The organism is Streptomyces sp. NPDC001393 (assembly GCF_053597455.1).
The window spans coordinates 1-55,167 of the sequence record NZ_JBSFIH010000057.1 but is presented as its reverse complement, the minus strand read 5'-3'; the positions used below and the strand labels follow the sequence as shown (position 1 = coordinate 55,167).

At 71.6% G+C, this 55,167-nt stretch carries 45 protein-coding genes and 4 pseudogenes; 24 read left to right on the top strand and 25 right to left on the bottom strand.

Going from position 1 to position 55,167, the window contains the following annotated elements; genetic code table 11:
- Nucleotides 1–142: 142 nt before the first annotated feature.
- The gene (locus ACWC2T_RS37905) at nt 143–871 is read right to left on the bottom strand and encodes an ATP-binding protein (protein WP_450674877.1); all 729 of its coding nucleotides are present in this window, start codon (nt 869–871) and stop codon (nt 143–145) included.
- Between the two features lie 905 nt (nt 872–1,776).
- Here ACWC2T_RS37905 and ACWC2T_RS37900 point away from each other — a divergent pair.
- The 4 genes from ACWC2T_RS37900 to ACWC2T_RS37885 all read left to right on the top strand — a co-directional run bounded on the left by ACWC2T_RS37900 (nt 1,777) and on the right by ACWC2T_RS37885 (nt 4,530).
- A complete protein-coding gene (locus tag ACWC2T_RS37900; RefSeq protein WP_450674876.1) occupies nt 1,777–2,652 on the top strand; it encodes a helix-turn-helix domain-containing protein in 876 nt (291 codons plus the stop codon).
- 63 nt (nt 2,653–2,715) lie between these two features.
- Nucleotides 2,716–3,531: an SAM-dependent methyltransferase gene (locus tag ACWC2T_RS37895; RefSeq protein WP_450674875.1), complete on the top strand. Its 816-nt coding sequence runs from the start codon at nt 2,716–2,718 to the stop codon at nt 3,529–3,531.
- Between the two features lie 138 nt (nt 3,532–3,669).
- Nucleotides 3,670–3,852 (top strand): hypothetical protein, encoded by a 183-nt coding sequence (locus ACWC2T_RS37890; RefSeq protein ID WP_450674874.1) that lies wholly within the window; start codon nt 3,670–3,672, stop codon nt 3,850–3,852.
- Nucleotides 3,853–4,029: 177 nt separating this feature from the next.
- On the top strand, nt 4,030–4,530 hold the full coding sequence (locus tag ACWC2T_RS37885) for a hypothetical protein (RefSeq protein ID WP_450674873.1): 501 nt from the start codon (nt 4,030–4,032) through the stop codon (nt 4,528–4,530).
- Between the two features lie 153 nt (nt 4,531–4,683).
- Here the strand turns inward: ACWC2T_RS37885 and ACWC2T_RS37880 are convergent, their stop codons facing one another.
- Nucleotides 4,684–5,838 (bottom strand): PP2C family protein-serine/threonine phosphatase, encoded by a 1,155-nt coding sequence (locus tag ACWC2T_RS37880; RefSeq protein ID WP_450674872.1) that lies wholly within the window; start codon nt 5,836–5,838, stop codon nt 4,684–4,686.
- 241 nt (nt 5,839–6,079) lie between these two features.
- Between ACWC2T_RS37880 and ACWC2T_RS37875 the strand changes: the two genes are divergently transcribed.
- Genes ACWC2T_RS37875 through ACWC2T_RS37865 form a run of 3 tightly spaced genes read left to right on the top strand, consistent with a single transcriptional unit; the run spans nt 6,080 to nt 7,802 of the window.
- Nucleotides 6,080–6,787 (top strand): hypothetical protein, encoded by a 708-nt coding sequence (locus ACWC2T_RS37875; RefSeq protein ID WP_450674871.1) that lies wholly within the window; start codon nt 6,080–6,082, stop codon nt 6,785–6,787.
- On the top strand, nt 6,784–7,062 hold the full coding sequence (locus ACWC2T_RS37870) for a hypothetical protein (protein ID WP_450674870.1): 279 nt from the start codon (nt 6,784–6,786) through the stop codon (nt 7,060–7,062). The genes ACWC2T_RS37875 and ACWC2T_RS37870 overlap by 4 nt, the downstream gene beginning before the upstream one ends.
- On the top strand, nt 7,059–7,802 hold the full coding sequence (locus ACWC2T_RS37865; RefSeq protein ID WP_450674869.1) for a metallophosphoesterase family protein: 744 nt from the start codon (nt 7,059–7,061) through the stop codon (nt 7,800–7,802). The genes ACWC2T_RS37870 and ACWC2T_RS37865 overlap by 4 nt, the downstream gene beginning before the upstream one ends.
- A 264-nt stretch (nt 7,803–8,066) precedes the next feature.
- Here ACWC2T_RS37865 and ACWC2T_RS37860 read toward each other — a convergent pair whose 3' ends face one another.
- Nucleotides 8,067–9,056, bottom strand: a complete 990-nt coding sequence (locus tag ACWC2T_RS37860; RefSeq protein WP_450674868.1) for an aldo/keto reductase — start codon at nt 9,054–9,056, stop codon at nt 8,067–8,069.
- A 642-nt stretch (nt 9,057–9,698) separates the two neighbouring features.
- Between ACWC2T_RS37860 and ACWC2T_RS37855 the strand changes: the two genes are divergently transcribed.
- Nucleotides 9,699–10,556: a hypothetical protein gene (locus ACWC2T_RS37855; protein ID WP_450674867.1), complete on the top strand. Its 858-nt coding sequence runs from the start codon at nt 9,699–9,701 to the stop codon at nt 10,554–10,556.
- Between the two features lie 157 nt (nt 10,557–10,713).
- Entirely contained in the window at nt 10,714–14,088 is a 3,375-nt protein-coding gene (locus ACWC2T_RS37850; protein ID WP_450674866.1) for a pyruvate carboxylase, read from the top strand.
- A 33-nt stretch (nt 14,089–14,121) separates the two neighbouring features.
- Here ACWC2T_RS37850 and ACWC2T_RS37845 read toward each other — a convergent pair whose 3' ends face one another.
- From ACWC2T_RS37845 to ACWC2T_RS37825, 5 genes are all read right to left on the bottom strand, one after another.
- On the bottom strand, nt 14,122–14,583 hold the full coding sequence (locus ACWC2T_RS37845) for a hypothetical protein (RefSeq protein WP_450674865.1): 462 nt from the start codon (nt 14,581–14,583) through the stop codon (nt 14,122–14,124).
- Nucleotides 14,584–14,673: 90 nt separating this feature from the next.
- Nucleotides 14,674–15,450: a polysaccharide lyase family 7 protein gene (locus ACWC2T_RS37840; protein WP_450674864.1), complete on the bottom strand. Its 777-nt coding sequence runs from the start codon at nt 15,448–15,450 to the stop codon at nt 14,674–14,676.
- Nucleotides 15,451–15,577: 127 nt separating this feature from the next.
- The gene (locus tag ACWC2T_RS37835) at nt 15,578–16,786 is read right to left on the bottom strand and encodes a carbohydrate-binding protein (RefSeq protein WP_450674863.1); all 1,209 of its coding nucleotides are present in this window, start codon (nt 16,784–16,786) and stop codon (nt 15,578–15,580) included.
- A gap of 133 nt (nt 16,787–16,919) precedes the next feature.
- Entirely contained in the window at nt 16,920–19,091 is a 2,172-nt protein-coding gene (locus ACWC2T_RS37830) for a TIM-barrel domain-containing protein (RefSeq protein ID WP_450674878.1), read from the bottom strand.
- 768 nt (nt 19,092–19,859) lie between these two features.
- Nucleotides 19,860–20,291: a PaaI family thioesterase gene (locus tag ACWC2T_RS37825; protein WP_450674862.1), complete on the bottom strand. Its 432-nt coding sequence runs from the start codon at nt 20,289–20,291 to the stop codon at nt 19,860–19,862.
- Nucleotides 20,292–20,947: 656 nt separating this feature from the next.
- Here ACWC2T_RS37825 and ACWC2T_RS37820 point away from each other — a divergent pair.
- Nucleotides 20,948–22,072 (top strand): GNAT family N-acetyltransferase, encoded by a 1,125-nt coding sequence (locus tag ACWC2T_RS37820; RefSeq protein ID WP_450674861.1) that lies wholly within the window; start codon nt 20,948–20,950, stop codon nt 22,070–22,072.
- Between the two features lie 105 nt (nt 22,073–22,177).
- Nucleotides 22,178–24,820: a WD40/YVTN/BNR-like repeat-containing protein gene (locus ACWC2T_RS37815; protein WP_450674860.1), complete on the top strand. Its 2,643-nt coding sequence runs from the start codon at nt 22,178–22,180 to the stop codon at nt 24,818–24,820.
- Nucleotides 24,821–24,872: 52 nt separating this feature from the next.
- On the opposite strand, the gene ACWC2T_RS37810 is transcribed toward ACWC2T_RS37815, so the two are convergent.
- The 7 genes from ACWC2T_RS37810 to ACWC2T_RS37780 form a co-directional block, all read right to left on the bottom strand.
- The gene (locus ACWC2T_RS37810; RefSeq protein ID WP_450674859.1) at nt 24,873–25,181 is read right to left on the bottom strand and encodes an acetyl-CoA synthetase; all 309 of its coding nucleotides are present in this window, start codon (nt 25,179–25,181) and stop codon (nt 24,873–24,875) included.
- Nucleotides 25,182–25,497: 316 nt separating this feature from the next.
- Nucleotides 25,498–26,250, bottom strand: a complete 753-nt coding sequence (locus tag ACWC2T_RS37805; RefSeq protein WP_450674858.1) for an ABC transporter ATP-binding protein — start codon at nt 26,248–26,250, stop codon at nt 25,498–25,500.
- A 3-nt stretch (nt 26,251–26,253) separates the two neighbouring features.
- Complete coding sequence (mdlC, locus tag ACWC2T_RS37800) at nt 26,254–27,870, bottom strand: benzoylformate decarboxylase (protein ID WP_450674857.1); 1,617 nt, start codon at nt 27,868–27,870, stop codon at nt 26,254–26,256.
- On the bottom strand, nt 27,867–28,712 hold the full coding sequence (locus tag ACWC2T_RS37795) for an ABC transporter permease (RefSeq protein ID WP_450674856.1): 846 nt from the start codon (nt 28,710–28,712) through the stop codon (nt 27,867–27,869). Before ACWC2T_RS37795 ends, mdlC begins: the two co-directional genes overlap by 4 nt.
- Nucleotides 28,709–29,509: an ABC transporter permease gene (locus tag ACWC2T_RS37790; protein ID WP_450674855.1), complete on the bottom strand. Its 801-nt coding sequence runs from the start codon at nt 29,507–29,509 to the stop codon at nt 28,709–28,711. The genes ACWC2T_RS37795 and ACWC2T_RS37790 overlap by 4 nt, the downstream gene beginning before the upstream one ends.
- A gap of 10 nt (nt 29,510–29,519) precedes the next feature.
- A complete protein-coding gene (locus ACWC2T_RS37785) occupies nt 29,520–30,497 on the bottom strand; it encodes an ABC transporter substrate-binding protein (RefSeq protein WP_450674854.1) in 978 nt (325 codons plus the stop codon).
- 59 nt (nt 30,498–30,556) lie between these two features.
- Complete coding sequence (locus ACWC2T_RS37780; protein ID WP_450674853.1) at nt 30,557–31,564, bottom strand: Ppx/GppA phosphatase family protein; 1,008 nt, start codon at nt 31,562–31,564, stop codon at nt 30,557–30,559.
- A gap of 321 nt (nt 31,565–31,885) precedes the next feature.
- Between ACWC2T_RS37780 and ACWC2T_RS37775 the strand changes: the two genes are divergently transcribed.
- The 5 genes from ACWC2T_RS37775 (at nt 31,886) to ACWC2T_RS37755 (ending at nt 36,312) form a co-directional block, all read left to right on the top strand.
- A complete protein-coding gene (locus ACWC2T_RS37775; protein ID WP_450674852.1) occupies nt 31,886–33,067 on the top strand; it encodes an FAD-dependent oxidoreductase in 1,182 nt (393 codons plus the stop codon).
- Between the two features lie 26 nt (nt 33,068–33,093).
- Entirely contained in the window at nt 33,094–33,267 is a 174-nt protein-coding gene (locus ACWC2T_RS37770) for a hypothetical protein (RefSeq protein WP_450674851.1), read from the top strand.
- 26 nt (nt 33,268–33,293) lie between these two features.
- Entirely contained in the window at nt 33,294–33,467 is a 174-nt protein-coding gene (locus ACWC2T_RS37765) for a hypothetical protein (RefSeq protein ID WP_450674851.1), read from the top strand.
- Nucleotides 33,468–33,609: 142 nt separating this feature from the next.
- A complete protein-coding gene (locus ACWC2T_RS37760; RefSeq protein ID WP_450674850.1) occupies nt 33,610–35,403 on the top strand; it encodes an RICIN domain-containing protein in 1,794 nt (597 codons plus the stop codon).
- A gap of 93 nt (nt 35,404–35,496) precedes the next feature.
- Entirely contained in the window at nt 35,497–36,312 is an 816-nt protein-coding gene (locus ACWC2T_RS37755) for an inositol monophosphatase family protein (protein WP_450674849.1), read from the top strand.
- 161 nt (nt 36,313–36,473) lie between these two features.
- On the opposite strand, the gene ACWC2T_RS37750 is transcribed toward ACWC2T_RS37755, so the two are convergent.
- The 6 genes and pseudogenes from ACWC2T_RS37750 to tnpA form a co-directional block, all read right to left on the bottom strand.
- Nucleotides 36,474–37,226, bottom strand: a complete 753-nt coding sequence (locus tag ACWC2T_RS37750; RefSeq protein ID WP_450674848.1) for a class I SAM-dependent methyltransferase — start codon at nt 37,224–37,226, stop codon at nt 36,474–36,476.
- Nucleotides 37,227–37,476: 250 nt separating this feature from the next.
- Entirely contained in the window at nt 37,477–38,658 is a 1,182-nt protein-coding gene (locus tag ACWC2T_RS37745; protein WP_450674847.1) for an acyltransferase family protein, read from the bottom strand.
- Nucleotides 38,659–38,838: 180 nt separating this feature from the next.
- Nucleotides 38,839–39,708 carry a sugar phosphate isomerase/epimerase family protein gene (locus tag ACWC2T_RS37740; RefSeq protein ID WP_450674846.1) on the bottom strand — a complete coding sequence of 290 codons (870 nt, stop codon included), beginning with the start codon at nt 39,706–39,708 and terminating at the stop codon, nt 38,839–38,841.
- On the bottom strand, nt 39,705–40,721 hold the full coding sequence (locus ACWC2T_RS37735) for a Gfo/Idh/MocA family oxidoreductase (protein ID WP_450674845.1): 1,017 nt from the start codon (nt 40,719–40,721) through the stop codon (nt 39,705–39,707). Before ACWC2T_RS37735 ends, ACWC2T_RS37740 begins: the two co-directional genes overlap by 4 nt.
- A 20-nt stretch (nt 40,722–40,741) precedes the next feature.
- Nucleotides 40,742–41,488: pseudogene (locus ACWC2T_RS37730) on the bottom strand (MFS transporter); the annotation flags it as partial.
- Between the two features lie 114 nt (nt 41,489–41,602).
- Complete coding sequence (gene tnpA / locus ACWC2T_RS37725; RefSeq protein WP_450674844.1) at nt 41,603–42,001, bottom strand: IS200/IS605 family transposase; 399 nt, start codon at nt 41,999–42,001, stop codon at nt 41,603–41,605.
- 40 nt (nt 42,002–42,041) lie between these two features.
- Between tnpA and ACWC2T_RS37720 the strand changes: the two are divergent.
- The 7 genes and pseudogenes from ACWC2T_RS37720 to ACWC2T_RS37690 all read left to right on the top strand — a co-directional run.
- Nucleotides 42,042–43,203, top strand: a pseudogene (locus tag ACWC2T_RS37720) (RNA-guided endonuclease InsQ/TnpB family protein).
- 232 nt (nt 43,204–43,435) lie between these two features.
- Nucleotides 43,436–44,353, top strand: coding sequence for an NADP-dependent oxidoreductase (locus ACWC2T_RS37715; RefSeq protein ID WP_450674843.1), 918 nt, complete (start codon nt 43,436–43,438; stop codon nt 44,351–44,353).
- Nucleotides 44,354–45,380: 1,027 nt separating this feature from the next.
- Nucleotides 45,381–45,818, top strand: a complete 438-nt coding sequence (locus tag ACWC2T_RS37710) for a Fur family transcriptional regulator (protein ID WP_365328402.1) — start codon at nt 45,381–45,383, stop codon at nt 45,816–45,818.
- 33 nt (nt 45,819–45,851) lie between these two features.
- The gene (gene katG, locus ACWC2T_RS37705) at nt 45,852–48,077 is read left to right on the top strand and encodes a catalase/peroxidase HPI (protein ID WP_450674842.1); all 2,226 of its coding nucleotides are present in this window, start codon (nt 45,852–45,854) and stop codon (nt 48,075–48,077) included.
- A gap of 235 nt (nt 48,078–48,312) precedes the next feature.
- A complete protein-coding gene (locus tag ACWC2T_RS37700) occupies nt 48,313–49,020 on the top strand; it encodes a DUF4232 domain-containing protein (RefSeq protein WP_450674841.1) in 708 nt (235 codons plus the stop codon).
- Between the two features lie 652 nt (nt 49,021–49,672).
- Entirely contained in the window at nt 49,673–50,230 is a 558-nt protein-coding gene (locus tag ACWC2T_RS37695) for a DUF3291 domain-containing protein (protein WP_450674840.1), read from the top strand.
- A gap of 33 nt (nt 50,231–50,263) precedes the next feature.
- A pseudogene (locus ACWC2T_RS37690) lies at nt 50,264–50,557 on the top strand (right-handed parallel beta-helix repeat-containing protein); the annotation flags it as partial.
- Nucleotides 50,558–50,620: 63 nt separating this feature from the next.
- On the opposite strand, the gene sigJ reads toward ACWC2T_RS37690, so the two are convergent.
- A complete protein-coding gene (sigJ, locus tag ACWC2T_RS37685; RefSeq protein WP_450674839.1) occupies nt 50,621–51,580 on the bottom strand; it encodes an RNA polymerase sigma factor SigJ in 960 nt (319 codons plus the stop codon).
- 202 nt (nt 51,581–51,782) lie between these two features.
- Here sigJ and ACWC2T_RS37680 point away from each other — a divergent pair, with 202 nt between their 5' ends.
- Entirely contained in the window at nt 51,783–52,475 is a 693-nt protein-coding gene (locus ACWC2T_RS37680; protein WP_450674838.1) for an NAD(P)-dependent oxidoreductase, read from the top strand.
- A gap of 9 nt (nt 52,476–52,484) precedes the next feature.
- On the opposite strand, the gene ACWC2T_RS37675 is transcribed toward ACWC2T_RS37680, so the two are convergent.
- From ACWC2T_RS37675 to ACWC2T_RS37665, 3 genes and pseudogenes are all read right to left on the bottom strand, one after another.
- A complete protein-coding gene (locus ACWC2T_RS37675; protein ID WP_450674837.1) occupies nt 52,485–52,874 on the bottom strand; it encodes a VOC family protein in 390 nt (129 codons plus the stop codon).
- 75 nt (nt 52,875–52,949) lie between these two features.
- A pseudogene (locus ACWC2T_RS37670) lies at nt 52,950–53,425 on the bottom strand (amidohydrolase family protein); the annotation flags it as partial.
- Between the two features lie 35 nt (nt 53,426–53,460).
- Nucleotides 53,461–54,996: an APC family permease gene (locus tag ACWC2T_RS37665; RefSeq protein WP_450674836.1), complete on the bottom strand. Its 1,536-nt coding sequence runs from the start codon at nt 54,994–54,996 to the stop codon at nt 53,461–53,463.
- Nucleotides 54,997–55,167 lie beyond the last annotated feature (171 nt).

The window sequence follows — 55,167 nt, the reverse complement described above, 5'->3', positions numbered from 1 at the left end:
GCGACCTCGATGTCGAGAGCGTGAGCGGTCGTCGTATGACGGACCATGGCCTGCGGAGGGGGGGGGGCGGCGCGCGCGGGGGGCGGTCGTGCCGTGGGGCGCGGCGTCGGCGGGGGGTGGGGGGTGGGGGGCGGGCCTGTTGTCAGTCCTGGTGTCGGTCGTGGCCGGACGGCAGCTCCGCCCAGACGACCCGGGCGGGCCGGCCGGACACCGGCGTCACGCCCCAGTCGCGGCTCAGCGCGTCGACCAGGAAGAGCCCGCGGCCGTGCTGCTCGTCGGGCGCCGGGCAGCGCGCCGCGGGCAGCGTGGGGCCGCCGTCCTGGTCCTCGACCTCGATCCGTATCCGGTCCGCCGTGCCGTGCAGCCGGCAGGCGATCCGTTCACCGGCCGCGTGCACGAGGGCGTTCGTGACCAGCTCCGAGGTCACCAGGAGCGCGTCGGACAGGGGGCCGTCCGGCACACCCCAGGCGGTCAGCAGGTCCTCGACGACACGCCGGGCCGTGCCGACGGCCGCCGGCTGCCCGGGCAGCTCGAACGCGGCGGCGCAGGGGGGAAGCGGGAGAAGCGAGTCCCCGGAGGCGAGCCGGTCGGGGCCGAGGGGCCCAGGGAGTCGACCGAGGCGCCCGCCTCCGGGTGGTCTCAGGACGCCGGCTGCGACCGGCGGTCGGCGCGCATGATGCAGGGCCTCCGGGGCGGGCAGCGAGCGCTCCCCGGTGTCCTCGCAGGCGCGCTGTGGTAAGTCGTCGGTGTCCTCCGACGCGCGCCGTGAGCAGTCCTCGGCGTCTCCCGACGCGGAGTGAGGGCGGTCTTCCGCGGCCTCAGCGGAGGGGTGCGGGTCGTCCTCGGTGCCCCCCGAGGCCCGCTCCGGCATGTCCGCCCTTTCCGCCTGACGGCGCGGTCCGTCGGCGGCGACCGCCCACCCGCCTCGCCGTTCCGCGCTGTCCGGAGCCGGGTGCGGGTGGTCCGCATGATCCAGGATCAGGGTTGGCTGATTTGCGCTGTCGGGAGCCCGGTCCGACCGGCCTGGGCTGTGCGGGGTCGGGCGTGCGGGGTCCGCGTTGTCCGGACCCCTGTGGAACCGGCTCACGCGGTGCGGAGCCGGGTGCGGTTGTTCCGCGCTGCCCGGCGTCGGGTGTGGCTGGGGCGGGATTTCCGGAGCCAGGTGTGATCGACCGGCGTTGTCCGGGGCCGGCAGGGACCGGTCCGCCTTGTTCGGGGCCGGCTGTGACTCGTCCGCAATGTCCGGGGTCGGCTGTGACCGCCGCGCGCTGTCGGGAGCCCGGTCCGACCGGCTTGCGGCGTTCGGTGTCCGGCGTGGGGGCTGGACGGGAGCGGGGTATGAGGCCGGGCGGTTCTGGTGGGGTACCGCCGGCAGGCGCAACGTACCGGGCGGCAGGGATGGTTGGGCGGGGCTCCGGTGCTCGGATGGGTTGTGGAGCGGTGCGGAGAGGGAGGGCGGAGCCATCGCCGTGCGCCTTTCGTCCGGCCTCGCGTGGGGGTAGCGGTGTCGGGCCGGCCGCCCGCGCAGCGGACGACAGGCCTCCCACGAGGCCTTGGTGCGGCCCGGTCTCCCCCAACCCGGCCGCGCCGCCCGCTCCTTGGGTCGGCCGGAGCAGTGAGTCCACTGTCGCACCCGCCAAGAACGCTCCGCAACCGGCAAGTTGAAATTTGCAAGTGGCGAAGTGCATGCTGCTCCGGCCGGAACGTGATCGAATGGCTCCAGGTGAGCGACCGTGTGCGACGGTGTCCCTGTGACCTGGTGAGGGGGTGTGGGGCGTGACCGCGGAGACCGACTGGGGCGGCGCCCCCTCCGTCCTGCGCATGATCCTCGGCCGGCAGCTGGAGGAACTGCGCACCAGGGCCGGCCTCAGCTACGCAGAGGCGGGCGCCGCCATCGGCGTCAGCCACTCCACCATCCGCCGCATGGAGGCCGCCAAGGTGGCCCGGCTGCGGCTCGCGGACGCCGAGAAGCTGCTCCAGGTCTACGGCGTCGCCGACCAGGACGAGATCGACACCTTCCTGAAGTCCGTGCGCGAGGCCAACAAGCGCGGCTGGTGGCACACCTACCGCGATGTGATGCCCGACTGGTTCGCCGCGTATCTCAGCCTGGAACAGGCGGCGTTGCAGATCCGGGCGTACGAGAACCAGTTCGTGCACGGCCTGCTGCAGACCGAGGACTATGCCCGCGCCCTGCTCGGCGCGGACAGTCCGCACGCCTCCGCCGAGGCCACCGAGCGCCGGGTCGCGCTGCGCCTGCGCCGCCAGGAACTCCTGGCCCGCGAGGCGCCGCCGCACGTGTGGGTGGTGATGGACGAGACGGTGCTGCGCTGGCCGGTCGGCGGACCGGAGGTGATGCGGGCGCAGATCGGCCACCTGATCGAGGTGAACCGGCTGCCCCATGTGACCCTGCAGCTCATGCCGTTCGCCAACGGCCCCCACCCGGCGATGCGGGCGGGCGCCTACCATCTCTTCCGGTTCAGGGCCCGCGAACTGCCCGACATCGTGTACCTCAACGGCCTGGTCGGGGCCGTCTACCTCGACAAGGCCGACGACGTCGTGGTGTACCGGGAGGCGCTGGACCGGCTCGGCGCCCAGGCCGCGCCGGCCCGGAAGACCGAGGCCCTGCTCGGCGCGATCCGCAGGGAGCTGTGAACACCCACCTGTTCGTATTCGTACGCAAGCCCCCACCCCCCGACCCGAATGGGAGACACGGCGTTGCCCGACAACGGATGGCCGGCCGACCGCATCGACACCGAGAACGCCCACTCCGCCCGCATCTACGACTACATTCTCGGCGGCAAGGACTACTACCCCGCCGACCAGGAGGCCGGTGACGCCATGTCCCGGGAGTGGCCCGCGCTCCCGGTCCACATGCGCGCCAACCGCGACTGGATGAACCGCGCCGTGCGCTGGCTCGCCGAGGAGGCGGGCATGCGCCAGTTCCTGGACATCGGCACCGGCATCCCGACCTCGCCCAACCTGCACGAGATCGCCCAGGCCGTGGCCCCCGCGTCCCGGGTGGTCTATGTCGACAACGACCCGATCGTCCTCACCCTCTCCCAGGGCCTGCTGGCCAGTGCGCCCGAGGGCCGTACCTCCTACATCGAGGCCGACTTCCGCGACCCTGCAGCCATCCTGGACGCCCCGGAACTGCGCGAGACCCTGGACCTGGACCGGCCCGTCGCGCTCACCGTCATCGCCATCGTCCACTTCATGCTCGACGAGGACGACGCGGTCGGTGTCGTACGGCGGCTGCTCGAACCGCTGCCGTCCGGCAGTTACCTGGCGATGTCCATCGGCACCGCCGAGTTCGCGCCCGAGGAGGTGGGCCGGGTCGCCCGCGAGTACGCGGCCCGCAGCATGCCGATGCGGCTGCGCACCCTCGACGAGGCCCATGAGTTCTTCGAGGGGCTGCAACTGGTCGAACCGGGCATCGTCCAGGTCCACAAATGGCATCCGGACGGCAGCGGCGAGCAGAACATCCGCGACGAGGACATCGCGATGTACGGCGCGGTCGCCCGCAAGCCCTGACGGGACGGCCGGCCCGGTCCGGCCACCAGCAGGCCCCCACAGACCAGGGGCCGGGGTCCGCACCCACCTCCCGGACCCCGGCCCCGCCCCTTTTCGTACGGCGGGCCGGGCGGCTCCCCCCACCCGGTGGCGTGAGCCGTGTACGCCGCCACCCGAGTCTCCCGGCGTGTGCAGGCGTCCCCGCGCGGCGCCCACCGGGCCCTGGACGACGCCGACGCGCTCGCGGCCCGGCGGGTCCCGGCCGGCACCCGGATGGCTCTCGACAACCTCGCCGGGCTCGTCGAGGGACCGCACGCCCGCCGGCCGACCGAGGCGGAATGACCGAAAGGACGCGGAAACACGACCGGAATTCGGCACAACCATCCGGCTGCCTCATATTCCGGGAAGGGAGTGGGAAAAAGCCGAGAGAAAGCGGAACCGGTGCGAGGGAAATGAGGTCTTAAGGGCCGTCGACGGCCGGGATTAGCCCGGTCGTACCGAAACGGGGGAATGAGACCTATGTCCGTCCGCAGTCGCAAGACCCTCGTCACCGCCGTCGCCCTCACCGGCGGCCTCACCCTGGCCGCCGTGACGCCCGCCCTCGCGGGCGCCGGCGCGAGCCGCACCACCCGTGCCTCCGCGGTGACCTCCGCCCAGGGCGACCCGCGCAACGTCACCCAGCACGTGGCCGACTTCTACGGCGCCTACATAGACGCCGTCTGGTCCACCGACGACAGGTCCGCCGGTGACGCCGCCAAGGCGCTGCGTGCCTTCTACCTTGCCGCCGCCGCACAGAAGAAAGTCGCCGCCTTCGAGAAGAAGGAGCACGCGGACGGCATCCTCTTCGCGCAGGACGTGCCGGTGAAGTGGAAGGTGACCTACACCGGTTCCGGCGCCGGCCACGCGACCAGCCGGGTCACGCTCACCTGGGGTGACGGGCCGCACGCCGAGGTCAGCCGGATCGACGTCCAGTCCGACCTGCAGACCCTGAAGATCACCGACCTCAGGTCGGTCCGCTGACCGGGGGGCGTGCGGCCCCGCCCCGCCCCACTCGGGGCGGGGCTCACGCCTGCCGTGCCGGCCGGTGCCGGGGCAGAGCCATGCCACGGTCGGCCCTGATCTGCCGTACGTGGTCAGACCGGGGACGGTGGCGTGCCGCCCGGCCGATCGCCTTCACCCGCGCTGGAGGGTGTCCGAGCCGGCGGTCCGGCCGTGGTGGCGGCGTCGGTCGACGGCCGTGCGGTGCAGGGCGATGAGCGCGGCGTCGTCGCCCAGTCGGCCGCCCGCATGGGCGAGCAGATCGCGCCGCACATGGTGCATCAGCGCCTCGGGGGCGTCGTCGGTCCACAGCGCGACCCGCTCCGTGAGCGGATAGAACCGGCCGCGGGCGTCCCGGGCCTCCACCACGCCGTCGGTGTACAGGAGCAGGGTGTCACCCGGCTCGAAGGAGAACACGTCCAGCGTGTGTTCGGTGCTGCCGTGCACCCCGAGCGGCGGGGAGGGGTGCAGGCTCGGCACGGTGACGGCGTGGCCGGGGCTCAACAGCAGTGGTGGAGGATGGCCGCAGCTGGTCATCCGGGTCACCGGATCCCGGTCCGGTATCTCCACCAGCAGGGCGGTGGCGAACCGCTCGCCGGCCTCCTCCGGCGGATCCAGGTCAGCCGCGTAACGGGTGACACTCTGCTCCAGCACGGTGGCCAGCTCGGCGAGCGCGATGTGCCGGTGCGCGCTCTCCCGGAACGCGCCGAGCAGCAGCGCGGCCTCGCCGATGGCGGACAGGCCCTTGCCGCGCACGTCCCCGATCAGGACCCGTACCGCGCTGTCGCACCGGGTCACCGCGTACAGGTCGCCGCCGATCTGCGCCTCGTCCTCCGCCGCCAGATACAGCGAGGCGATCCGCAGCGGGCCGATCTGCTCGGGCAGCGGCCACATCAATACGTGCTGTGCGGCCTCGGCGACCGTGCGGACCTGCGCCAGCTGGGCCTGCCGGCGCTCGCGCAGGGCGCTGTAGAGCACCAACAGCAGGGTCAGCACCGCGAGCGTGATGATCTGCACGATGTGGTTCATGGTGCCGAGCCCGCCGTGCGTCACACCGATGAGGACCTGGGCGGCCAGGGCCAGCCCTCCGATGGCGGCCGTGGTCCGGGGCCCGGCGAACGAAGGGGTGATGGCGGGCGCGATCACGAGGGCAGGGCCGAGGTGGACGCTGGTGGGGGCCTGCACGTCCACCACCGTGATCACCACGATGAGCAGCACCGGGAGCAGCAGCAGAGCGTGTACCGACTGCCACGGCTGCTGTGAACCCGCCGCCCTTGACCAGGGCTTCATCCCTCCAGCGTGCGCCAGGCCCGGACGTGACGCACGTCAGTGCCGCCACAGGCCGTCGGCACGGCACCCGGTGAGGGGTACGGGGCACGGCCGGGGCGTGCTGATCGCGCGCGGCGCGGCAGCGGGCGCCGCGAACGGCCCGGCCGTACGCCGTGTCGGTGCGGTCGCGCCGGGTACCCGTACGACCCCCGGGTCCGAACCGGCCGACCCGGGGGTGCCGGGGCTCTCGAACGGAGATGCCATGTCGCACAACGGGGAGGGCGCCCCACTCCGGCGACCGGAGGTCACCGAGCTCCGCCTCGCCGGGGACGGACCGGACCGGCCCGTCGCGGCCGCATCCGGGCAGCCGGACGTGCCCGCTCCGGGACAGCCGGACCTGCCGCAGGACCGCAGCCAGGCGATCCTGGAGGCCACCAAGGAGATCGGCGCGCTGCTCAAACGCGCAGGCCACCGCTTCGCGCTCGCCGGCAGCGTGGCCGTCTACGCCCACGGCGGCAGCCGCTACCTCCAGCACGACGCCGACTTCTGCGTGCTGCCCGACGACGCCGAGGCGGTGGCCGCCACGCTGTGCGAGGCCGGCCTCCCCGTCCGGACCCCGCCCGAGGACTGGCTGCTGAAGACCACCTGCCGCGGCCAGAACATCGACATCATCTTCGCCCTCGCGCACCAGCCCGTCACCGAGGACATGCTCGACCGCGCCCATGTCCTGCCGGTCGACTCGGTGCTGATGCCCGTCCTCTCTCCGACCGACCTGATCCACAGCCTGATCAGCGCCTTCTCGGAGCACTACTGCGATTTCGGCGCCGTCCTGCCGGTGGCCCGCGCCGTCCGCGAGAAGGTCGACTGGCACGCGCTCCGGGCGGCCTGCGGCGACCAGCCCATGCCGGCGGCCTTCCTCTTCCTCCTCGAACGGCTGAACGTGATCGACCCCCAGGAGGGGCAGCCATGACCGACACGAGCCCGCCGCCCCCGCCGGCGGCCGGCAACCTGGACTACCGCGTCGCCCACCTCGCCGAGCGCCTGGTCACCGGGGACCTCGGAGAACTCGGCGTACGGCTGGAACTGCGCGGCGACGCCATCCTGCTGACCGGCACCGTGCCGTCCAGCCAGTGCCGGGACGACATCTGCCACATGGCCCGGGAGGAACTGGCGGGGCATCCCGTCCACTGCGACATCCTCGTCGCCGGGACCTCCTCGCCCGACCACGGAGAGGACCTGACATGATCCGCGTCGCGGCCGTCGGGGACATCCACATGGGCCCCGAGAGCCAGGGCACGCTGCGTCCCTCCTTCGAGACGCTGCCCGAGCATGCCGACGTCCTGCTGCTCGCCGGCGACCTCACCCGGCACGGCACGACGGAGGAGGCCGCGGTCGTCGCACGGGAGATCAAGGACCTGGGGGTGCCCGTCGTCGCCGTCCTGGGCAACCACGACCACCACGACGAACGGCCCGAAGAAGTGGCCGCGGCCCTGCGGGACGCCGGCGCGCATGTCCTGGAGGGGCAGGCCGCCGTCGTCAGCGCGGGCGAGGCCCGGATCGGGGTCGCCGGGACCAAGGGCTTCGGCGGAGGATTCGTAGGACGCTGTGCCGGGGAGTTCGGCGAACCCCTCATGAAGGAGTTCGTCCGCTACAGCCGCCGGTGCGCCGACGGCCTGCACAACGCGCTCAAGGACCTGGCCGACTGGAACTGCGACGTGCGGATCGCCCTGACCCACTTCTCGCCCGTACCGGACACCCTGGCCGGGGAGCCGCCGGAGATCTACCCGTTCCTCGGCAGCTATCTGCTCGCGGAGGCCATCGACACCGCCGGCGCCGACCTCGCCGTGCACGGGCACGCCCACGCCGGCACCGAGCACGGTATGACCAGCGGCGGCGTCCGCGTGCGGAACGTGGCCCAGCCGGTCATCGGCCAGGCCTTCCACGTGTACAACCTGCCGACCCACCACGAGCAGGAGCAGGAGTAGGCACAGTCACAGCGGCGAGAGCCGACCGATCACTCAGGCTGCCGTGCTCAGTGCCACCCGGCGGGTCAGCGATAGTGCGGCCGCACAGGCCGGGAACCGGGGGCCTGAAACCCCGGGCCGACGTGCTCGTCCCACGGTCCCACGGTCCGGTGGGGGTCGCCTCCACGTCTGCTACACGCCCCTGCTCCTCCCGCCGCGTGGGCGCGGCCAGCCCCGACGAACCCGCAGACGCCGGACGGCAGTTCCCGGCACCCCTCGGCGGCGCTAGCGGTTGACGGCTCGCATCCCCGCCTCGTCGTACCGCTCACCCGCCGCCGCAGGCAGCTCCGCGTCGATGCGGGCCAGGTCCTCCTTGGTGAGCTCGATGCCGGCCGCGGCGGCGTTCTGCTCCAGGTAGCTGCGCCGCTTCGTGCCCGGGATCGGCACCAGGTCCTCGCCCTGGGCCAGCACCCAGGCGATGGCCAGCTGGGCCGGGGTCACGTCCTTCTCGGCGGCGATCTCCTTCACCTTCGCCGCCAGCCGCAGGTTCGCCTCCAGGTTGGCGTCCGTGAAGCGCGGGTTGTTGCGCCGGAAGTCGTTCTCGTCCAATTCGTCCGGCGAGGTGAAGCGGCCGGCGAGGAAGCCGCGCCCGAGCGGGGAGTACGGCACGAAGCCGATGCCGAGCTCACGGCAGGCCGGCAGCACCTCGGCCTCCACGTCCCGGGTCCACAGCGAGTACTCGCTCTGCACGGCGGTGATCGGGTGCACCGCGTGCGCCCGCCGGATGGTCTCCGCGCTCGCCTCGCTCAGCCCGATGTGCCGGACCTTGCCCTCGGCGACCAGCCCGCCCAGCGCGCCGACCGTCTCCTCGATGGGCACGTTCGGGTCGACCCGGTGCTGGTAGTACAGGTCGATGTGGTCGGTGCCCAGCCGCTGCAGCGAGCCGTGGACCGACTCTCGCACGTGCTCGGCGGAGCCGTCCTGCCGGCCGATCGTGCTCATGTCGCCCGGTACGGCGTCGTCCATCCGGTAGTTGAACTTGGTCGCGATCACGTACTCGTCGCGGTGCCCCCGGATCGCCTCGCCGACCAGCGACTCGTTGGTCAGCGGGCCGTACACCTGGGCGGTGTCGAGGAAGTTCACTCCCAGCTCCAGGGCCCGCCGGATGGTCGCGATGCCCTCCTCCTGGTCGGCGGAGCCGTAGAAGGCGGACATGCCCATGCATCCGAGGCCGATGGCCGATACCTGGAGGTCCCGCAGACTGCGCTTGTGCATGTGAAATCCCAGCCTTTCCCGCGCATTCGAAGGTCGTTCCGACGCTACGAGTTGGAGCGCTCTCCAAGTCAAGCAACGCTCCGGGCCGGGCCGGGAATCCAGGCGGAAAGGTTCACGACGGCGTCGAACGCCGTGCGGGGGGCGCGGGAAGGGGCCTACAGGGGAGGACGGATCCGAGGGGGCGAAGGTTGCCTCTCGGGCCCGGAATCCGCCGCTGTCGGTCTGTGGGTCTTCCCACACCCCCACGTGTCCGTAAAGGATCTTGACGATCACCTCATGGCTCGCTGAACTGTCACCGATCGGGTCTCACCACCACAGAGACCCACACCGGGGGAGGGACCGGGCGCATGTCGGAACGACAGCGGGAGTACACGCCCCGCTTCGCCGGATTCCAGGACCGCGCCGGACGCCGTATCCCCGTGACCGCACCGATCAGAACCGAAGAAGGCCCCGGCGGCTGACCGCGCGGGCGCCGCGCCCCCGCGCAGGGGTGTGGGCCGGCCGGGAGATATCCGTACATCTGTACGACGGTGACCGAAGCGGGTGGATGACCGAAAACCCCTCAAAGCCGGAATGCCGGACTGGGGTCAAGGGGGCGATGGACATGACGGGGGAGCCGAAGGCGATGGGCTGCCGTGTCTCATGACGACTGAAGCGCGCATCGAGTGGTGCCGCGCCCTGCTCGCGAGGCTGGCCCGGTTCACCGGGCGCACGCTGCGGGGCGAGTGGCACGCCATCGTCGTCGAACCGGTGCGGCGGCTCACCCGGCGCGGACTGTCCGGGCTGCTGCTGGCCTTCGTCGCCGCGTTCGGCGTCATCTTCTTCCACGCCATCGCCCAGCACCCGCTCGGCGCGGTGTGGGTGACCCGGCTCGGCGGCGTCAGGGCCGACCTGCCGCTGTGGCTGTCGCTGCTGCGCACTCCCGTGTCGCTGTACGTCCCGGCGCTCGATCTGCCCGTGTGGGCGGGCATCACCCAGCTGTTCCTCGCCTTCGCCTGGGCCGAACTGGCCCTGGGCCGGGCCCGGACGCTGGCGATCTCCTACGCCACCACCCTCGCCGGCACGCTCACCGCCCGCGTGATGATCGCGCTGGGCCCCGGCTGGTGGGGCTTCGGGCTGCCGCACGCGGATGCGGCGGTGCTCGACACCGGTCCGTCCGCGGCCGTCGTCGGCCTGTTCACCTATCTCTCGGTGGTCAAACGCGCGCCCGTGGTGTTCATCCTGACCGGCGGCTCGATGGTGTGGGAGTCCGTCGCCGTGCCCAACCTGGCCGGCCGCGAGCACCTGATCGCGGTGGCCTCGGCGATCGTCCTCGGCCTGCTGCACGGCCGCCGCGCACGGCTGCGGGCCCGGCTGCGGTCCCTGCTGCCCGTCCGGGGCCACCGGCCCGCGCCCGTGGAGCCACCGGCGATCCCCGCGTCCGTGCCGTCCCGGCCCGTGCCCGCCCCTGCGACCGCCGACCGGTCCCAGGACACGGCGATGAGCTCCCTGGAGTGCTGATCCCGCCGCGCGTGCCTGTGGCGTCGCCCACCCTGCCGGTGTGATGGTTGTCGCACGTCGGCACACGCGAGCACCCCCTAAGGTGGCCGGGATGTACGGCAAGGCGTGGCTGACACCGTGGTGTTCGTCGCCGGCAGGCAGCTGAAGGGAATCCAGGATGTTCCGCAAGGTGCTGGTCGCCAACCGTGGAGAGATCGCGATCCGCGCGTTCCGGGCGGGCTACGAACTCGGCGCGCGTACCGTCGCCGTGTTCCCGCACGAGGACCGCAACTCGCTGCACCGGCTGAAGGCCGACGAGGCGTACGAGATCGGCCAGCCCGGGCATCCGGTGCGCGCCTACCTCTCGGTCGAGGAGATCGTGGGCGCCGCCCGCCGGGCCGGCGCCGACGCCGTCTACCCGGGCTACGGCTTCCTGTCCGAGAACCCCGAACTGGCCCGCGCCTGCGAGGAGGCGGGCATCACCTTCGTCGGCCCGAGCGCGGCCACCCTGGAGCTGACCGGCAACAAGGCCCGGGCGGTCGCCGCCGCGCGGGCGGCCGGGGTGCCCGTGCTCGGCTCGTCGCAGCCCTCCACCGACGTGGACGAACTGGTGCGTGCCGCCGAGGAGATCGGCTTCCCCGTCTTCGTCAAGGCCGTCGCCGGCGGCGGCGGGCGTGGCATGCGCCGCGTGGCGGAGCCCGCCCAGCTGCGCGAGTCCATCGAGGCCGCCTCCCGCGAGGCCGACGCCGCCTTCGGCGACCCGACCGTCTTCCTGGAGAAGGCCGTCGTGGACCCGCGCCACATCGAGGTGCAGATCCTCGCCGACGGCGAGGGCGACGTCATCCACCTCTACGAGCGCGACTGCTCCCTCCAGCGCCGCCACCAGAAGGTCATCGAGCTGGCCCCAGCGCCCAACCTCGACCCGGAGGTGCGGGCGCGGATCTGCGACGACGCGGTGCGCTTCGCCCGCGAGATCGGCTACCGCAACGCGGGCACCGTCGAGTTCCTCCTCGACCCCGACGGCAACCATGTCTTCATCGAGATGAACCCACGCATCCAGGTCGAGCACACCGTGACCGAGGAAGTCACGGACGTGGACCTGGTCCAGGCCCAGCTGCGGATCGCCTCCGGCGAGAGCCTCGCCGACCTCGGCCTCGCCCAGGACACCATCACCCTGCGCGGCGCCGCCCTGCAGTGCCGTATCACCACCGAGGACCCCGCCAACGGTTTCCGCCCGGACACCGGCCGGATCAGCGCCTACCGCTCCCCGGGCGGCTCCGGCATCCGTCTGGACGGCGGCACCACCCACGCCGGTACGGAGATCAGCGCCCACTTCGACTCGATGCTGGTCAAACTCACCTGCCGGGGCCGGGACTTCAAGGCCGCCGTCGGCCGCGCCCGGCGTGCCGTGGCCGAGTTCCGCATCCGGGGCGTGGCCACCAACATCCCGTTCCTGCAGGCCGTGCTGGACGACCCGGACTTCCAGGCGGGCCGGGTCACCACCTCCTTCATCGAGCAGCGCCCGCACCTGCTCACGGCCCGCTCCTCCGCGGACCGCGGCACCAAGCTGCTCACCTACCTCGCCGACGTGACGGTCAACAAGCCGCACGGAGAACGCCCCGACCTGCTCGACCCGGTCACCAAGCTGCCGCCGCTGCCGGCCGGTGAACCCCCCGCGGGTTCCCGCCAGTTGCTGGTCGACCTCGGCCCCGAGGGCTTCGCCCGGCGGCTGCGCGAGTCGCCGACCATCGGCGTCACCGACACCACCTTCCGCGACGCCCACCAGTCCCTGCTCGCGACCCGCGTGCGCACCAAGGACCTCCTCGCCGTCGCCCCGGTCGTCGCCCGCACCCTCCCTCAGCTGCTCTCCCTGGAGTGCTGGGGCGGTGCGACGTACGACGTCGCGTTGCGCTTCCTTGCCGAGGACCCCTGGGAGCGGCTGGCCGCCCTGCGCGAGGCGGTGCCCAACATCTGCCTGCAGATGCTGCTGCGCGGCCGCAACACCGTCGGCTACACGCCGTACCCCACCGAGGTGACCGACGCCTTCGTGCAGGAGGCCGCCGCCACCGGCATCGACATCTTCCGCATCTTCGACGCCCTCAACGACGTCGGCCAGATGCGCCCCGCCATCGACGCCGTACGGGAGACCGGCACCGCGATCGCCGAGGTCGCCCTCTGCTACACCGCTGACCTCAACGACCCCGCAGAGCGGCTGTACACGCTCGACTACTACCTGCGCCTGGCCGAGCAGATCGTCGAGGCCGGGGCGCACGTCCTCGCGATCAAGGACATGGCCGGGCTGCTGCGCGCCCCCGCAGCCGCCAGGCTCGTCACGGCGCTGCGCCGCGAGTTCGATCTGCCCGTGCATCTGCACACGCACGACACGGCCGGCGGCCAGCTCGCCACGTACCTCGCCGCGATCCAGGCGGGCGCCGACGCGGTGGACGGCGCGGTGGCCTCGATGGCCGGTACGACGTCCCAGCCGTCCCTGTCGGCGCTGGTGGCCGCCACCGACCACGCCGACCGTCCCACCGGGCTCGACCTGCAGGCCGTCGGCGATCTGGAGCCGTACTGGGAGGGCGTGCGGAAGATCTACGCCCCGTTCGAGGCGGGCCTCGCCTCCCCGACCGGGCGGGTCTACCACCATGAGATCCCCGGCGGCCAGCTGTCCAACCTGCGGACCCAGGCCGTCGCCCTCGGCCTCGGCGACCGCTTCGAGGACATCGAGGCTATGTACGCCGCCGCCGACCGCATCCTCGGCCGCCTGGTCAAGGTCACCCCCTCCTCCAAGGTGGTCGGCGACCTCGCCCTGCACCTGGTAGGTGCCGGGGTCTCCCCGAAGGACTTCGAGGAGACCCCCGACAGGTTCGACATCCCGGACTCCGTGATCGGCTTCCTGCGCGGCGAGCTGGGCACCCCGCCCGGCGGCTGGCCCGAGCCGTTCCGCACCAAGGCGCTGCAGGGTCGGGCCGCGCCCAAGCCGGCGCCCGAACTGTCCGCCGAGGACCACGAGGGCCTGGCCAAGGACCGCCGGGCGACCCTCAACCGGCTGCTGTTCCCCGGTCCGACGCGGGAGTTCGACACCCACCGGCAGGCCTTCGGCGACACCAGCGTGCTGGACAGCAAGGCGTTCTTCTACGGACTGCGTCCCGCCAAGGAGTACGCCGTCGACCTGGAGCCCGGCGTCCGGCTGCTGATCGAGCTGCAGGCCATCGGAGAGGCGGACGAGCGGGGCCTGCGCACGGTGATGTCCACGCTCAACGGCCAGCTGCGGCCCATTCAGGTCCGTGACCGCGCCGCGGCCTCGGACGTGCCGGTGACGGAGAAGGCCGACCGGGCGAACCCCGGTCATGTGGCGGCGCCGTTCGCCGGTGTGGTGACGCTGGCGGTTGCCGAGGGCGACGAGGTCGCCGCCGGTGCCACCGTCGCCACCATCGAGGCGATGAAGATGGAGGCCACCATCACGGCTCCGAAGGCGGGCCGGGTGTCCCGGCTGGCCATCAACCGGATCCAGCAGGTGGAGGGCGGGGACCTGTTGGTCGAGCTCGCCTGAGCCGCCGCCCGCGCCGGGCCGGAGGGGACCGGGTCAGTCCCAGAGCGGGTACGTCATGACCTGGTTGAAGCCCTTCGGCCGGGCGCCGGTGTAGGTCAGGCTGATCTGCGCGTAGCGCTCGAAGGACGGATGCTTCTTCCACTGCTGCTCGCCGGTGAGCCGGATGACCACCGGGTACTGGTGGAAGGTGCCGGCGGCGCAGTACGGGTCGCAGTCGTTGACCCAGTTCACGCCCACGGCCTTCGCCCCGTCCGGACTCCACTGGGACCACTGGAGTCCGGTGAGGCGACTGTTGCCGTCACCGCAGGCCAGGATGAAGTCGGCCGGGCGGACGTTCCGGTGGAAGAAGCAGTCGACCAGCACGGGCCGGGCCCGACCGGCCTGCGTACCGGCCCCGGGAGGGGTCGGGGGACTGGCCGACGCCGTCGTCATCGCCGTGGTCAGCAGGGCTCCTGCCGCCAGGGTGACCGCCGTTCCCACCAGTCCTCCACGCATGGCCGCTCCCACGTTGTGCTGTGTTCGACCGTCCACTCGACGCTACGACCCCGCGGCCGTTTGCACCAATCGCGCAGGTCGCAGGGCGTGTCATCCGTGTTTGACAGTCAGGCCGTAGAACGCGACCCGGGCGCCGTCGGTGGTGCTGTCCGAGGCGGACTGGTTGTAGGAGCCGGCCTTGAAGTACTGCTTGTACTGCTGGAACGACGCCGGGATGCCGTAGTGGGTGGTGGTTCCGTTGACGGTCAGGTCGATGGTGTTCCCGCCGGAGACGGCGATGGTGTACTTCCAGGTCTTCCCGACCGCAACGTGCCCCACGGTGTGCGCGGTCTGCCCGCCGGACGGCGAGTTCTCCGTGCCGAGGACGATGTCACCGTTCGCGTGGTAGTAGAGCTCCAGCAGCGGTTTGGTGGAGGAGCCGCCGCTGCCGAGGTGGATCTGCCCGACGCAGACGTTCTTCGTCACCGACACCACGCGCAGGGTCGCGCTCATCGTGTGCGTGCCGGACAGTGACCAGTCGGCGGGGCTTCCGTCTCGGTTCATCTCGCGCAGTTCGGAGCGGGCGTAGTTCGAGTTCGGAGTGGTGACGCCCTTCTCGGGCGCCCAGAAGGTCATCGCCCCGTCGTGCGTGTCGGTGTAGAAGTACGCGTCCTGGTAGCCGTTCGCGCCCTGGAGCCGGGACGAGGGGATGGTGATCGGGTGGCCGGGGGAGCCGACGGGCTCCTGCAGCTCCCAGACCGACAGGTCGAAGTTGCCGCCGGGCGCGACGTGCGGGTCGGCGGCGATCGCGCTGGGGCCGCAGAGGAGGACCAGGGCGAGGGCGAGGCCCGCGGTGGGCGGCACCGCGAGGAGCCGGGATCGGGTCATGTGGGGGGTCCCTTCTTCGAAGCGAAGGCCGGGCCGAAGGATGCGTTCAGCATGATGAACGCTGAACGCATCCTTGGCCGCCGATGACCCGAGAAGCTAAAGGTCTGAACCAGACACGTCAAGAGGTTCAGCAGGCGCCCTCGTCCTGCCACGGCCCCCATTCCGAGGCGCCCGGCACCTCGTTCTGGGTCCACCACTTGGCCTTCCAGTTGTGCTTGCCGTAGGAGACCTCGTCGCCGGCGGTGTACACCGACGACGAACTCCACGCGGTCTTGCAGGAGGTGGGAGTCGGCGTCGGGGTGGGAGTGGGCGTCGGGCTCGGCGGGGTGGCGCCGGCGAACTGCACGGAGTACTTGGCGAAGTCCCAGTCGTTCTGCGCCACGCTGGAGCACGTGCCGGACGTACGGCCGCCGTTGTCCGGCGGATTGCACTGCCGGTCGCGGTTCAGGGACCAGAAGGTGAAGCGGTCCATGTTGTGGCTCGTCGCGTAGTCCAGCACGGTCTGGAAGTCGGCCTGGGTGAAGTACTCGCCCGTGTCGCTGCGGCCGTTCATGCCGGAGAAGCCCTCGTGGGCGTACGCGGTCGCCTGGTCCCAGCCGAAGGTCGACTGCAGGATCGAGTTGAAGTTGGTCAGCGCGCTGGTCTGGCTCGCCGCCCCGTTGAAGCCGCCGTCGAACGGCATGATGGAGAAGTTGTTCGGGGTGAACCCCTGGGACTTGGCCTCCAGCAGCATCTGCTTGCCGAACCAGCCGGTGCCGTCGGCGGTGCCGGCCGTGGTCACCGAGACGTACAGCCCCGGGTTGTTCTGCTGGAGGATCTTGGCTGCGCCGATCTCGTTCTTGATGGCCGCGCTGTTCTCGTACTCCGGCTCCTCCAGGTCGAAGTCGATGGCGTGCAGCCCGTACTTGGTGATGACCTGCTGGTAGGCCGCCGCCGTGGACGCGGCGTCCGCGCAGGCCTGGCCGAGCTTGGTGCCGCCGTAGCCGCCGATGGAGACCGAGACGTCACCACCCTTGCTGCGGATGGTGCTGATCATCGACTGTACGGCCGTGTCCGAGGAGACGGGCGCGGTGCCGCCCCAAGTGGGCGAGCAGCCGCCGCCGTTGGGGGCGAGGACGAAGGCCAGCTGGAAGGCCTTGAGGCCGGTGGCGTCCATGATGGCGGCCGGGTCCGGCGGGTCGTTGTCCAGCGGCATCAGATAGGGGGCGGCGGCGTACCAGCGGTTGCTCAACGCGGTCGTCGCGCCCGAGGCGTTGCTCGCGACGAGCGCGGTCGTGCCCGCGGCGGCGAGCGTGACGGCCGCTGTCGCGCCCAGACATGCCCGAAGACGTCTCACTGCGTGCCTCCAGAGGGTGGGGTTGCCCGGGACGGGCCCGGGGTGGGGAGCCCCACCCTCCGGGAGCTGTTGCGGCCACGTCAATAAGTTGGACTAGACCAACTTCCTCTTTGGACTAGACCATACAATTCCTTTACCTCTCGTCGACCAGTCGTACCGTGAAGCCCCGGTCCAGTGGCAGGCTCTGCGCGGCGATGGTCGTGACATGGGTGCCGGCGTCGTACGACCAGGCGGACGCGGGCAGTTGGCGGCCGTCCAGGAGGACCCGTGCGGGGGCCGGGCCGCCGTGCACGGTGAACCGGTACGCGCGGGCGTCCGCCTTGCCGGCGTAGTCGCCCCTGCTCGGGCCCACCGAGACGGTCGTTCCACCGCTGTCGGAGTGCAGGGACACCCGCTGGGTGGCCGCGGCGCCCTGGGTGAAGCCGCGGGTCACCCCGTCGTCCTCGTACAGCGTGTAGTGACTGCTGCCGTGGGCCGCCGGATACAGGTCCCAGTCCAGCTCGTGCCGGTCCCGGGTCTGCCAACTCGTCGTGTCCTTCGGCCACATCGGCACGATCGCACCCTCGCGCACGAACAGCGGGAGCGTGTCGAGCGGGGCGTGGTAACCGTTGACCGTGGTCGGGCCCCGGTAGGTGCGGCCGGTCCAGTAGTCGGTCCAGGTGCCCTTCGGCAGGTAGATGCCGTCACGGGTGTCGGAGTCCTGGTAGACCGGGGCCACGAGGAAGTCGGGGCCGGACAGGAACTCGTACTTCGCCTGGTCCGACAGGGTGCCCGGGTCGTCCGGGAACTCCAGCCACAGCGGACGCACCGCGCCGACACCGCTCTTCGCCGCCTCGGCCGACAGCGTGTACATGTACGGCAGCAGACGCTCCTTCAGCTGCAGGTACTTCCGGTTGATGGACGTGTACGGCTCACCGTCCAGCCAGGGCTGCTGGTCGGCGGGCTTCTTGGTCGTGAGGTCGGTGGCCCAGCCGTCCATGGTCATGATGGCCGGCAGGAACGCCTTCCACTGCAGGTCGCGGGCGTACATTGTGGGGTCGTGGCGGTAGATGCTGCCCACGTCACCGGTGTTGTAGGCGATACCGGACATGGTCGCACCGGCGTAGGTCGGGATCTGCCAGCGGATGTAGTCCCAGGACAGCTTCTGGTCGCCGCTCCACAGCACTCCGCAGCGCTGGGCGCCCGCCCAGGACACCGGCAGCCACACGAAGCCACGCGCGTCGCTGTTGTCCTCGATCCCCTTCTTCGCGGCGTCGCACGCGTCCAGCGCGAACTTGTAGCCGTTGCCGACCCAGGCCACGTCCAGCTTGGCCACCCGCTGACCCGCCTTGACCTGGTCGGCGAGCTTGTCGATGCCGTCCTGGGTCCACAGGCCGAGCTGGGCGTGGTGGTCCTGCAGCCCCTTGGCGGTCTGCTCCAGGTTCTCGTACCCGCAGCCATAGCCGTCGTTGACCAGCATCCAGCCGAGCGGCATCCGGTGCTCGGTGAACCCGTCGGCGATCTTCAGCGCGTCCAGGGTGTGCCGTTCACCGCGATTGGCGTTGTGCAGGTAGCAGTCGGAGTCGCCGGGTTCGAGGCCGTACACCGGTGGCATGAAGGGCTTGCCCACCAGCGCCGTGTACTTCCCGATGACCTGCTTGGCGTCCCCGAGGAAGTAGTAGGCGTCCAGGCGCCGTTCCTGCTGGCCCGTGGTCACCGGTGAGCCGAAGGTGTAGACGCCCGGTGCGAAGGTATTGCGGAAGACGCCGTAGCCCGCGCTGGAGAGATAGAACGGCTGGGAGTTGTTGTAGCCGCCCTCGTCCCAGTCGAAGCTGTTGGACACATACATCGTCTGCCCGCGGTGCGAGAAGCTGCCGTTCTGCTCGCCGCCGCCGAAGAACTGCTCGTCCGCGCCCCGCACCAGGCTCTGCCGCATCCCGCCGGTCGACCAGCGCAGCGGCTTGTCCTCCTGCCAGATCCGGGTGCGGTTGTCGGGCTTGTACAGCCCGAAGCGCAGCGGGCTCTTGTACACGCGCAGCACCGCCTGCGGGGAGCGGATGCCGTAGTAGTCGCCGGCGTCGAAGGAGGAGGTGCGCCGCTCCGGGGCGGGCCGCTCGCGCACGATGGCGGTGCCCGCCGGATCGCTCAGCGAGCCGGACGGGTCGGCCTGCAGACGCAGCTGACCTCCCGTCAGGAAATCCGCCTGCGCCGTGAGTTGACCGGCCCTGATGGTGTAGGAGCCGTCGCCGCCCGAGAAGGATGTGAGATCGCCGGCGTCCGTGGTGGCGGGCAGGTACGCGATGCCCGTGAAGGAGTTGTCGTGCACGTCGTAGGGCACGACCACCACGTGGTACGTCCCCGACGCCCGCGGGATCACCGTGGCCTCGGGGTCGGCGGTGCCCGCGCTGGACGCGACCTGCTTGCCGTGGTCGTCGTAGACGTACAGGTCGAAGTCGTCGGAGGGCTTCTCCCACTTGATCGACAGCGGGACGCCGCCCTCGGGGTTGTCGTCCCAGTAGCCGTCCGGCACCGAGACGGACAGGTCGAAGCGGTCGCAGACCTTGTTGTCGGGGTCGGCGGCCGGGTCGGGACAGCTCTCGGTGCCCCCGCCGGTGCCCTTGGCGTAGACCGGGCTCTGCCAGCTGACGCTGCTGTGGGCGGGGTCGAGTACCGCGCCGGAGGCGGTTGCGGCGGCCCGGGCGGGCACCGGGGCGGCGAGCACGGTACCCGCCAGGGCGGTCGCCAGCCCCAGCGGTACCCAGGCCGGCCACGGCACACGGTGGCGCAGTCTTCGCGGTCTTTGCACGGCGGAACAGCTCCCCTCGCAGCACTGCGGACTGACTGTTCTTGCTCTTCATGCTCACAAGCGCTCGAAATGAGCTTGAATCAAGCAACTTCGAGCAACTTCAAGCAGGAGACTCGGGGTTGACGCAAGTTCATGTCAAGAGCGCGGGCCCGGAACCCGGCCGGACACGGGCCCGGAACCCGGCCGGACACGGGCCCGGAACCCGGCCGGACACGGGCCCGGAACCCAGCCGGACACGCCGAAGGCCGGCCCCCTCGACAACGGGGCCGGCCTTCGGACGCGGCTGGTTCAGCCTGCGTTCTTCCGGAGCACGATCTGGGTCTGCGTGGTCTGGCCGACCAGCCGGTCCCGGTCGTCGCGCAGGTCCGTCTGCACCACCAGGAGCGTGCCGCCGCGGTGCAGCGGTCGGGCGGTGGCATGGACGTGCCCGGCGGTGACCGCCCGCAGGAAGTTGGTCTTGGACTCCACCGTCGAGGTACCGGTCGCCCCCTCCGGGAGGTTGAGGTAGGCGCACACCGCCCCGACGCTGTCCGCCAGCGCCATCAGGGCGCCACCGTGCAGGGCACCGCCCGCCGTACACACCTCCGGCGACCAGGCCAGGGAGCCGACGGTGCGCTCGGCGGTGGCCTCCTTCAGCTCGATGCCCAGGCCGGCCGCGAAGGGCATGGCGGCCAGCAACTCGGTGGGCTCGGGGAGGCTGTGCCGGGGGGTGGTCGACATGGCGTACCGCCTTTCGTGTGGGCCACGATGATCAGGCAGTGTGCCAGTCGGTCCCCGGACGGCTCCTGCGGCATGGCGCGTTTCAGGACACCGCCACCGACGCCCCGGCCGCCGTCCGCCATCTCAGCTCGTTATGTTAACGGTGGCGCCGGAGTCGGCGACGGTGCGCACGGTCAGCGCGCCGCATCCGCTGGAGGCGCCGGTGACCAGGAACGTTCGGGGAGTGTCTGACCAGTGGACGCGGGCCCCATCACGGCTTCGTGCACCGCTGGTTCAGCGAACCCGGCGCCTCGCGGCATCTGCCGTGGTGATCGGCCCCCAGGACCTGAGCGCCACGCCGGAGCGGCCGGGGCGCCGGCGCCGCTGAGACAGCCGGCCCGGAAGTGCACCGGACTTGTCACGATGTCGGCAGACCCGTGGCGGATCATCCGTCGCCTGAGGCACCCTTGACAGTGTGCGCCCGGTTTCGCGACGTTTGAGCAGTCGCGCGCGGAGGGGATGCGGCGCACTTCGGAACCAGTGGCAGGACGCGCCCGGCGCGTCATGGGGGGAGCGGTCGCCCATGCGATCCATCAGCCGTGATCCACACGCCTCACCGGCCCGTGCCGCCTCGGGCACACCGCTTGCGGAGCCCGCGGAAGGACGGTCGAACTGAGGTGGAGATCAGCATCCACAGACCCGGCGAGCTGACGCCCGAGCTGCGCGGGGCCTGGCACCGCGCGATGGACGACTCGCCCGAGTACTCCAACCCCTTCCTCGCACCGGAGTTCGCGATCGGCGTCGGACGGTACCGGCGCGGGGTGCGGGTGGCGGTGCTGCGCGAGGGCGGACAACCGGCCGGGTTCTTCCCCTACGAGCGCGGGCCGTTCGGCACCGGACGGGCCATCGGGCTCGGACTGTCCGACTGCCAGGCCCTCGTGCACCGGCCCGGCGTCACCTGGAACGCGGAGGAACTGCTGCGGGCCTGCGGGCTCAGCATCTTCGAGTTCGACCATCTCGTCCAGGAGCAGCGGCCGTTCGCACCGCACGTCACGGGCACCTTCGCCTCCCCGGTGATCGATGTGAAGCCCGGCGACGGCGGCTACTCGGAGTGGCTGCGCGGCACCTACCCGGGCCTGGCCAAGACCACGCTGAAGAAGGAACGACGGCTCGGCCGGGACATCGGCGAGGTGCGGTTCGAGTTCGACGAGCGCGACCCGGAGGTGCTGCGCACCCTGATGCGGTGGAAGTCCGCGCAGTACCGCAGGACCGGCCGCATGGACCGGTTCTCCCGGCCGTGGATCGTCGGCCTGGTCGACCATCTCTTCCGCGTCCGCGAGGAGCACTTCACGGGCGTGCTGTCCGTGCTCTATGCGGGGGAGCGTCCGGTCGCCGCCCACTTCGGCCCCCGGTCGAGTAGCGTGCTGGCGGCCTGGTTCACCGCCTACGACCCCGAACTGCACTACTATTCACCGGGGTTGATGATGCATCTGCGGACCGCCGAGGCGGCGGCGCGGCACGGGGTGACCCTCGTGGACCTCGGGCGCGGCGACAAGGAGTACAAGGACTGGCTCAAGACCCGTGAACTGCGGGTCGCCGAGGGCTTCGCGGCCCGCCCGCACCCGGTGGCGCTCGCTCAGCGGCTGTGGCGCAGGCCGGTGCGGGGGCTGCGGAACACGGTCAACGCCCATCCGCGGCTGCGCGAGCCGGCCGACCGGCTGCTGAGGACGGCCGGCAGGTGGCGCACTCAGGGCCTGGCGACTCCCCCCGCCGCCCGGAAAAACCGCCTTCCGGAACGGTAGCGCTGGCAGGTCCTCGTCAAGATTTCGCCAAATGGCGGAAGTTATTCCGTCGGCGTGATCGGGTCTCCTGCGTCGGCCGTGTCGATGCCTTTCGGGAGGTCCCTGGTGTCCGAACCAACCCGCAGAAGACGGTGGTTCACCCTCTGCGCGCTCACCGCGTCCGCCGCACTGGTCGCGATTCCCCCCTCCGCCGCCTCGGGGCGCTCGGTGAGCCCCTTCGGTGTGCGGGTCACCGGCCAACTCGCCAAGGAGCGCGAGCAGTCGGTGGGTGCCATGTCGCCGCACGCCGCGGCGGACGCCGGCGACGACGGGAACGAGGCGGACGAGATCGCCGAGGGCGCGGACCAGTACGCCGAGGCCCGCACCTCGCCGGGTGTCGTCGCGCCGGGCGCGTACGGCGCCGCCTGGCACGACCTCACCAACCTCAGGAGTACGGGCGGCAACTGGCGCAACATCACCGATCTGCCGTACAACTCCGACGACCCGCGCTACCGCGACATCGACTCCAACTCCAGTGGCGGAGGCGGGAACGTCACCGGGCGTATGGCTGCGATCGCCGCCGACGACGACGGTTACGTCTACGCGGGCAGCGCCGGCGGCGGGGTGTGGCGCTCGCGCAGCGGGGGCGGCCACTGGCAGCCCATCAGCGACCGGCTGCCCGCCCAGTCCACCGGCGCCCTCGCCCTCGACGGCGCCGGCCGGCTCTGGCTGGGCACGGGCGAGGCGACCACCAACGCCGACGCCTACCTCGGCAGCGGCGTCTACGTCCTCACCCACCCGCACCACGGCACCTTCTCCGCCCGCAGCCGGGTCGGCGGCGACGAGCTGGAGAGCACCACCATCCACGAGCTGCGCTTCGGCGGCGACACGGTGTGGGCGGCCACCAGCAAGGGCGTGTGGAGCCACTCCACGAGGAAACTGAGCGGCCCCTGGAAGCTGGAGTACGCACCCAACCCCGACTTCCTGCCGGGCGGTTCGAAGGCCGACGACCCGAACGCGCCGTACAAGAACATCGCCAACGACATCGCCATCGACCCCAAGGACCCGTCCAAGGTGGTCCTTGCCGTCGGCTGGCGCAGCGGTGACGACTACAACGGCTTCTACACCAAGGTGAACGGCACCTGGACCCGGATCACCGGCGGCCTCGGTGACCTCCCGGCCGACGCCGGCAACGTCGGCAACGTCACCTTCGCCCGTTCCGCCGACGGCTCCCGCTACTACGCCATCGACCAGTCCCCGGAGCAGCTGAACACCAACCCGGACAGCGGCCTGGAGGGCATCTACGTCTCGAAGTCCGGCTCGCCGACCGGCCCCTGGACGAAGATCGCCGACTACAAGGGCCTCGCCGCCGACAACTCGGCGCTCACCACGGCCGGCTACATGCCCGGCGTCCAGGCCTGGTACAACCAGTTTCTCGCCGTCGACCCCAGCGACCCGCAGCACCTGTACGCCGGCCTGGAAGAGGTCTACGAGACCAAGGACAGCGGCAGCACCTGGTCCACCGTCGGCCCGTACTGGAACTTCACCTTCCCCTGCTGGAGCATCGACCCCGCCAAGCAGACGGGTGACTGCAACCCGACCACCCACTCCGACCAGCACGGTGTCGCGATCGGCAGCTACCACGGCAAGAGCTTCGTGTACGTCGGCAACGACGGCGGCGTCTACAGGCGCCCGGTGAACGGCGCCCAGGACGCCTCCGGCCACGCCACCGACTGGACGTCCCTCAACGACGGCACCATCGACACCCTCCAGTACTACTCCGTCGGCATCGGCAAGGACCTCGACCACGGCGGACTCTCCGTCACCGGCGGCCTGCAGGACAACGGCCAGTCGATCCTGCGCGGCGACGACAAGGTGATGGGCTCCAACTTCGGCGGCGACGGCGGCGACACCCTCACCGACCCCGCCAACGGCTGCAACATCGCCCAGGAGTACGTGTACCTCGCCGTCCAGGTCACCCAGAACTGCGCGGTCAACGACGGCAGTTGGACCACGGACGCGAGCAAGGCGACGTCGTACTCCGTCGCCCCGCCCGACAACGCCACCAGCGAGGCCCGCTTCATCGCCCCGCTCGCCGCGGACACGAAGGACGGCAACACCTGGGTCGCCGGCGGCCGGCACGTCTGGGTCCAGACCCACGGCTACGCCATCCGCAGCGGCAAGGAGTGGACCAGCGTCCACGACTTCGGCGCGGGCCGGGTCACGACCGCCGTGGCCGCCTCCGGCGGGAAGATCTACGCGGCCTGGTGCGGCCCGTGCAACAACCAGGGCTTCGCCCGCGGCATCGCCGTCGGCAACGCGGACGGCACCGGCTGGCACGACATCAGCCTGCCCGTCGACGGCACCGTACCCAACCGCTACCTCAGCGGCTTCGCCGTGGACCCGCACAACGCCGACCACGTCTTCCTCGCCGTCAACGGCTTCTCCCGGCACTGGACCGAGGGCCCCGGCGCCGGCGTCGGCCATGTCTTCGAGTCCACCGACGGCGGGACGACCTGGAAGGACATCTCGGCCAACCTGCCCGACGTGCCGGCCAACTCCGCGCTGGTGACGGCGGACGGCGGCCTCGCCGTCGCCACCGACCTCGGCGTCGTCTACCGTGCGCCGGGCCGCACCACCTGGCAGCGCATCGGCAGCCTGCCGGCCGTCGCCGTGCTCCAGCTCAAGGCGAGCCCCGACGGCGGCACCCTGTACGCCGCCACGCACGGCCGCGGGATCTACACCGTCAAGGTGTGCGACCTCCGCTGACCTGCCGCTGATCATCGCTGATCAGGAGGGGTGACTCCCGGGCCGTCGGGGGTCACCCCTGCTGCGCGTATAGCACCACTTCCAGGTCGAGCGTGAAGACCGGGCGCGCGGCGCCGGCCACATCCGGCGCCTTGGCCGCCGCGGTGACCTGCGCCGTACCGCCCCGGGTGCCCGCGCAGCGCAGGGTGGCGTGCGCGGTGCCGTCTTCGTCCACCCGCCAGCCGGACGCCACCACGAGCGCGGGCGCCGAACTCAGCACGCTTGTCCAGCGCTTGTCGTCCAGGCGTGGTCGCAGGGTGAGGGTCACGACCGTCCCGGGACGCACACACAGCCGGCGCCGGACCGGGTCGCCGGGGACCACGGAAACCTCAGCGTGCCCGGCGCGGCAGGACGCCGGGCGACCGGAGGAGGGCGGAGCCGCCCCGCCGGGGGACGCGGTGCCGCCCGGGGAGGGTGAGCCGCTCGGCGCCCCCGAGGCGCCGGGCGACTCCGACGGCCGTACCGAAGGCGCGGGCCGCGCCGACCCGCTCCCCGGCGCTCCGGTACCCGCACCCGCCCCGCGACCCGCCGACGCCCCGCACCCCGCCAGAACGACGACAGCGGCGATCGCACATCCACCGGCCCACCACCGCATCCCGAGCCACCTCCCGGCCTCCTGGTACGCCTCCCAGGATGCCTCAACCGCCGCCGCGGACGGCCCGCCCGACCTCCGTGCGCAGCGTCACGAACCCGGGCAGGCTCCGCGTGGTGAGCTGGTCGCGTTCGCTGGGCAGGTCGACCGGCAGGTCGCGGACGACGCGGGAGCCGGGGCCGGGGGAGAGGACGACGACGCGGTCACCGACGTACACGCTCTCGTCGATGTCGTGGGTGACGAAGACGATGGTCGTGTCGTTCGTCCGGTGGACCTGAAGCAGCAGGTCCTCCAGGTCCTCGCGGGTGCCCGCGTCCAGCGAGCCGAACGGCTCGTCCATGAGCAGCAGGGAGGGCCGGCAGACCAGGGCGCGGGCGATGGCGACACGCTGCTGCATGCCGCCGGACAGCTCCCGGGGACGGCGCCGGGCGACCCCGTGCAGCCCGACCCGTTCGAGGATCGTCTCGGCCTCGGCCCGGCGGGCGGCGCGGGCAAGACCCAGGCGGCGCAGCGGCAGGGCCACGTTGTCGCGGACCGTGAGCCAGGGCAGCAGCGAGCGGCCGTACTCCTGGAAGACGACCGCGAGCCGTTCCGGCACGCCCGTCACCGCCGTCCCGTCGATCGTGACCGTGCCCTCCTGCACGGGCAGCAGCCCGGCGATGGTGCGCAGCAGGGTGGACTTGCCGCACCCGGAGGGGCCGACCACGCTGAGAAGCTGCCCGTCCGGCACGGTCAGGGTGATGCCGTCCAGGACGCGGGTGTCGCCGAAGTGCGGGCTGACGGAGTCGAGTCGCAGCATCCCTCACCCGGCCCAGGGCTCGTACAGGGTGCCCGCGCTGCCGGTGACCCGCAGGTGCAGCAGGAAGGGGCCGGAGTCGTCGCCCCGGCCCAGGGCGTGGTCCAGCGCGGCCGGCAGCTCCTCGGGGTGTTCGGCGCGGGTCGCCGGGCAGCCCAAGGACTCCGCGAGGCCGGCGAAGTCGATGCCCGTGATGTCCGTGCCGGGGACGGGCGCGATGCCGATCCGGCGGCCGAGCGCCCGCACGGCCGCGTAACCGCCGTTGTCCAGCAGGACGTAGGTGACCGGGGCCGAGTGCCGGGCCGCGCTCCACAGGGCCTGCACCGAGTACAGCGCCGAGCCGTCGCCGACGACGCACACCACCCGGCGCCGGTCGGCGAGCGCCCGGCCCACCGCCAGCGGCAGACCCCAGCCGAGCGCCCCGCTGCCCGTGGTGAGGAAGCCGCCCCCCGACTCGACGGGCACGCGCGCGTGCAGCGTGTCGCGGTGGCTCGGTGCCTCCTCGACGAGGACCCGGTCGCGCGGCAGCCGGGCGCCCAGCAGGTCGAAGAACAACTCGGGGGTGATGCGCCCCTGGTGCCCTTGGGCGGGGGCCGGGGCGGGGGCCGGCCGCGGTAGGGGCGGGTCGCGGTCGGTCTCTTCCAGCAGCCCGGCGAGCCGTTCCAGGGCGGGCCGCAGGGTGGTGACGATGCTGGTCCCGGTGGGCAGCCAGGCGGCCTGGCCGGGGTCGCAGTCCAGGTGGAACAGCTCGGTGCCGGGTGCGAGCGGCGGGCCGCCGTCCGCCACGTGATAGGTGAACACCGGCGTGCCGAGGGCGATCACCACGTCGTACGGCGCGAGGCGCGCGGCCAGGTGACGGGCCACCGGCGGCAGGAACCCCTGGAACAGCGGATGCGACTCGGGGAAGCCGGAGCGCCCGGAGAGCGGGCTGATCCACACCCCGGCCCGGATCCGCTCGGCCAGTGTCCGGACCTGTTCCAGCGCGTCCTCGTCGTCCACTCCCGGCCCCACCACGAGTGCAGGGCGCGCGCACGCCTCCAGCCGGGCGGCGAGCGCGTCGAGGGCGTCCGGGGCGGCCGTGAACCCCGAACGCACCGTGCGGGGTGCGACGGGCTCGGCGGGCCGGTCCCAGTCGTCCTCGGGCACCGACACGAACACCGGGCCGCGTGGATGCGACATCGCGGTCCGGTACGCCTCGGCGAGCACGGCGGGCACGTCCTCGGCACGCTCCGGCTGGCGGGCGGACTTCACGTACGGGCGCGGGAACAGGGCCGGTTCGTCGGCGCCGAGGAACGGCCGCAACTGGATCAGGGAGCGGGCCTGTTGACCCGCCACGATCACCAGCGGCACCCGGTCGCGGTAGGCGTTGAAGACGGCACCGAGCGCGTGCCCCACCCCGCCGGCCGAGTGCAGGCTGACGAAGGCGGCCCGCCGGGTGCCGAGCGCGTGCCCGGCCGCCATGCCGACGGCGACGGACTCCTGCAGGCCCAGCACATAGGTGAAGTCGTCCGGCCAGTCGCGGAACATCCGCAGTTCCGTGGAGCCCGGATTGCCGAAGACCGTGGTCATGCCGGTGTCGCGCAGAAACCGTACGACCGCCTCGCGCACCGTGGCCGTCGTCATGCCGTCCTCCCTGCGGACGATCCGGGGCCGACGAGTCGCTTCTCGACCGCCAGCAGACCGGTGTTGAGGAGATACCCGAGCGCGCCGAGCAGCAGCAGCGCCGACCACACCGTGAGCAGGTCGGAGCGGGTCTGGGCGTCGGTGAGCGTGAAGCCGATCCCGTTGTCACTGCCCGGCAGCAGCTCCGAGAACACCATCAGGATCAGGCACAGCGAGAGGCTGAGCCGCAGCCCCGCGAAGATCCGGGGCAGCGCCGAGGGCAGGACCAGGAACCACAGCCGTTCGGGCGCCGTCAGCCGCAGCACCGCCGCCACCTCGAGCCGCAGCGGGTCGGTGGCCCGGGCGCCGTCGGCCGAGTTGACCAGCACCGGCCATACGGCGCTGAACGCGATCGACGCCACCTGCATGGGCGTACCGAAGTCGAAGACGACGACGAACACCGGCACCAGCGCGGGCGGCGGCACGGCCCGTGCGAACTGCAGGACCGGGTTGCACAGGGCGTACGCCCGCCGCGAGCGGCCCACCGTGATCCCGAGGGCGATCCCGGCGACGGCGGCGAGCGCGAACCCGGCCGCCATCCGGCCCAGGCTCGGCAGGATGGTGCTGACGGCGGCCGGGGTGAGGAACAGATGTCCGGGCGGCCCCGAGAACCACAGGTCGCGGGCGTGCCGGGCGATCCGCAGCGGCGGCGGGAAGTACACGCTGCCCCGGGCACGGGCGGCCAGCTCCCAGCAGGCGACGGCGACGAGGAGCACCGACCAGCGCAGGAGGAAGGGGACGGCGGTGGCCCGGGGCGGGCCGGATGCCGGGGCGGGCCGTGCGCCGCCCTGGGTCTTGGTCATGGCCGGCTCCGCGGCAAGGTCCGCGCCTCCGGGCGCGGTTCTTGGGCCCAGGCGAACAACCGCCGCTCCGCGCCGACCAGGAGGCCGTTGATCACCAGCCCGAGGGCGCCCGCCCACACCACCCCGGCCAGCACGTCCCGGGTGCCGTCCGTCTCCGTCTGGGCCTGGGCGATGAAGATGCCCAGACCCTGGCCGAAGCCGGAGAGGATCTCCGTCGCGACGGCCAGGATCAGGGCGATCGCGGCCGAGATCCGCACGCCGGCGGCGATGAACGGTGCGGTGGCCGGCAACTGCACCCGCAGCAGCACCGCGAGCCGCCCGAACCCGAAGGCGCGCAGGGTGTCCTTGGCCAGCGGATCCGTCTCGCCGAGCCCGTACACGGTGTTGAACAGCACCGGCCAGAGCGAGGCGTACGCGATCAGCGTCACCTCCGTCTGCGTGCCCGACCCGAGCAGCAGCGACACCAGCGGGATCAGCGCGACGGACGGCAGGGGCCGCAGAAACTCGATCACCGCGCGTACGGCCGCCTCGACCACCGGCACCGCGCCCAGCAGCAGCCCCAGCGGCACGGCGATCACACAGGCGAGCCCCAGGCCCAGTGCCCATGCCCGCAGGGTCACCCCGATCCCGTCGACGAAGCCCGGGTCTCCCGCCAACCGGGCGGCACGGGCGAGGACTTCGGAGGCGGGCGGCAGATAGCTGCGCCGTACGATCCCGGCCCGGGCGACCACCTCGCAGATTGCGAAGGCCCCGGCCGCGCCGAGCAGGCCGAGCAGCAGTTCCTGACGGCGTGTCATCCCGGGCGCGTCACTTCACCAGCAGGGGTGCCGGATCGACGTCCTTCTTCAACAGCCCCTGCGTGCGCATGAGCGTGATGAGACGGCGCAGTACGGCCGGGTCGGCGGTCGCCGGATAGGCGGGCAGATGGATCGACCTGGCCTGGTCCGTGGTCACCTTGGCGTACTTGGGCAGCTCCGTGCGAACCGCTCCCGGATCCTCGGCGGCGAGCTTGGAGGCCGCCTCGACGGCACGCCGGAAGCCCGCCGCGGCCTTCGGGTTCTTCTTCACGAAGCCGGCCGTGGTGATGTACCCGCTGGCGGGCAGGCCCCGCGCCGGCCCGGAGCCGCCGTCCAGCAGCACCCGCGCGCCCAACTCGCCCTGGACGGCGGTGTCGAAGGGCTCGACCGCGTGGGCGGCGTCCACCTGGCCCCGCTGCAGGGCCGGGCCCATCTGCGGGAACAGGATCTGCCGGTAGACGGGCCGGCCGGCGCCCCGGGCGTCGAGGATCGCGTTCAGGGTCAGGGACTGGATGTTGTTGAGGACGGCGACGGCGACCTTCCTGCCCGCGAGGTCGGCGGGCGACTTGAGCGCGGAGTCCCTGGGCACGAGGACGTCCATCATGTGCGGGGCGATCCGGACGCCCTCGGCGAGGATGCGCAGATCCAGGGTGCCCTTCTCGTACGCCTGGAAATAGGTGACGTAGTTCGCGCTCGCGATCACGTCCACCTGGCCCCTCAGCAGCGCGGGCAGCGCCTGGATGCTCTGCTGCACGGGCTGGATGCGCACGTCCAGGCCCTCCTTGGCGAACAGTCCGCGGTCCCGGGCCAGATAGAGGGCGGCGGAGTCGGTGAGCGGCAGCGCCGCCACGGTCAGCTGCTGCCGTCCGTCGGCGGAGTGCGACGTCCCGCCGCTGTCGCAGCCCGCCAGGAGGAGTGCCGCCGCGGCGACGAGCGCGGCGAGGCGTTTGGTGCCGGTCGTTCCCGGTCGTGATCGACGTAAAGGCATACGGGCATGACTACCCCGTATTTGTCATGATCGCTACAGTCTGCGAGAGGGGCGGCAGATCAGGCCCGCGGGCCGGCGATGCGCAGGGGTGTCGCCGAAGCGGGTGCCGCGGTGTCGGCGGCGCCGGTGACGTCCGTCCACCAGTCCGCGCCGTCCTCGATGTAACGCAGCAGCACGCCCTCGCGGATCGCCCAGGGGGAGACGACGGCCCCGCGCAGCCCCATCAGCTTGAGCGCCGTGTGCCCGACCACCGCTCCGGCCAGGCTCTGCCCGGCGCGTGGCACGGAGATCCCGGGCAGCTCGGCCCGCTCGGCGGCGGGCCGCGCGGCGAGGGTGCGGACGGCCTCGCGCAGATCCCGGCAGCGCATCTCCCGCTGCACGAACGGGCCGTGGCGCCCGGGCGCCGCCCCGCACAGCCGGCCCAGCTGCTGGAAGGTGCGGGAGCTGACCGCGGCGGTGCGCGGCCGTTCCCAGCGGATCCGCGAGGCCACGTCCCGCAGCTCGTGGCGGATCCGGCGGCGCAGCTCCTTCAGCTCCTCGGGCCCGGGCGGGTCCTGCACCTCGAGGTACTCCTGGGTGAGGCGCCGGGCGCCGAGCGGCAGGGACGCGGCGAAGTCGGGCAGCCTGCCCCGCCCGAAGGCCACCTCCAGGGAGCCGCCGCCGATGTCGAGCACCGCGAGCGGGCCGGCGTGCCAGCCCAGCCAGCGCCGGGCCGCCAGGAAGGTCAGCTCTGCCTCGGTCTCACCCGGCAGGGTGCACATCCGGATCCCGGTCCCGGCCGCGACCCGGCGCAGTACGTCCTGCCGGTTCGGGGCGGCGCGCACCACCGCGGTCGCGAAGGCCAGCGGCCCCGACGCATGCCATCTCCGAGCCGTGGCCCCCGCCGCGGCCACCGCCGTCAGCAGCCCCTCCACCGCCTCCTCGGCGATGGTGCCGTCCGGACCGACGTGTTCGGACAGGCGCAGCTTCCACTTGACGGTGTGCACCGGCAGCGGAACACCGTCCTCCGTATCCGCGATCACCAACCGAACCGTGTTCGACCCCGCGTCCAGCACGCTCACCCGCATGGCCGGGAAGTACCCACTTTCCCGAAAGGAACCCGCCATTCAGGGGGCGCCTGTGTGCACAGCGTCAGATGGTGTGACTCCCAGGAGCGGCTCGCGGGGCAGCCGGAGCGCGCCAGGCGCGAGCCGCGCACGGGCCGGAGGCCGGGGGATCGCCGTCCGCCGGCACGGTGCGCACACCGCCCTGCGCCCCCTGCGCCGGTCACCTCGCCCGCACCCTTCGGCACCAGTCCGGATCCTGTCCTGATCCCAGCCCCCGGCCCCCCACCTCGCCCGCCCCTGCCCTTAGATGGTCACCACCACTGTCGGCGCGAGGAGCGGCACTTGAGCGGGACGGACGCGACGAGGGTCCTGGTGATCGGCGGCGGCATCGCGGGGACCGCGGCCGCGCTCGGCCTGCACAAGGCCGGACACGATGTCACCGTCTACGAGGCGCACCCCGACACGGCCGAGGACATCGGGGCGTTCCTGACCCTGGCGAGCAACGGAATGCGCGCCCTGGCCCAGCTCGACGCCGCGGACGCCGTCACGGCCGTCGGTTTTCCGCTGACTTCGCTGCGGCTGCTCGACAGCGACGGCACCGAGCTGACGCACGCACCGCTCGGCGAGGTCGCCGAACCCGGGCTGCGGTACCGCTGCCTGCGCCGCGGCGAGCTGAACGCGGCCCTGCAGCAGGAGGCGGCCCGGCGCGGCATCCGCCTGCGCCACGGCGCCCGTCTGGTCGCCGTCACGGACGGCCCGCACGGCGTCATCGCCCGGTTCGCCGACGGCACGTCGGCCCACGGAGGCCTCCTGGTCGGCGCCGACGGGCTGAACTCCACCGTCCGCCGGCTCCTCACCCCGGCTGTCCGGCCCGTGTACGCGGGCCAGCGGATCTTCTACGGCTACACCGGCACCGCCGCCGGCGCGGACGGCACCGGCGTCATCACTTTCGTCCGGGGCAGCGAGACCACGTTCGGACACGCGGTCTCGCCCGCTGGGCAGACGTACTGGTTCGCCCGCGTGAGCACCGAACCGCTCCCCGTCGGCGGCTCCGCGCACCGCGCCCCCTGGCGCGAGGAACTGCTGCCGCTGCTGCGCAAGGACGCCACACCCGCCGCGGACATCGTCGCCGCCTCCCAGGGGCCTGTCATGGTCACCAACGCCACCGAGATGCTGCTCGGCGCTGCCTGGCACCGGGGACGCGTCCTCCTCATCGGCGACGCGGCCCACGCGGCCTCCCCGGCGACCGGCCAGGGAGCCTCGATGGCCCTGGAGGACGCCGTCGTCCTCGCCAAGGCGCTGCGCGACCTGCCCGGCGCACCGGCCGCTTTCGCCGCCTACGAGCGGCACCGGCGCCCACGGGTGGAGCACAACATCACCGTCAGCGGCGGCATCTCCCGCGGCGGCGGAAACTCGTCCCGCCCGGGCCCGGTCGTGGCTCGTCCTGCTGAGCCGGACGAGGCGCTCGTCCGCCAACTCGACTGGGACAGCCCGCTGTCCGCGGCCCCGCCTGAGGAGAGCTGACCGGGGGCGTTGGCGGGGAGGTGCGCGTGGGAGTGCACGAGGTGGAGCACGACATCCCTGTCAGCGGTGGTGTATCCGGCGGCGGAAACTCGTCCCGCCCGGGCCCGGTCGTGGCTCGTCCTGCTGAGCCGGACGAGGCGCTCGTCCGCCAACTCGACTGGGACAGCCCGCTGTCCGCGGCCCCGCCTGAGGAGAGCTGACCGGGGGCGTCGGCGGGGAGGTGCGCGTGGGAGTGCACGAGGTGGAGCACGACATCCCTGTCAGCGGTGGTGTATCCGGCGGCGGAAACTCGTCCCGCCCGGGCCCGGTCGTGGCTCGTCCTGCTGAGCCGGACGAGGCGCTCGTCCGCCAACTCGACTGGGACAGCCCGCTGTCCGCGGCCCCGCCCGAGGAGAGCTGACCCGGGGGCGTCGGCGGGGCAGGTGCGTGAAAGTGCAAGAGGCGGAGCACTGGAGTCCATTGCCGGGGAAACCGCCGGGCCGGATCGTTCCGTGGGACCGGCCCTTCGGAACCTTCGGCACCAAGGAGCACAGTTGCGACTCTTGAGCAGAGCAGGCGGCGCGGCGGCCGCGACCGCCGCCCTGGTCCTGGGCGGTGGCACCGCGTCCCCGGCACCGGCCGCCACAGCGGCCGACGCCGGCTACACCGTGACCGTGGGGACCCCGGTGCCCTTCACCCACCCCACGGACACCCCCGCCAGTCCCTACCTCGACCGGGACGGCACCTTCCACTACCAGCAGTCCGCCGCCCTGTACGGCGCCAAGGACCCGCGCACCTGGGACTTCTACACCGGCACGGACTTCGACACCGCGACCTTCGACAAGGCCCTGAGCAAGGCGGTGAACCCGGCCAACCCCGCCGACCGCAACGACGACACCACCTGGCGCTGCAACAACAACCCCACCGGGAGGGAGGCGACGTACGCGCCGAGCGGCTCCGGCTACGCCCAGAAGAACTACTGCGACCTGTCCGGGGTGTGGGTCGACCCCGACACCGGCGACTGGTACGGCCTGGTGCACAACGAGTTCACCCCGCAGCCCTTCGGTGACGGACTGCACTACGACGCCATCGACTACGCCGTCTCCACCGACCGGGGCCGCACTTGGACCATCCAGGACCACGTGCTCACGTCCCCCTACAGCACCGAGCGCGGGGACACGACGGCCTTCCCCAACCAGACGTACTCCTACGGCGACGGCGACCAGCGCCTCTTCGTCGACACCGCCTCCGGCTACTTCTACGTCTATTACGGCTCCCGGATCATCGACAAGAGCGGCGGCTGGAAGGCGTTCTACGAGCACGTGGCCCGCGCCCCGATCTCCGCCAAGATGGCACCCGGCTCCTGGCGCAAGTGGTACGACGGCGGCTGGTCCCAGCCCGGTACCGGCGGCAAGGAGAGCAACATCGTCCCCGTGGACGCCGATCACCCCACCGGCTACACCCCCGCCTCCGCCGAGTACGACCCGGCCAACACCGGCACCGCCGCCCAGCAGATCGCGGCGGGCCTCATGCCGCCGACCTCGCCGCTGTTCGTCATGAACATCGCCTACGACGCCCATCTCGGGCTGTACATCGGCGAACCGCAGGCCGTCGACCAGAGCGGGAACTCACCGCAGTACCTCTACGCCACCGACGACCTCGCGACCCAGAAGTGGCGCCTGATCGGGGACACCGGCAGCTACACCAACGCCTCCTGGTACCGCTGGTTCCTCGACAGCGCCAACCGCACCAGCTCCACGATCGTCGGCAGGTCCTTCCGCTCCTACTGCGCCTTCGGCTGCGCGCACGACGCCTCCGGCGAGTACGTCGACATCACCGTGGACTCCTCCGCACCCGCGGCCGCGCCGATGGACACGAGCCGCGGCTACCGCATCGCGAGCGGCACCGGCCGCATCCTCGCCCAGGCGGCCGCCGGCACCGGCACCACCTCGCTGGCGCGGCCCAGCGGATCCGGCCGCGACATCTGGATCTTCACCCCGACCGGCGACGGCGCCTTCACCCTCACCAACGCCGCGAGCGGCCGGCTGCTCGCCGTCGACTCGTCCTCCACCGCCGGCCGCGCCTGGGGCGCCAGGCCCACCGTCACGGCGGCACGGGCCGGCCGGCCCTCGGTCGGCCAGCAGTGGTTCGTGATCCCGAACGCATCCGGCGGCACCTACCGTCTGGTCAACCGCTACAGCGGACTCGTGGTCGGCCTCTCCGGCACCTCCGGCCGGCTCGCCGAGACCACGCCGGTGCGCACCTGGACGGACCGCAGCGGAAGTTCCGTCGGCGCGGGGCGCTCCGCTGCCGAACAGACGCTGTCCCTCAGCGCCACCGGATACACACGCCGCTGACCGAACCGGTCCCGGCCCGCGCGGGCGCTCCCCGGCCGCGCGGGCCCGCCCCCGCCCCGTGTCCGGGGGCTTGCCCGTGGTTATCCTGCGCCCATGTCGATCACCAACGGGGATTCCGACGCCCAACTGGCCGTGCGCGCGGCCCAGGCGGGCGCAGCCGTGGTCCGTGACCTCTACGGCAGCCGGCTCGAGCGCCACGACAAGTCCGCCGGCGACTTCGCGACCGAGGCGGACCTCGCCGCCGAGCGGGCCATCCTGGACGTACTGCGCGCCGCCCGCCCCCACGACGCCGCGACCGGCGAGGAGAGCGGACCATCCGGCGCCGCCGACGCCCACCGCCGCTGGCTCGTCGACCCGCTGTGCGGCACCCTCAACTACGCGGTGCGGAACATGCTCGTCGGCGTGAACGTCGCCCTGCGGGAGGGAGCCGACGTCACGGCCGCCGCCACCGCAGACCCGTTCAGCGGCGAGGTGTTCTGGACCGACGGAACGGTGGCCCGGGTGCGCAGGGACGGCCACGACGAGCGGCTGACACCCTGGGCCGGGTCCGCGCTCGTGGACGTCAACCTCGACCCGCCCTTCCCCAACGCCCCCGGCTTCCGGGCGGTCCGCCTCCTCGCGGACCCGGGCTTCGCCGGGCGGTTCCGGCCCCGGGTCATCTCCAGCACCCTCGCGGTGGCCTGGGTGGCTGCCGGGCGCCGGGCCGCCTATGTCACCGACGGCGACCTGCGCGACAGCGTGCACTTCGCGGCGGGGATCGCCCTGTGCCGGGCGGCCGGCTGCACGGTGACCGGCCTGGACGGCGAGCCCGTGCTCAGCGGAGCGGGCGGACTCGTCGCGGCGGCCGACGCGGACACCCACGCCGCACTGATCGACCTCATCAATCACCAGAAGCGCGAGGGGAGTTAGCCCAGAGGCCGAAATGAATGCCCGTCAAGGACCTGAAGAACGCGGTCAGTTCGCCGGACCCCGGGGCGCCGCCACGGTCCTGGAGCAGCTCACCCGACTGCTCGGCTTCCATCGGGTCCGGGACCGCTTCGCGTCTACCGCCTGACGGCCTGACGCGACAGCTACCGGGCCGGACGGCGGAACAGGGCCGTCCACAGGAAGTCCTGGCCGAACAGCGCGGAGTCCGCCGGTTCCTGCCGCATGGCGCGCAGTTCGACCTCCTGGAGATCGCAGAAGATCCGGCGCAGTGACTCGGGGGTGTAGGCGAGACCGCCGTGCAGGCCGGGCTCGCGGTAGAAGGCCGCGTCGGGGAGCTCGGAGCCCATCCGCCCGGCGGCGAAGCAGGTGAGGGAGAAGTACCCGCCCGGCGCCAGTACGCGTTCCAGCAGCGCGAGGTGGCTGACCCGGCGGTGCGGTGGCAGGTGGTGGAAGCAGCCGGAGTCGTGGACGAGGTCGTAGGGGCCGTGCAGCGCCGCTTCGGCGCCCGCGGTCAGGGCGAAGGCGTCACCGCAGTGGAACCGCACGGCGCCCCCGGTGCCCGGGGCCTCCCGCGCGCGCTCCTCGGCCCAGGCGATCGCGGCGGGCGAGAGATCGACGGCGTCCACGTCGAAGCCCTGCGCGGCGAGGTACAACGCGTTACGGCCGGGGCCGCAGCCCAGGTCGAGGGCTCGCCCCGGCCTGATGAGACCGCGTTCCACGTAGGCCACCAGGCTCTCGTCCGGCTTCGCCGCGAAGAACGGCACCGGTTTGTCCCGTGTCGTATAGAAGTCGTCCCACCACGCGGCCGCGCCCTGTGTCCACCGGTCGGCCTCCGGTGCGAACAGCCCGTCCAGAAGTCGCAGTACGTCTTCCACCGTGCGGATGTCCCGGTCCATCCGGCCCCCTTTCCCGTGGCCACAACCTAGGGACGGGGGCGGCGGAATACCAGGCGGCGGTGCCCGGCCCGAGGGCACCGGTGGGCGTCAGGGTGGACGGGGAGGGGAGGCCGGGGGACCCCCCTTCGGAGGTCCGCCGGCAGGCCTTCCGGGCCCCACCACGCCCCGGCACGCGGCCTTCCCAGATCGAGCCGAGGGCACTTTTTTCGGCCGCGTGCCCCAGGGTGCCTCCCCCGGTCGCGGGAGCGGCTCAGTCGCGGGTGGCGGCCGGTGCCTCGGGGCGGGCCTCGGCCGCATCCGGCTGGGCGGCCGGGCGGCGGCGCCGGCGCAGCAGCAGGCGTCTCGCCGGGCGCTCCACCCCCTCGTACAGGAGCCAGGACAGCCCGAGCGACACCGTGAACACGGTCGTGGTGACCGCGACCCCCGCCAGCAGCCCGAAGTGCGGCTTCGTTCCGAGCAACTGCGTGGCGGCCCGGATCACCAGCAGATGGATCATGTAGAAGGCGAACGACAGCTCGCCGAGCCGCACCAGCCGCCGGCGCCGCCACAGCGAGGGCAGCCCCTGCATGTCAGCGACGGCCGCGGCCGGGATGAGCAGCGTGAACCCGGCGATGGTGCACATGGTGGCGGAGTAGCCGGGCGCGACCTGCGGGACGAGGAAGTAGCCGATGATCGCCAGGGCGAGCGAGGCCTCGAGACCGGGCCCGCGCCACCGGTCGAGCAGCACCAGCCGCGCGGTCACCGCACCGAGGACGAACTCGGGCAGCCGGGCCGCCGGGAAGGAGTACAGCGCGTACGTCCACCAGTGGTGGGCGTCCGCCCAGGCCAGCACCACGACCGCCACCACCGACAGAGCGCCCAGCGCGGCCGAGGCACGCGCGCCGAGCCGGCGCAGCAGCAGGAACAGCAGCGGGAAGGCGGCGTAGAAGAACGCCTCGCAGCCGAGGGACCAGCTGACCGGGTTCAGTGTCTGCCACCAGGGACGCCACCAGGGATGCAGCAGCAGCGCATTGGACAGTGCCTGCTTCGGCGTCGGCCTCGGCTGGCCGGCCAGCGTGTACGCCATGACCAGGGCGACGGCCAGGGTGACCAGGTGGACCGGATAGATGCGCGCGATGCGTCGTCTCCAGAAGGCCAGCGCGCGGTCACGAGGCCGCGCCGACCAGGTCAGGACGAAGCCGGACAACACGAAGAAGAACGACACACCGGTGGCACCGGCGCCGAAGCCCCAGTACACGAGGCGGCCACCGGTGCCTCCGAAGTAGCCGAAGTTGTTCACGTGGAGTCCGAACACCAGCAGCGCCGCCATCCACCGCAGCCCCGTGAGGGAGGGCAGCGAGGGCGTGGCGGCGGCTGGGGAGTCCCGGGCGGTCGCGTCGCCGGGACGGGTGTGCGGCGTCGTCCGGAACGTCCGGGTCGTCGCCGTTGTCATCGAATCACCTGCCGGAGAGGATTGGCGTGGGGCATGAAGGGGTACCTTGCCCGTTCACCCCGAGTCCATCACGTCACATGGCAAACGTCACACTCGCTGCCGAACGACAGACTCCCCCGTATGCCACGGAGGGCCGGACCGGGTGCACCCGTACGAGTGATGTCCCACACATCTCCTTGATCAGCCCGCGGCGAGTTCCTTCGTGATCCGCTCCAGCATGAACGCCGAGGACGCCCGGGCCCGTTCCTCCCAGGCGAACACACAGGCCGTGGCCGCACCGTCGAACTTCAGCTCCCGCAGCGTGCCGAAGAACGCCCCCCAGTCGACCTCGCCCTGGCCGATGTCGCGGTGCTGGTGGATCCGGGCCGGGGTGCCGGGCGGGTTGAGGATGTAGCGCAGGCCGGAGGAGCCCTTGTGGTTGAAGGAGTCCGCGATGTGCACGTGCTGCAGCTTGTCGCCCGCGTAGCGCATCATCGCCGCGATGTCCGCCGTCGGGTCCGAACCCGACAGATGGAAGGAGTGCGGGGCGCAGTACAGGTAGTTCACCCACGGCTTGTTGACAGCGCGGACCAGGTCGACCGCGGGCGTGTTCTCCTCGCAGAAGTCGTCCGGGTGCGCCTCCAGGTTCAGCGCGATGCCCTCCCGCTCGAGCAGCGGCAGCAACTCCTCCAGCGAGCGCCAGAACGCGGCCTCGCTCTGCGCGGCCCGCTCGGGACGGCCGTTGAACTCCGAGTTCATCAGCGGGCATTCGAGGTCCACGGTGATCTCGATCATCCGCCTCCAGCAGCGGACGGCCGCCTGCCGCTCGGTCTCGTCGGGCGAGGACCACTTGTACAGCGGCAGCACGGAGGACAGCGTGACCCCGTGGTCGCGCAGGGACTTCTTCAGCTCCGCGACGCGCACGTCGTCCGCCCGCGGGTGCAGGAAGAACGGCATGAAGTCGTCACGCGGGAACAACTCGATGTACTCGTAACCGAGTTCGGCCACCGTGCGCACCATGTCGTCGATCGGCAGGGCACGGAACATGTACGGGTCGATGGCGATCTTCACGCGGCACCTCCGTAGAAGGCGGGGCGGGGCTTGATGTCGGTGGCGACGACGCGCCCCGACTCCAGGGCCTCGACGGTCGCGCCGGTGATCACGGTGGCGGCGTAGCCGTCCCAGGCCGACGGCCCGGTCGGCTCCTGGCCGGCGGCGAGGTTCGCGATCCACTCGCGGAACTCGGTGTCGAAGGCGTCCGCGAAGCGGCCCACCCGGTCCGTCGGCACCTCGGTGCTGTGCCGGCCGCCGGTGCGCACGGCGACGGAGGCGGGGTCGGGCAGTCGTACGAGCCCCTCCTCGCCGACCGCCTCGCACTGGATGTCGTAGCCGTACTGGCAGTTGACGAAGACCTCCAGGTCGATACGGACGCCCCTGGCGGTCTCGAAGAGCATGATCTGCGGATCCCTGAGGTGTTCGAACCGCTTGCTCGTGGCGCGCGGGGTGACCACCTGGGTGGAGACGATCTCGTCGTCCAGCAGCCAGCGCAGCACGTCCACCTCGTGCACCGCCGTGTCCAGGGCCGCCATCGCGGAGGTGTACGACTCCGGGACGGTCGGGTTGCGGTGGGCGCAGTGCACGATCAGCGGCGCGCCGATCCGGCCCGAGTCGACGACCTGCTTCAGCTGCCGGTAGCCGGCGTCGTAGCGGCGCACGAAGCCGACCTGCACCAGGCGGCGGCCGTGCTCCTGCTCCGCCTCGGTGATCCTCAGACAGTCCTCGGCGGTGGTGGCGAGCGGCTTCTCGCAGAACACCGGCTTTCCGGCGGCTATCGCGTTCAGCACGTGCTCGGCGTGGGTGGGGCCCCAGGACGTCACGAGCACGGCGTCCACGTCGTCCGCCGCGACCACGGCGGCGCCGTCGGGCAGCACCCGCGCGCCGGCCGGTGCCGCGGCCTCCTCGGCGCGGGCGGCGTCGATGTCCGTGACGGCGGTGACGCGGGCACCGGTGACGGTGCGGGTGAGGCGCCGGATGTGCTCTGTGCCGATCCAGCCGGCGCCGATGACTCCTACACGTACGGTCATGGTCAGTCCTCAACTGAGGTTCAGGAGAAACGCGCCCGGAGTTCGGCTTCCAGGGTTTCGAGGGTGCGGCCCCTGGTCTCGGGGACGCAGAGCCTGACGAAGGCGAGCGAGAAGATCCCGGCCACCACGAAGAGGAAGAAGGTGCCGGAGACACCGATGCCGGACATCAGGGACGGGAAGACCAGGCCGATGACGAAGTTCGTCAGCCACAGCACCACTGCCGCGACGCCCATGCCGAAGCCGCGCATCCGCATCGGGAAGATCTCCGACGGCATCAGCCAGGTCATCGGCGAGATCGCGCCCTGCTGGAAGGCGAGGAAGGTCACCGTCATGGCGAGCACCGCGTACGCGCGGCCGTCACCGGACGGCAGCACCAGCGAGAACACGCCGATCAACAACAGGGCGGCGGTCGTGCCCAGTTGACCTGTCATCAGCATCGGACGGCGGTTCACGCGGCCCAGCAGCCAGATGCCGACGAAGGTCGCCAGCACCGAGATGACACCGTTGGCGATGTTCGCGGTCAGTGCGCTGTCCGCGGCGAAACCGGCATCCGTGAGGATCTGCGTGCCGTAGTACATGATCGTGTTGACACCGGTGATCTGCTGCACGATCGCGATGCCGAAGCCGATGAACATCAGCTTGCGCACCCATGGCGTGGCCTTCATGTCCTGCCAGCCGCCCAGCTTCTCCTGCTCCTCCTTCACGGCCAGCGCCGAGACCTCGCTCAGCTCGGCCCGCGCACGCTGCTCGGAGCGGACCTGCTTCAGCCTGTTCTTGCAAGGAACCCCGGGTCTTCAGACCCGGGAGGAATTGCAATCCTGAGCTGGGCGGCGCGGAGCGCCGCCGCATCGCTTGGTAAAGCTCCCACGGCGGCGCCGCGCTCAGTCGGGCCGCTTCTGGTTCTCGATGTACTCCTTGACCACGGCCAGCGGTGCGCCACCGCAGGAGCAGGCGAAGTACGAGGGGGACCAGGAGTGTTCGCCGCACAGGTACTTGTTGATGTGATCGGGGAATTCCTGCCGTAGGCGCCGTGCGGAGACGCCTTTGAGGCTGCCGACGAGCCGGGACAGGGCGATGGACGGTGGATAGTGCACGAGCAGGTGTACGTGGTCACTCTCGCCGTTGAATTCCCGCAGCTCTGCGCCGAAGTCTTCGCACACTTTGCGCATGACCTCTTCGCAGCGCGTGAGGATCTGGCCGGTGAAGACCTTCCGCCGGTACTTGGGAGTGAAGACCAAGTGCGCGTGGAGGGTGTACGACGCTTCTCCCCCTGCGTACATCGGGGTTTGGTTCCCATCGCGGTGACATAGGTCAATGTTTATGGTCATTGGTATGAAACTCGTCGTGCAGGTGAAACTCACGCCGGATGCCGTGCAGGCACCGGCCATCGAGCGCACCTTGCACGCGGCGAACGAGGCCGCGAACTGGGTCTCGTCCGTAGCGTTCGACCGCTTGGGGCTCAAGGGCTCGGTTCGTGAGTTGCGCAAGCTGTGCTACGGCGAGCTGAAGGCCCACGGGTTCGGGGCCCAGGCGGCCCAGCATGTGATCAAACGGGTCGCCGACGCCTACACGACGCTGCGGGCCGGCATCAAGGCCGGGAACCTCGGCCCCGAGCACTCCAAGCGTCGCCGCAGGGCGGAGTCCAAGCCCATCGTCTTCCGCCCGGACGCGGCGCACACGTATGACGATCGCTGCCTGTCGTGGAACTACGACGCGCAGAGCGTGAGCATCTGGACTCTGGACGGACGGCTCAAGAACGTACAGTTCGCCTGCTCGCCCGGCACACTCAAGCAGCTCGCCGAGCACCGCAAGGGCGAAACGGACCTGATCGAACGGGACGGGAAGCTGTTCCTCGTCGCCACGATCGACATCCCAGAGCCGGAGGTGTTCGAGCCGAAGGGCTTCATCGGGGTGGACCGGGGCATCAACAACCTCGCCTCCACATCCGACGGGGACAACCACTCCGGGCGCCGTCTGGGCCGCTACCGCAGGTGGCAGGCCCGTAAGAAGGCCGAATTCCAGGCCAAACAGACCAGGAGTGCGAAACAGCTGCTGAAGAAGCGTGCCCGACGCGAGGCCCGGCACGCCACCCACATCAACCACAAGGTCTCCAAGACTGTCGTTGCTGTCGCCCAACGCACCGGACGCGGTATCGCCCTCGAAGAACCGCGAGCGGGTCACGGTTCCGCGCGACCAGCGAGCACGCCAGTCCTCCTGGCCGTTCCACCAACTCGGCGCGTTCGCCGCCTACAAGGCCAAACGCGCCGGAGTCCCGTTCGTCGAGGTGGACCCGGCCTACACCTCGCAGCGCTGCCCGCGCTGCGGCCACACCGAGCGCGCCAACCGGCGCACCCGGGATCACTTCCACTGTCGTCGGTGCGGCCTCGCTGGGCCGGCCGACCACGTCGCCGGGGCCAACATCGCCATACGCGGGGCCACGGCGTGGGTATTCGTCAACATGCCCGACCCGGTCCCCGCATAGCGGGACCGGTAGATGTGCCCCGTGACCGCCCTGCCGTAGGGGGCAGTCGGGAGCATAAACGGAGCCCTTTCCGGACTGAGCCAACAAACTCGGTCCTTTAGGGCCGAGTAGTTGACTGGTCCATCCGTCCGTGGTGACGGATCTTGTTGCCGTTCCTCTCTGGGCCAATCAGCCCACTCCATGGCTTGGGCGGCGCACAGAGCCGACGAGCACGAGATATACGGAGGTACCAGTGAAGGCAATCGTCGCGACGGATCCGGCCGCGGAAGCAGCCGGGATCACACTCGCGGAGCGGCCTGAGCCGACGCCGGCGATCAACGACGTCGTCGTTGAAGTCCATGCGTCGGGCTTCGTCCCCGCGGAGTGGGAGTGGCCCTCGACGTGGGTCGATCGCGCCGGTCGCGATCGAGCCCAGGCGATCATCGGCCACGAGTTCGCCGGAGTGGTCACCTCCCTCGGCTACGGCACGACGGGGCTCTCGCTGGGACAGCGGGTGTTCGGGATCACGGACTGGCACCGCGATGGAACCCTGGCCGAGTACGCGGCCGTGGAGGCACGCAACCTGGCGCCGCTGCCGGGGAACGTCGACTTCACGGTGGGTGCGAGCCTGCCGATCTCCGGCCTGACCGCGTGGCAAGGTCTGTTCCAGCACGGTCGTCTTCAGGCGGGGCAGAGCGTCCTCGCACACGGCGCCGCCGGCGCAGTCGGGTCCGTGGTTACGCAGCTCGCCCGGGAGTTCGGCGCCTACGTCATCGGTACCGGGCGGGCGGCGGACCGCCAGGCGGCGCTCGACTTCGGCGCGAACGAGTTCCTCGACCTCGCCACCGAGGATCTCGACGACATCGGCGGGGTCGACGTGGTCTTCGATGTCATCGGCGCTGACATCCAAAGGCGCTCGGCGAGAATCATCCGGCCTGGCGGGACGCTGGTGTCGGTGGTCGGGCCTGTTGAGACTCGCCCTGTCGACGGCTTGGCGGTCGACTTCGTCGTCGAGTCCGTTCCGAGTCAGCTGGTGGAGATCGTCGACCGGGTGCGGGACGGGCGCCTTCGCACGCACATCGGAACCGTCGCGACCCTCGACGACGCCGTCCCTGCGCTCAACCCGACCGAGCGGCGCAAGGGCAAGACCGTCATTCGCGTGCGCCCCTGAGCGAGTACGGCGTGCAGGGTCTCCTCGACCTCTCGCTGGACCCCCTCACCCACCGGACGCCCGGCCTCCGCCGCCAGCCGCCGCGCCTGCCGGCCGAGCGTGCCGATCACCTCGCTCTGCCGGCGGATGAGCCGACGCAGCTGCGGACCGTCCAGTTCGCGATGCGCCCGGCGCAGCTCCTCGCCCAGGTCCAGCAGCGGCTGGACCTCCTCCGGCCGTCGGCGTACGAGCAGATTGCCGACCCACGCGGCGAGGCTCGGGCGCCGCAGCGCACCGATCTCCTTGGCGAGGGCCTGATCACCGGCCTTGCGGGCCTCCAGGGCGCGGCGGTCACGGGCGGCGACGAACTCCTCCGGCCGCAGCCCGTACAGCTCGTCGGCGACGGGGTCCAGGTCCACCAGCGTCCCTCTCGACGGCCACCTCGGCGACGGAATCCAAGTTTCTCGCTCTGTGGGGTTCATGTGCCTCATGCAGGACTCTGTGCCCTATGCAGGGTTCATGATCCCTGACGTGCCGCGCCGCCCTGACGTCCGGTGCCGCCCGGATGACCCCGGCTTCGGCCGGAACCGGGAACCCGAGGAGGCCTTCCGCGCCCTGGCCCGCTGCCACAGGCGCGCCCGCAGCGGCCGCCGGGGCCGGTCAGGCGTAGAGGCCAGGCGTGGAGGCCGGGCATGGAGAGGCGGCCCGGCTCACCCGTTCGGAGGACCGTCCGGCTTGCCGTGCCGTCGCGCCGATCCCGGGGCCACATGATGCGGGCATGCCCCCGGCCCGCCCACAGATCCGCTGCCCGGCCGGCCCGCCGGCCCGTCCCGCGGCCGCCCGCCGGAGCCCGCCGCGCCCTGCGACCCGTGCGTACGGTCACTCGGGCCGGGCCACGCGAAGGCAAACGTGAACGCAAACGACCGGCCGGGCGTCGGAGCGGGCGCGCAGGTGGACGGCGAGGTGGACGGCGGTCACCGGAACGCGACCAAAATTGCATCGCTCGTTTTCTTGAATCACTCGTGTTTATGAGGGTAGGTTCGGCCTCATGACCGCCTCCCCGACCCCGACCACCGCCGAAGAGCTCCGCGGTGCCGGCCTGCGCGTGACGGCAGCCCGCGTCGCGCTGCTGGAGACCGTCCGGGCGGGCGACCACCTCGGCGTCGAGGCGATCGCCTCCGGGGTACGCAACCGCGTGGGCCACATCTCCCTGCAAGCCGTCTACGAGGCCCTCCACGCCCTCACCGCGGCGGGCCTGGTCCGCCGTATCGAGCCGGCCGGTCACCCGGCCCGGTACGAGGGACGCGTGGGGGACAACCATCACCACATCGTGTGCCGGTCGTGCGGTGCCGTGGCCGACGTCGACTGCGCGGTCGGCGACGCGCCCTGTCTTACCGCATCCGACGACCGCGGCTTCGCCATCGACGAGGCCGAGGTCGTCTACTGGGGCATGTGCCCCGACTGTTCCACCGGCCGCAGTTCCTGAGCACCGAGTTCCGCACAGTTCGGAAGGATTGCCATGACTGAGAACCACGACGCGATCGTCGCAGACGCGAAGGCGGAGGGGGCGAGCGGCGGCTGCCCCGTCGCCCATGACCGGGCCCTGCACCCGACCCAGGGCGGTGGCAACCGCCAGTGGTGGCCGGAGCGGATCAACCTGAAGATCCTTGCCAAGAACCCGCCCGTGACGAACCCGCTCGGTGAGGAGTTCGACTACGCCGAGGCCTTCCAGAGCCTGGACCTTCCGGCCGTGAAGCGGGACATCGCCGAGGTGCTCACCACCTCGCAGGACTGGTGGCCCGCCGACTTCGGCCACTACGGCCCGCTGATCATCCGTATGGCCTGGCACAGCGCGGGCACCTACCGCATCAGCGACGGCCGCGGCGGCGCCGGCGCCGGTCAGCAGCGCTTCGCCCCGCTGAACAGCTGGCCGGACAACGCCAACCTGGACAAGGCCCGCCGCCTGCTGTGGCCGGTGAAGAAGAAGTACGGCCAGAAGATCTCCTGGGCCGACCTGATGATCCTCGCCGGCAACGTGGCGCTGGAGACCATGGGCTTCGACACCTTCGGCTTCGGCGGTGGCCGCGCAGACGTCTGGGAGGCGGAGGAGGACGTCTACTGGGGTCCCGAGACCACCTGGCTGGACGACAAGCGCTACACCGGCGACCGCGAGCTGGAGAACCCGCTCGGCGCCGTCCAGATGGGTCTGATCTACGTCAACCCCGAGGGCCCCAACGGCAACCCGGACCCGCTGGCCGCGGCCCGCGACATCCGTGAGACCTTCCGCCGCATGGCGATGAACGACGAGGAGACCGTCGCGCTGATCGCCGGCGGCCACACCTTCGGCAAGACCCACGGCGCCGGCCCCGCCGACGCGGTCGGCGCCGACCCCGAGGCCGCCGGCCTCGAGGAGCAGGGCCTCGGCTGGAAGAGCAGCTACGGCACCGGCAAGGGCGCGGACGCCATCACCTCCGGCCTCGAGGTGACCTGGACCGCCACGCCGACCCAGTGGGACAACGGCTTCTTCGACATCCTCTTCGGCTACGAGTGGGAGCTGACCGAGTCCCCGGCCGGCGCCAAGCAGTGGGTGGCCAAGGACGCCGAGGCGATCGTCCCCGACCCGCAGGACCCGTCGAAGAAGCGTCTCCCGACGATGCTCACCACCGACCTGTCGCTGCGCTTCGACCCGATCTACGAGCCGATCTCCCGCCGGTTCCACGAGAACCCGCAGGAGTTCGCGGACGCCTTCGCCCGCGCCTGGTACAAGCTCACCCACCGTGACATGGGCCCGAAGTCGCTGTACCTCGGCCCGGAGGTCCCGGCGGAGACCCTGATCTGGCAGGACCCGCTGCCGGAGCGCGAGGGCGAGCTGATCGACGACGCCGACATCGCGGCCCTGAAGACCAAGCTGCTCGGCTCCGGTCTTTCGGTGTCCCAGCTGGTCACCACCGCCTGGGCGTCCGCCTCCACCTTCCGCGGCAGCGACAAGCGCGGCGGCGCCAACGGCGCCCGCATCCGACTGCAGCCGCAGCGCGGCTGGGAGGTCAACGAGCCCGACGAGCTGGCCCAGGTGCTGCGCACCCTCGAAGGCATCCAGCAGGAGTTCAACGCCTCCTCCGGCGCCAAGAAGGTCTCCCTCGCGGACCTCATCGTCCTCGGCGGTGTCGCCGCGGTCGAGAAGGCCGCCAAGGAGGGCGGATTCGAGGTGCAGGTGCCCTTCACCGCGGGCCGCGTGGACGCGACCGAGGAGCACACCGACGCCGAGTCCTTCGAGGCGCTGGAGCCGACCGCGGACGGCTTCCGCAACTACCTCGGCAAGGGCAACCGCCTGCCGGCCGAGTACCTGCTGGTCGACAAGGCGAACCTGCTGACCCTGAGCGCCCCCGAGATGACGGTGCTCGTCGGTGGTCTGCGCGTCCTCGGCGCCAACCACCAGCAGTCGCAGCTCGGCGTCCTCACCAAGACGCCCGGCGTCCTCACCAACGACTTCTTCGTCAACCTGCTCGACATGGGCACGACCTGGAAGTCGACCTCCCAGGACCAGACCACGTTCGAGGGCCGTGACGCCGTCACGGGCGAGCTGAAGTGGGCCGGCAGCCGCGCCGACCTCGTCTTCGGCTCCAACTCCGAGCTGCGCGCCCTCGCCGAGGTCTACGCGAGCGACGACGCGAAGGAGAAGTTCGTGAAGGACTTCGTCGCGGCGTGGGACAAGGTCATGAACCTGGACCGGTTCGACCTGGTCTGAGTACGGCCATGAGGCTGGTCTGAGTACGGCCATGAGGGCGTCCGGTCCGACCTGTACGGGTCGGGCCGGACGCCCTCGTCGTACGCCGGGGGCGGTTCTGCCGTGCACAGAACTGTCACAGATGATCCACAACGGTCACAGCCGATCCACAGCGGAAACCCGGCGTCCCCCGACCCTGTCTCCCTCGGCGAGCATCGGCAGGGAGCCGGTCGAACCACCGGAATCGGGGGACCTCATGCACCACCGCAACACCATCCGCCTCGCCGCGTCGGCGACGGCAGTGATCGCCGCCGCGCTGTCGCTCACGGCATGCGGGCCGGGAGGCGGCGACGGGGCCGCCAAGACGTCCTCCCCGACCCCGGCTGCCGGCACCGCCTCCGGCACTGCCACCGCCGCGCGTCCCACCGCCACGCCGCCGTCGACCTCGGGATCCTCCGGCGGCACGTCGACGGCGCCGAGCGCCGCGGTCTCTCCGGCGTCCGACACCTCGGCCGGCTCGGCGTCGACATGTCCGGTGTCGGCTGTGCAGGCGACGGCCCTGCAGGGGCCCGACAACCGGGTGGGCACCGGCACCGGCACGGCGCTCATCGAGTTCACCAACGTCTCCGGACACGCCTGCGTCCTGCAGGGCCACCCCTCGGTGGCCGGTGCGGGCAACGGTTCCCCCGAGCACAACAGACCCCTGAAGGTGACCCCCAAGGGTCTCGCCTCGCCGGTGCGCCTCGCGCCGGGCGGCAAGGCCTGGGTGAAGCTGACCTTCGTCCAGGTCGAGGGCGAGGGCGACGGCTACTGCGTCTCCGGCGCCAAGCCCGCGGTCTACCCGACGCTCGTGGTCGGCCTGTCCGGCTCGGGCGCGCACCAAGTCGCCCTGTCCGACGGTGAGTTCGCCGAGTGCGACAACACCGTCACCGCGACCGCGGTCTCGGCGGCGAAGCCGGCCTGACCGGCACGTGACCGGCGGGCGGCCGTCTCCGGGTGCGCCCCGGTGCTGCCGCCCGCCTGCCGCGGGGCTCGCACGTCCCCAGCCGAGCAGCGGCGGGGGCGCGCAAGCCCAGTACGGCGTGGCGAGGGGGGCCTCGATGACGCAGTGACCGAGCACCACCGCGCGGGCCTGCGCGTACTTCTCGTCCAGGCCGGCGGAGGGGGCGCCCAGCGGCGACACCTTGGTCTCTCGGCGGCGTCCACTTCGGCTTGCGTGGCCTTCTCGGCGGCGTTCGGTGTGAGTGCGTGCTCTGGGTGAGTTCACCGATGCGGGTCGCCGCGCGGGCGGCGGACGCCGTCCCGGTGGAATCGCCGGCCTTGGCGGCGCCCGTCCTGGCGACGCAAGCGGCAAGCGGGCACCCGGAACGCGCCCGGCTCCGGCGGAACTCGTACGAGCGCGTAGGAGAGCGAGCCGTCGGCCAGTCCTGAAACCCTTTTCCTGGGCGGCAGTTCGCGCAAGGACCTGTGCAAGAGGCCACTTGGACAGGGAAATTGCAACTTCGACATGGCTCGCAGAGGCAGCTACCTTTACCTGGCCTTCAGTGGTCGCCACGGTCGCACTGGGCCAGCCGCGACGGGATGAGTCGGTCGCAGCCCCAACCAGGGAGAGACGCATGCCCCATCTTGCTCTGTACACATTCGGCGTCCTGAAGTCACCTCTCGCCGATCCCGCACCTCTCACGCGCGAGTTCTACGACATTGGTGAGGCCGTCTACCGGAAGATGAGTCAGCACCCCGGATATCTCGCTCGTGCTGAAGCGGCAGACGGTGACCGGGGCATGCTCTTCGAGGCGGACTGGGGTGCATGGGGAGAGTTCGCCGTACCGACGTGGTACGACAAGGGCCGTACGGTGGAAACCACCGCCCTGGCCGCGACCCTCTCGCTCTGGACCGACCTGCGCCCCGCCTTCGACGCCGTCTACGCCGGTCTGCACCGTGAGGCGCTGAACAGGCGTTACGACTGGTTCGAGAGGACAGGGCACCCGAATTACGTGTTCTGGTGGGTCTCCGACGGCGTGATACCCACCTGGCGGGACGGGGTTACCAGGCTGGAGTACCTCCACGACCACGGCTCCGCGCCGCACGCCTTCACCTTCCACGACTCGTTCACCCCGGACGGAACTCCGACCAGGATCAAAGGCATCGGGCCGAAGAGCGACCAGGTTCACTGACAAGGAAGCCTGAACGACTGGATTCGCTGTCAAACGCCCAACAGCAACCCCGGCACGATGACCATCTCCAACAACGCGAGCATCGACAACACCGAGCGCAATTTCGCCTTCGACGCGGGTACTTCGGTGTTCCGCAACGACACCTCCTGCCGCTTGGCCGTCAGCGGCTCGAACGACAAGATCTCCGGTGACTCCGACAGCTCCGACCAGTTCCGGACCGGTACGAACGGCTCCCGCTGCTCCTCGTACTCGGGAGCCCTCGGCTGGTCCTTCGCCTCGGACGGGCACCTCGTGGTGACCTTCGGCGGGACCGTCGTGACGCCGTAGTCGCGGCCCAGTGCACCACGGTCTCCCGGCGGGACGCCCCTTGCGGTGGCGTCCCGCGTGCCGTCAGACCTTCGGACGCGGCTCGCCCGGATCCAGCGCCGAGAGTTTGTCCGGGTTCGTGACAAGGTACACCTCTCGGACCTGCGCGCCGTCCGGGTCGAGGTCCATGACCATCACCGCGTGCGGGGCGCCGTCCTCGAACACCACCACGGCCGCGTCGCCGTTGACGTCCCGGTGCTGGAACTCCAGCCCCGCCGCCGCACGCGCGGCGTACCCGGTCAGCGCCCGTGCGACCTTGTCCCGCCCGCGGATCGGCCGTGGTGCCGCCTGCGCCTTGGCGCCGCCGTCCGTCCACAGCGTGGCCTCGGGAGCCAGGATCTCCAGTAGCGCCCCGAGATCCCCGCCGAGCGCGGCGGCCACGAACCGTTCCGTCGCCTGCCGCCGGACCCGGGGATGGGCCTGGTAGCGGGGGCGCCTGGCGCGCACATGGGACCGGGCGCGGTGCGCGAGCTGCCGTACGGCCGCGGGGCTGCGGCCGAGGACGTCCGCGATCTCGGTGTGTGCGTAGCCGAACACCTCGTGCAGGACGAACACCGCCCGCTCCAGCGGGGTCAGGGTCTCCAACACGATCAGCATGGCCAGCGACACGGACTCGGTGCGCACCGCGCCCTCGGACGCGTCCTCGCCGGCCGCCGGGCCGGAAGGGCCGTCGGTGAGCAAGGGTTCCGGCAGCCACGGCCCCACGTAGGTCTCGCGCCGCCGGGCGATCCGTGCCCGCCGTGCGAGCGCGTGCCGCACGGTGATCCGCACGAGGTAGGCCCGCGGATGCTCGACCTGCGCCGCCTTCCCTGTGTTCCCGGCACCCGCACGCCCCGCCCAGGACAGCCAGGTCTCCTGCAGCACGTCCTCGGCGTCGGTGACGGTGCCCAGCATGTTGTACGCCACCGCGAACAGCAGCTCGCGGTGGTCGAGGAACGCCTGCGTGGCGGTGTCCGCCCCCGTCGGCGTCCGGCTGTCGGCCATGGCATCTCCTCACGACGTCTGCCCACCCAGAGGGGCCGGGGCCCCGGAGTGTGACATCGGGGGTGGATGTGTGCCGTAGGTCTCATCCTGCACCCGCGCTGTCACACCTGCCGCCCTTCCGGCCCTCTGGGTCCACGGCAGCAGCGCCATCGCAGCGAAGGCCGAACAGAAGCGAAGGCCGAACAGAGAGGCAGGGCAGCCCATGCGACTCGTCGTCTTCGGCGCCAACGGGCCGACCGGACGGCAGGTCACCGAGCAGGCGACCGCCGCCGGACACAGCGTCACCGCCGTGACCCGTCACCCCGCCGACTTCCCGCTCGATCATCCCCGTCTGCGGGTCGCGGAGGCCGACGTCCTGCAGGCGGGGGCGGTCGGCCGGGTCGTCGCCGGCCACGACGCGGTGATCTCCACGCTCGGCGTCCCCTACGGCCGGGCCCCGGTCACCGTGTACTCGACCGGCCTCACCCACATCACCCGGGCCATGACCCGGCACGGCGTCCGGCGCCTGGTGTGCGTCACCTCCACCGTCCTGTCCGACGGGCCCGCACCCGGCGAAGGCGTCTTCTTCCGGAAGGTGCTCGAGCCCTTCTTCGTGCGGGTCATCGGGCGAACCGTCTACGACGACATGCGCCGCATGGAGGAGATCGTGCGCGCGAGCGGTCACGACTGGACGGTGCTCCGGCCCGCCGGTCTCTTCGACACGGCCGAGGTCAGCGACTACCGGCTGGCGCCCGGCCGGCTGCCCGGGCGGTTCACCTCCCGAGCCGACCTCGCGCATGCGCTGGTGCGCGAGGCCGTCACCGAGGGGCATGCGCGCGCCTTTCTCGACGTGCGCACCACCGACGGCACCCCGCGCTTCCTCGACCTCGTCAAGAAGGAGGGGTTCGGCAGGTGAACGCGCCGGTCAGGAGGGCCAGCCCCCGTAGGGGACGGTGATCAGCTCCAGGGCGTGGCCCGCCGGATCCAGGAAGTACACGCCGCGCCCGCCGTCGTTGTGGTTGATCGTGCCGGGCTGTCGCCGGTGCGGGTCGGCCCAGTGTGCGATGCCGTGCTCGACGATCCGCGCGTACGCGGCGTCGAACTCCTCCTCGGAGACCAGGAAGGCGTAGTGCTGGGGGGTGATGTGTTCCTCGGGGATGGTGGCGAAGTCCAGGGTGACTCCGTTCGCGAGGGCGACAGCGACGAACGGGCCCCATTCCGCGGTGATCTCGAGACCGAGCAGCCCGCTGAAGAACTCGGCGGACTCCCGGTTGTCCCGGGCATGGACGATGGTGTGGTTGAACTGAACCGACAAGGAATGCCTCCACGGCATGTCCTGGCACCTCCATGCCTCACCCGGCCGGTGACCGGCACGCGATGCCGCGAACGATCATAAACGGGGGCAAGGCGGCGTGTCGACGGCGATGGCCCGCGTGTTCCACCGGCCGCCGTGAGGCGCCCGGTGGGTCACGTACCCGCCGGTGAGTGTCAACGCCACCGGAGATTCGGCGAGTTCGTCGGCGGGGGCGTGCACGGGGTCCACGGCCGGCGCGGTGAGGTCGGCCACCGGGACCACTCGTCGGTGCCGTCGCAGCGGGTGTACCCGGTGTGCGGCGGCTGCAGGCAGGCCGTGACCCCCAACTCGGCGAAGCCGGGGAGCAGTTCGTCCGGAGCGGTCTCGATGTGCTCGATCCGGTGGGCACCGTGCCCCCTCGGCCCGAGAGCGGCGACGGTGTCCAGGGCATGCCGTTCGGCCGCGTCCCCGTTGGCGTGGGTGGCGGTGCGGACGCCGGCCGTGTGCAGGGTGCGGACGGCCTCGGCGTAGGCGTGCGGATCCGGCCAGAACGCGGCGCGGCAGCGGGCATGCGGAGCAACTCCTGTACGGCAAGGGGGCGTTCGGGTCACCCCCTCGATGCGGTGACCGCGGCCGGTGCGGTGTCCTGGCCGGGAGCGGTGTCCTCGCCGGCCGGGACGGCGTCGTCACCGGGTTCGGTGGCGAACCGGGCGTAGACGTCCGGGCGGGAGCGGCGCAGCCACCGGGCCAGCGGCAGGCCGAGGGCGAAGACGGCCGGCGCCACGACGACGAGCAGCACGTTCACGGTCGCGGACGCGCCGGTGAACAGGTCGATGTGGGTCACGACCAGCACGATCGCGGTCGCCAGCAGAACGGTGGCGAGCACCGGTGCCACCACCGTGCGCACGGCTCCCTCGGTGTGGCGCACCCGCCGGAAGTAGCACGGCACGGCGATCGCGGCGAGCAGCTGCAGCAGCAACAGGCCGATCATGCCCGGGGTGTTCACCCACAGCAGCAGTTGCTGGTACGGGTCGGCGTGCGCGGCCCAGAACGCGAGGACGACCACGGCGCCGAGGACGGTCTGGGCGACGCCGGCGACGTACGGGGAGCGGTGGCGCGGGTGGATCCGGCCGAGGCTGCCGGGCAGTACGCCCTCCTCGGCCAGCGCGAGGACATAGCGGTTGATGGCGTTGTGGAAGGCGAGGAGGCAGGCGATGACGCTGGTGACGATGAAGAGGTGCATCAGGTCGGCGGCCCGGCCGCCCACGTAGGTGCTGATCGCGGTGAAGAACAGGCCCGCCGGATCCTTGCCGGCCGCGCGCACCACCTGGTCGTCGCCGAAGGCCTGGACGGCGATCCAGACGACGAACGCGTAGAACAGGCCGAGGAATCCGATGGCCAGATAGGTGGCGCGCGGGACCGTGCGGCCGGGGTCGCGGGCCTCGCGGCGGTAGATGACCGTCGACTCGAATCCGGTGAACGCGGCGAAGGCGAAGGCGAGTACGGCCGCCATGCCCGGCACGAGCACATGGGCGGGCGCCAGTGCGGCGAGCGACAGCCCATGGGCGCCGCCCCTCACCAGCACCCCGCCGGCGAGCAGCACGAGTATGCCGGTCTCGCAGACCAGCAGCACGCCGAGGACCTTGGCGCCGAAGTCGATCGAGCGGTAGCCGCCGTAGCCGATCAGCAGCAGTCCGGCCAGGGAGACCGGCAGCCAGGGCACGGCGACGCCGACGAGGGTGTGCAGGGTGTCGCGTGTGGTCGTGGCGAGCAGGCCATAGACGCCGATCTCCATGCCGTTGTAGCCGGTCAGTGCCAGCAGGGCGGCGCCGATGCCGACCGGGCGGCCCAGGCCGCCCGTGATGTAGGCGTAGAAGGCGCCGCCGCTGGTCACATGGCGGCTCATGGTGGTGAAGCCGACGGCGAAGACGGCGAGGGTCACCCCGGCGAGGAGATAGCCGACGGGCGCGCCGATGCCGCCCAGCAGGATCGCGAGCGGTGCGACCCCGGCCATGACGGTCAGGGGAGCGGCGGCGGAGACGACGAAGAAGGCGATGTCGGTGGTGCCGAGGGAACCGGACCGGAGCGTCGCCGTGCCGGACGGCGCTCGCTGCTCCGGGGGAACGGCGGGGGACACGGACATACGGGGAGCCCTTCTGGCGGCGGAGGGGAGGGGGTTCCCGGTGGTGGGGCAGCCGAAGCCGCATACCTAAAGGCTTGACTCTGTTGGCGATCTTGTGAGGGTCAGCTGGTGGCGGTGCAGAGGGCGTGGAAGTGGCTGGGCGCCCGCTGCTTTCGGGTCGGACTGGCGATC

Coding starts and splice junctions, on each gene's coding strand:
- ACWC2T_RS37905 (WP_450674877.1), bottom strand. CDS start 871: ATGCCGGAGCGGGCCTCGGGGGGCACCGAGGACGACCCGCACCCCTCC.
- ACWC2T_RS37885 (WP_450674873.1), top strand. CDS start 4,030: ATGTCCGTCCGCAGTCGCAAGACCCTCGTCACCGCCGTCGCCCTCACC.
- ACWC2T_RS37880 (WP_450674872.1), bottom strand. CDS start 5,838: ATGAAGCCCTGGTCAAGGGCGGCGGGTTCACAGCAGCCGTGGCAGTCG.
- ACWC2T_RS37875 (WP_450674871.1), top strand. CDS start 6,080: ATGTCGCACAACGGGGAGGGCGCCCCACTCCGGCGACCGGAGGTCACC.
- ACWC2T_RS37870 (WP_450674870.1), top strand. CDS start 6,784: ATGACCGACACGAGCCCGCCGCCCCCGCCGGCGGCCGGCAACCTGGAC.
- ACWC2T_RS37865 (WP_450674869.1), top strand. CDS start 7,059: ATGATCCGCGTCGCGGCCGTCGGGGACATCCACATGGGCCCCGAGAGC.
- ACWC2T_RS37860 (WP_450674868.1), bottom strand. CDS start 9,056: ATGCACAAGCGCAGTCTGCGGGACCTCCAGGTATCGGCCATCGGCCTC.
- ACWC2T_RS37855 (WP_450674867.1), top strand. CDS start 9,699: ATGACGACTGAAGCGCGCATCGAGTGGTGCCGCGCCCTGCTCGCGAGG.
- ACWC2T_RS37850 (WP_450674866.1), top strand. CDS start 10,714: ATGTTCCGCAAGGTGCTGGTCGCCAACCGTGGAGAGATCGCGATCCGC.
- ACWC2T_RS37845 (WP_450674865.1), bottom strand. CDS start 14,583: ATGCGTGGAGGACTGGTGGGAACGGCGGTCACCCTGGCGGCAGGAGCC.
- ACWC2T_RS37840 (WP_450674864.1), bottom strand. CDS start 15,450: ATGACCCGATCCCGGCTCCTCGCGGTGCCGCCCACCGCGGGCCTCGCC.
- ACWC2T_RS37825 (WP_450674862.1), bottom strand. CDS start 20,291: ATGTCGACCACCCCCCGGCACAGCCTCCCCGAGCCCACCGAGTTGCTG.
- ACWC2T_RS37805 (WP_450674858.1), bottom strand. CDS start 26,250: ATGCTGCGACTCGACTCCGTCAGCCCGCACTTCGGCGACACCCGCGTC.
- mdlC (WP_450674857.1), bottom strand. CDS start 27,870: ATGACGACGGCCACGGTGCGCGAGGCGGTCGTACGGTTTCTGCGCGAC.
- ACWC2T_RS37795 (WP_450674856.1), bottom strand. CDS start 28,712: ATGACCAAGACCCAGGGCGGCGCACGGCCCGCCCCGGCATCCGGCCCG.
- ACWC2T_RS37790 (WP_450674855.1), bottom strand. CDS start 29,509: ATGACACGCCGTCAGGAACTGCTGCTCGGCCTGCTCGGCGCGGCCGGG.
- ACWC2T_RS37785 (WP_450674854.1), bottom strand. CDS start 30,497: ATGCCTTTACGTCGATCACGACCGGGAACGACCGGCACCAAACGCCTC.
- ACWC2T_RS37780 (WP_450674853.1), bottom strand. CDS start 31,564: ATGCGGGTGAGCGTGCTGGACGCGGGGTCGAACACGGTTCGGTTGGTG.
- ACWC2T_RS37755 (WP_450674849.1), top strand. CDS start 35,497: ATGTCGATCACCAACGGGGATTCCGACGCCCAACTGGCCGTGCGCGCG.
- ACWC2T_RS37750 (WP_450674848.1), bottom strand. CDS start 37,226: ATGGACCGGGACATCCGCACGGTGGAAGACGTACTGCGACTTCTGGAC.
- ACWC2T_RS37745 (WP_450674847.1), bottom strand. CDS start 38,658: ATGACAACGGCGACGACCCGGACGTTCCGGACGACGCCGCACACCCGT.
- ACWC2T_RS37735 (WP_450674845.1), bottom strand. CDS start 40,721: ATGACCGTACGTGTAGGAGTCATCGGCGCCGGCTGGATCGGCACAGAG.
- tnpA (WP_450674844.1), bottom strand. CDS start 42,001: ATGTACGCAGGGGGAGAAGCGTCGTACACCCTCCACGCGCACTTGGTC.
- ACWC2T_RS37710 (WP_365328402.1), top strand. CDS start 45,381: ATGACCGCCTCCCCGACCCCGACCACCGCCGAAGAGCTCCGCGGTGCC.
- katG (WP_450674842.1), top strand. CDS start 45,852: ATGACTGAGAACCACGACGCGATCGTCGCAGACGCGAAGGCGGAGGGG.
- ACWC2T_RS37700 (WP_450674841.1), top strand. CDS start 48,313: ATGCACCACCGCAACACCATCCGCCTCGCCGCGTCGGCGACGGCAGTG.
- ACWC2T_RS37695 (WP_450674840.1), top strand. CDS start 49,673: ATGCCCCATCTTGCTCTGTACACATTCGGCGTCCTGAAGTCACCTCTC.
- sigJ (WP_450674839.1), bottom strand. CDS start 51,580: ATGGCCGACAGCCGGACGCCGACGGGGGCGGACACCGCCACGCAGGCG.
- ACWC2T_RS37680 (WP_450674838.1), top strand. CDS start 51,783: ATGCGACTCGTCGTCTTCGGCGCCAACGGGCCGACCGGACGGCAGGTC.
- ACWC2T_RS37665 (WP_450674836.1), bottom strand. CDS start 54,996: ATGTCCGTGTCCCCCGCCGTTCCCCCGGAGCAGCGAGCGCCGTCCGGC.